The sequence below is a fragment of the Pigmentiphaga sp. H8 genome (genome assembly GCF_003854895.1).
Taxonomy (GTDB): Bacteria; Pseudomonadota; Gammaproteobacteria; order Burkholderiales; family Burkholderiaceae_B; genus Pigmentiphaga.
Genome location: NZ_CP033966.1, coordinates 4560272 through 4616623, shown reverse-complemented (window position 1 = coordinate 4616623; position 56352 = coordinate 4560272). Strand labels below are relative to the sequence as shown.

The window sequence follows — 56352 nt, the reverse complement described above, 5'->3', positions numbered from 1 at the left end:
CGCCTGACCTGGCAGGACATAGGCGGCGTCGGCGCCGCAGGCGTGGCCATCGACGCGGTCATGCTGCTGTCGACCTTCGGCCTGGCATGGCTGGTGGGCACGCGGGTGTTCAAGCTCGACCGGACCTCGGCCTGGCTGATCGGCGCCGGCGGCTCCATCTGCGGCGCGGCCGCGGTCATGGCCACTGCGCCGGTCCTGCGCGCCAAGGCCGACCAGGTCGCGGTGGCGGTCGCGACCGTGGTGGTGTTCGGCACGGTGTCGATGTTCCTCTACCCCTTCCTGTACGAGCTGAACCAGCAGTGGGGCCTGATCCCCGGCGGCACCCACGGTTTCGGCGTCTACGTCGGTTCCACGGTGCACGAGGTGGCCCAGGTCATCGCCGCGGCCCGCGCGGTGGGAACCGAGGCGGCCGACACCGCCGTCATCGCCAAGATGGTGCGGGTCATGATGCTGGCCCCGTTCCTGCTGGCGCTGTCCGCCTGGCTGGCCTGGGAATGCGCGCGCGGCAAGGCCGAAGGCAAGGGCGAGGGCAGCGGCCTGTGCATCCCCTGGTTCGCCGTGGGCTTCATCGCCATGGTCGTGTTCAATTCGCTGGTGGCCATCCCCGACTGGCTGATGTCGGCCGCGATCGACTTCGACACTCTGCTGCTGGCCATCGCGATGGCCGCGCTGGGGCTGACCACCCACGTCGGCGCCATCCGCCGCGCCGGGCTGCGTCCGCTGCTGTTGGCCGGACTGCTGTTCGTCTGGCTGGTGGGGGGCGGAGCGCTGGTGAACGCGCTGATCGGCTAAGACCTGTCGCGGGATCGCCCCAGGGACGGGCATCCCGCTGCGGCGATGCCGTGGCGGGTTAAAATCGCGCTTTTCGACGCTCGCCCGCTGCCCCGGCACGCCGGGTGCCCGCAAGGTCCCACATGTCCAGTTCCCCTTCTTCCTCTTCTTCCTCCGGGGCGGTGCAGATCGGCATCGTCATGGGGTCTTCCAGCGACTGGGAGATCATGAAGCATGCCGTCGTCGTGCTCGACGAGTTCGGCGTGGCGCATGAAACCCGCGTGGTCTCGGCCCACCGCATGCCGCTCGACATGGTCGAGTACGGCGCCGAAGCCACCCGCCGGGGCCTGCGCGCCATCATCGCGGGCGCCGGCGGCGCGGCCCACCTGCCGGGCATGCTGGCGGCGCTGACTCCGGTGCCGGTGTTCGGCGTGCCGGTGCCGTCCAAGTACCTGCGCGGCGAGGATTCCCTGCTTTCCATCGTCCAGATGCCCAAGGGCGTGCCGGTGGCCACCTTCGCCATCGGCGAGGCGGGCGCGGCCAACGCGGCGCTGCACGCGGTGGCCAACCTGGCCTGTACCGATCCGGCGCTGCGCAAGAAGCTCGAAGCCTTCCGCGCCCGCCAGACCGAGGCCGCGCGCGCGATGGCGCTGCCCCCGGGAGGCCAGGCATGAGCGGGGACAAGCAGGCGCGCGTGGTGCAGCCCGGCGGCTGGCTGGGGCTGCTGGGCGGCGGACAGCTGGGGCGGATGTTCTGCCATGCCGCGCAAAGCATGGGATACCGCGTGGCGGTGCTGGATCCGATCGCCGATTGTCCCGCCGGCGCGGTGGCCGACCTGCACATCCGTGCCGGCTACGATGACGAGACCGGCCTGGCGCAGCTGGCCGAACGCTGCTCCGCCGTCACGACCGAATTCGAGAACGTCCCGGCGGCCAGCCTGGAGAAGCTGGCCTTGCGCTGCCAGGTCAGCCCGGCCGCTGGCGCGGTGGCCATCGCCCAGGACCGCATCGCCGAGAAAGGCTACATCGCCTCGATAGGCGTGCCCGTGGCGCCCTATGCCGAGATCCGCTCCGAGGCCGACATCGCCGCGGCCTCCGCCTCGCTGTATCCGGGCATCCTGAAGGCCGCGCGGCTGGGCTACGACGGCAAGGGCCAGGCCCGGGTCGAGTCGGCCGAGCAGGCCCGCGCCGCGTTCGCCTCGTTCGGCAACGTGCCCTGCGTGCTCGAGGCCCGGCTGCCGCTGGAGTTCGAGATTTCCGTCGTGGTCGCGCGCGGCTTCGACGGCGAAGTGGTGACCTATCCCGTCTCCGAGAACGTGCATCGCGACGGCATCCTGGCGATCTCGACCGTGCCGTCGCCGCGCGCCTCCGAGGACATCGTGCGCCGCGCCCGCGCCGCGGCGCTGCAGGTCGCGGCCGGGCTGGAGTATTGCGGCGTGCTGTGCGTGGAGTTCTTCGTGCTGCCGGGCGAGCGCCTGATCGTCAACGAAATCGCGCCGCGGCCGCACAACAGCGGCCACTACAGCATCGATGCCTGCGTCACCAGCCAGTTCGAACAGCAGGCGCGGGTGCTGGCAGGCCAGCCGCTGGGGTCGTCCGATCCGCTGGCCGCCTCGGTCATGCTCAACATCCTGGGCGACATCTGGTTCCAGGCGGGCGAACAGGCCGCCGAGCCGGCCTGGAGCCGGGCCTTGCAGGCGACCGGCGCCAAGCTGCACCTGTATGGCAAGGCCGAGGCGCGGCGCGGCCGCAAGATGGGCCACGTGACCTGCCTGGGTACCGACCGGGCGCAGGCCGAGCGCAGTGCCGCGCAGGTGGCGGCGGCGCTGGGCATTGCCTATCCGTAGCGGCATGAGCGCGCGCATCCTGCCGCCCACGCCCGACGCCATCGCGCAGGCGGTGGCGCTGCTGCGGGCCGGGCAACTGGTGGGCCTGCCCACCGAGACGGTCTACGGCCTGGCCGCGGATGCCTCCGACGCTGGGGCGGTCGCGCGCATCTTCGCCGCGAAAGGCCGGCCCAACGACCATCCCGTCATCGTTCATGTCGCGGCCGACACCGACCTGTCGCGCTGGGCCGCGAATGTTCCCGACGTCGCCCGCCGGCTGATGGACGCGTTCTGGCCCGGGCCGCTGACGCTGATCCTGCCGCGCGCCGCCGGCGTGCTGGATGCCGTGACGGGCGGGCAGGACACGGTGGGGCTGCGCTGTCCCTCGCATCCCGTCGCGCAGGCCCTGCTGGCCGCCTTCGACGGCGGACTGGCCGCGCCGTCGGCCAACCGCTTCGGCCGGGTCAGCCCGACCACCGCGGCCCACGTGGCCGACGAGTTCGGCGACTTGGTGCCGCTGGTGCTGGACGGCGGTCCGTGCGAGGTCGGCATCGAGTCGACCATCGTCGACGTTTCCACCCAGATTCCCATCCTGCTGCGTCCGGGCCATGTCTCGGCGCTGGCTCTGTCCGAGGTGCTGGGCAGCGCCGTGCTGACCCGGGCCCAGATGGACGCGCAGCGCCCGGTGCCGCGCGTATCGGGATCGCTGTCGGCGCACTATGCGCCGCGCACGCCGCTCAGGCTGGTCGATGCCGGCCGGCTGGCGGGCGAGATCGCCGCCGAGGCGGCGCGCGGCCGCTCGGTGGGGGTATGGTCGCGGCAGGATCCGGGCGGTGCCGCCTGCTGGCTGGAGGCGCCCGCCGATCCGGAGCGCTACGCGCAGTCGCTGTACGCGACCTTGCGCGAATTGGACGGCAAGGGAGTGGATGTCCTGCTGTTCGAACAGCCGCCCGGCGCGCCTGCCTGGACGGCGGTGCGCGACCGCCTGGGGCGGGCGGCCGTGGGGTCGGGCGAGGCCTGAGCTACTGCTTGCGCGCGTAGGCGAACCAGCCCGCCGACTGGCCGCTGTTGGTGGCCATGATCAGCAGCAGCGGCTGCTTGTCCTTTTCCGTCAACCGCATCGCCACGCCCTGCATGCTGGCGCCCGCGTGCTGGCTCAGGCAGTTCGTGGCGCTGCCGAACGAGAAGGTCGTGGTCGCGTAGTTCTTGCCCGACGAGGCCTTGGCCAGCTTGCCATTGATGCTGCACGTGTCCGGTCTGCCGCTGACCTGCGAGTTGGCCGAAAAATCGCCGTTGGACTGGATGGTGAATGTCACGGACGAGCTGCTGATGCTGTCGCGGCCAGTCCATGTGCCGGCGTAGTTGGCCAGGTCGAAGGCGTCGTTGTACTGGCTGCTGAAACTGGAGGAGAAGGTCACGTTCTGGCCCAGGTTCCCGTCGAAGCTGGCCGCGCTGGTGACCGTGCCGGTCAGGTTGGCCGTCTCGACCGTGGTGTCGCCGGTGCCGAAGGTCTTGCCTGTGCCGGTGAAGGCCTTGCCGTTCAGGGATCCGGTGCCGCGGGTCATGCGCCGGACCTGGCTGAAGCCCTCGCTCCAGGACATGGCCCACAGTTCGTTGCTGGGCGTGACCAGCATGCTGAGCGACAAGGTGTCGCTGGTGAGGTTGCCGGTCCAGATGCCCTGCGCGTCGCTGTTGCTCCCGCCGTCTCCGCTTCCGCCATCGCCGTCGCCGCCCGAGCCGAAATAGCCGTTGCAGGCGGTCAGGGACAGGGCGCAGAGCAGGGCGAGGACGGTGCGACGATGCATGGGAAGCCTGGCGGGTAAGGGGTTCAGGGGGCCTTGCGCGGCCGCTGCGGTGTCAGGTCGAAGCCGCCGGCATGGAACACCAGCGGCATGGCGTCGGTGTGGCCGCAGTGCTCGACTTCACCGACGAAGATGCAGTGGTCGCCTTCGCGATACCTGCTGCGGTTATAGCATTCGAACCAGGCCGTGCAGCCGTCGATCAGCGGGGCGCCGTGGCGGCTGGGCCGCCAGGTGACGTGCGCGAAGCGCTCGGCCGGATGGCCGCGCGTGGCGAAGCGCCGGGCGACGTCGATCTGGTCGGCCGCCAGCACGTTCACCGCGTAGTGGCTGGCCGCTTCGAGCACCGGCAGGGATCCGGAAGTGAGCGACAGGCTCCACAACACCAGAGGCGGGGACAGCGACACCGAATTGAACGAACTGACCGTCAGGCCGACGGGATGTCCGTCGGCGCCCATGGCGGTGACGACCGTCACGCCGGTGGCGAAGCGGCCCAGGGCGGAGCGGAAGGCGGTGGAGTCGAAATCCGGAAGAGCTGCGGGCATCCAGGGGGAGGGCTGACGCACCCAGGGTGCGGGTGGCGTGGCTGATGTTGCTGTAAACCCTCATTCTATCCGGGAGGCGCGGAGCGTGTCGCGATTTCCCTTGCCAGGAGCTCGAGCGTCAGGGGGGCGCTGCCCTCGGCCTTGTTGTTGGCCACGATCCAGGCCGGCTGGCCCGATGCGTGGGCGGCCAGCGCGGCCTCGGCCAGGACCCGCCGTGTCTCGGGGTCCTGGACCTGGATCTTGTCGAAAGGCGAGAAGCGTGCCTTGGCTGCTTCGTAGCGCTGGCCCGCCAGCAGGCTCCAGCGCACCACCAGTGGCCCGGGGCCGGTCGCGGCCACGGCTTGCATCTGGCGCGCCGCCGACGGCATCCGCGCATGGATGGCCACGCAGTAGCGCACGCCGCGTTCCGCCAGCATCTTCATCATGCGCGGCGTGACCGCTTGCGGGTCGCGGAACTCCACCGCGTAGAAGGGGCGTTCATGGCCCTGCGAGGCAGGCAGCGGCGGCAGCGCGGCCAGGAAGGCCGACAGGCGGGCAACCCAGCCGGCGGGGTCGCCCAGGATCTCGGGCGGCAGCGGAGAGAACTGGAATACCAGCGGGCCCGCCTTGGTGCCCAGGCCTTCCAGGCAGGGCGTGACGAAATGGTCGGTGGCCAGCACCGGATCCAGGAAACTGGGGTTGGGCCCGGACGGCGCGCCACGATCGTCGCGAAGCACGGCATCGGTTACCAGGTTGGGCGCCTTGACGACGAAACGAAAGCCCACGGGCACCTGGTGCGCGTAATGGGCGTACTGCTCGGCGGTCAAGGGCGCGTAGAAGGTGCGGTCCAGGCTGACGCTGTTGAGCAGGGGGTGCGAGGAATACGCGGGCAGGCCCTCGCGCGACAGCAGCGATTCGCTGGCCTTGGCGCCGTAGACGATGCCGTTCCAGCCGGCGAAGGCCCACGACGAGGTGCCCAGGTGCAACTGCCCGGGCATCGCGGCGCCCAACTGCCGCAGCGCGTCGGGGTGCTCGGCGGCCGGGATCGTCTTGGCCCGGCTCTTGGCCTTGGCCGGCTTCGGGGCGGGCGCGTCGCCGAAGAACGAGCGCTGTGCGCCGTCCTCGCCGTCCGCCGGCTCGTCCGGATCGGAAGACGGGTCCTGCGGGATCATGCGGCGGTCATGGCGCCAGGCGCACGATGTGCCAGCCCCCTTCGGACCGGGGGCGATAGAGCAGGCGGTCGTGCAGGCGGGACGGCCGGCCCTGCCAGAATTCGACGGCGTCGGGCACGACGCGGTATCCGCCCCAGTGCGCGGGGCGGGGGGGATGCTCGCCCAGCTCGGCCAGCAACTGGGCTTCGCGCGCCCGCAGCACGTCGCGGTCGGGAATCTCGGTGCTCTGGTCCGAGGCCCAGGCCCCGATGCGCGAGGCCAGCGGCCGGCTGTGGAAATAGGTGTCCGATTCCTGGTCCGAGGCCAGTTCCACGCGGCCTTCGATGCGGATCTGCCGTTCGTGCAAGGGCCAGAAGAACAGCAGGCTGGCATAGGGCAGATGAGCCAGGTCTCGCCCCTTGCGAGACCGGTAGTTGGTGTAGAACACGAAGCCGCGTTCGTCGTAGCCCTTGAGCAGCACCGTACGCGCGGCCGGGCGGCCGCGTTCGTCCACGGTGGCCAGCGCCATGGCGTTGGGGTCGGGCAGCTTGTCGGCGACGGCGCGGCCGAACCAGGCTCCGAACAATTCGAACGGCGAGGCGGGGGCGTCGGCTTCCAGCAAGGCGCCCTGCTGGTAGATCTGGCGGATGTCGGCGATGGACATGATCGGCGGAAAGAAAGGACTCCAGCCCTCACTATACCGGGTTGCCGCCGTCGTCCCCGCCCGTGGCGGCCAGGCATTGCGCGAGGCGTTCGAGCGCGCGGTCGCGTATTCCGTGGGTGCGCAGCGCCCGCGCGGTGTCCAGCACGTAGTCCACGCAGGCGCCGTAGCGGCCGTGGCCCTGGCGGATCGCCGCCAGCAGTTCGGTTTCCCGCAGGCCGCCGGCATAGCCCGTGCCGCGCCGGTCGATCACGAAGGCCAGCGCGTCGACGGGGCCCTGGGTGGTCTGGCAGCGCAGCCAGCGGGGCAGGTAGGAGCCCATCATCATTTCGCGTTCCCAAAGGGTGGCGAAGACGGGCCGGACGTCGGCGGCGGCGATGCGCAGCGCGAAGCCGCGGCAACTGCCGCCCCGGTTCAGGCCGAACACCAGTCCCGGCGCGGACAACGTGCCGCGATTGATGCGCGACCACAGGCACAGCGAACGGTGGTAGCCGCGCACGACCGCCTGGCGCCGTTCCTGCAAGGGAAAGCCGGCATTCCAGATGAGCGAGCCATAGGCGTACACCCAGACGTCGTCGCGCGGGCGCCAGGCGCTCAAGGCCGCGTCGATGGACGCCTGGCGCTGGGCTTCGGTAAGCAGCAGCGGGTGGTATTCGGGCGGGAACGTATCGGTGGACACGTCAGTTGGCCTCGCTGCGCCGCGCGGCCACGGGCCGCTTGGGCGCGCGGTTGAAGATGCCGCCCGCCAGCAGGCAGGCCGCCACGGTCCAGAAGGGCAGTCCCAGGCCGGCCAGCGCGCTCAGGCTGCCGAAGGCCAGCGGCAGCACGAACTGGCCGCCGTTGATGGTCGCCATGCGCAGCCCCAGCGCCTCGGCGGCGCGGCCGGGCGGCGCGTGCGCGTGCAGCAGCGCCAGCAGGCTCGGCTGGCCGCTGCCCAGCGCCAGGCCCAGCAGGAAGGCCAGCATGATCAGGATGGGGACGTCGCGGAAGAACGGATACAGCACGTAGACCGCGCTGGCGGTGAACATGGCGGTGCGCAGCAGGGTCCAGGGCGCCAGGCGCCGCTGTATCCACGGCAGCAGCATGCGGATGACGAAGGTGGCCACGGCGAAGGCCGACAGGATGACGCCTATGGTCGTGGCCGACAGGCCGATCGAGGCGCCGAAGATGGGCACCATGAAAGAGTTCAGGTCCCAGGCGCCCGACAGCAGGGCCGTGGCGACCAGCACGCGGCGCAGGATGGGGCTGGCCAGCAGGTCGCTGACCTGTTCGCGCGAAGCGGGCCGGGTGTTGCTGGCGGCGCGCGGCAGCCGGTGCTGCTGCCGCAGCAGCAATCCCAGGGCGCCCAGCTGGCACAGCAGCAGCACGCCGAAGGCCCAGCGCACGCCCAGGTGGTCGATGGACAGGCCGGCCACCAGCGGGCCGCCGAAGCCCGAGATCGACAGTGACAGGGACAGCCGCGAGAAATTCAGGATGCGCCGGTCGGGCGTGGCATGGATGCCCATGACGTTCTGCACCGCGATCTGGCACACCATGCAGCCTATGCCGGTCAGGCAGCTGGACAGGAACAGCACCTGCGTATCGGGCACGATGAAGGGCAGCAGGTTGCCCGCGATCAGCAGGCTCACGCCTATGCGCAGCGGGCGCCGCGCGCCGATGTGATCGACCCAGCGGCCGGTGTGGACCGACAGCAGCATGGGGACCAGCGCGAACAGCGCCATCAGCACGCCCACCGTGAAGCTGGAGGCACCCTGCGCCAGCGCGCCCAGCGAGACGGTCACCCGGCCGCCGGTCAGCGCCATGTGGCTCAGGATCGCCAGCGTGCAGAAGACGGCGACACCGCGGTCGTCGAGCGGCGCGTCGTGCGGCTGCTCGGGGGCGGGGGCGTCCTGGCGCGGCGTGGGTGCAGGCAAGGTGGGGAGCGAACGGGAAAAATGTCGCCGTGGTCTCGCGGCGGTTTCTTATGGCGGGGTCCATTCTACCCCCGGGGGCCGGGGAAGAGGGCGGCCCGGCGGGCTGCTAACATCGGAGCCGTCTTCGTTCCGGCCGCTGGCAGGCTGTTTCCATGTCTTCTCGTCTTTCCCTCCCGGAGTTCCCGTCATGAGCTGCGACCTCGACACCGAGCGCCGCTTCGGCGGGCTGGACCGCCTGTACGGGGCGGGCGCCCTGGACGCGTTGCGCGCGGCGCGCGCCACCGTGGTGGGGCTGGGCGGAGTGGGATCGTGGGCGGCCGAGGCGCTGGCCCGCAGCGGCATCGGCACGCTGACGCTGATCGACCTGGACCACATCGCCGAATCCAACATCAACCGCCAGGTCCACGCCCTGGGCCGCACGCTGGGGCAGTCCAAGGTCGAGGCCATGGCCGACCGCATCCGCGACATCTCCCCGCGGTGCGTGCTGAACCTGGTCGACGATTTCCTCGAGCCCGGCAATGCCGCGCGGCTGCTGGCCGACGAGGCCAGCGTGGTGCTGGACTGCACCGACCAGGTGTCGGCCAAGATCGCGATGATCCTGCATGTCAGGCGCAGCGGTGCGCCGCTGGTGGTGTGCGGCGGGGCGGGCGGCAAGACGGACCCGCTGGCGCTGCGCGCGGGCGATCTGTCGGAAGCCGTCAACGACGCGCTGCTGGCCAAGATCCGCAACCAGCTCCGGCGCCAGCACGGCTATCCCAAGGCATCGACCGCCGCGGGCAAGCCGGCGCGCCGGGTGCCCAAGATGAAGGTACGCGCCCTGTGGGTGGACCAGCCCGCCCGGCTGCCGGCGGCCTGGACCCAGGACGTGGACGCGCCGGCCGGGGCGCCGCAGGGCCTGTCCTGCGCGGGCTACGGGTCGGCGGTCACGGTGACCGCCGCCATGGGGCTGGCGGCGGCGCATGAGGTGCTGCGGGTGGTGTTTCCGGCGGAACGCTAGGGCCCATTCCCGGCCTGTGCGAGGCTCCTTTTAGCGGGAACAGGCCCTAGTCCAGGACCACGTCGAACCAGCCGCGCAGGGCGTTGGACAGCCGCAGCCCCCGCGCACGGCCAAGGTCGGCGCGCGTCACCACGGCTTCTTCCACCTTTTCCTCGTCCAGCAGCGCGGCGCGCTGCACGCCGGGCAACAGGCCGCAGGACACCGGCGGCGTGACCCAGCGCCCGTCCAGCAGCAGATAGGCGTTGGTGCGGCTGCCCTCGCACAGTTCGTCGCGCTCGTTCAGGTACAGCAGGTCGAAGTGGTCGGGGTGGCCGGCCAGCCAGGCCGCCGCGCTTTCGTACCAGGGGCGCCACGTGGTTTTGTGGCGCAGCAGCGCCGTGCCCGAATCCAGGCGCTCGGCGGCCAGCGCCACGCGGGGGCGGGACGGCAGCGGCGGCAGCGGCGAGGTCTCGACCTCGACGGCGCCGTTGTCCGCGACCAGCACGCGCATGCGGTGGCCGGCGCCTTCGGGCAGCGTGGCGGCGGCCCGGGCGATGGCCCGCTGCACCGCGTCCACCGACCAGTGGTAGGCCAGTTCCGAACACGAGGCACCCAGCCGCTCCAGGTGCCAGGGCAGCAGCGGCATGCGCCCGTCGTGCTCGACCCGGATGGTCTCGATCAACTGCGGCCGCATGCTCAGGACGCCTTGGCGGCCGCTTCCTGCGGCGCCATGAACTCGGCCAGGACCCGGCCGGTGTGCGAGCGCGCGCGCTGCGCCATGACGTGCTCGGGCGTGCCCTGCACGACCACCTGGCCGCCTTCGTTGCCACCCTCGGGGCCCATGTCCAGCAGCCAGTCGGCCTCGGCGATGACGTCCAGGTTGTGCTCGATCACCACCACCGTGTTGCCGGCGTCCACCAGCCGGTGCAGCACGCGTATCAGCTTTTCCACGTCCGCCATGGACAGGCCCACGGTCGGTTCGTCCAGCACGTACAGCGTGTGCGGCGCCTTGTAGGCCCGGCCGGTGCGCATCGTGCCTTCGTCCAGCCTGGCCTTGGCCAGCTCGGTCACCAGCTTGATGCGCTGCGCCTCGCCGCCCGACAGCGTGGGCGAGGGCTGGCCCAGCGTCAGGTAGCCCAGCCCCACGCTTTGCAGCAGTTGCAGCGGGTTCAGGATGGACGGATGGGCGGCGAAGTACTCGACGGCGTCGTCGATCTCCATCGCCAGCACTTCGCCCACGCTCTTGCCGCGCAGGTGCACGGCCAGGGTCTCGCGGTTGAAGCGGGCGCCGTTGCAGGCGTCGCAGGGCACCTTCACGTCCGGCAGGAAGTTCATCTCGATGGTGCGCATGCCCTGGCCCTCGCAGACCGGGCAGCGGCCTTCGCCGGTGTTGAAGCTGAAGCGCCCGGCGGCCCAGCCGCGCATGCGCGCCTCCATCGTGTCGGCGAACTGCTTGCGGATGGTGTCCCAGAAGCCGACGTAAGTGGCGGGGCAGGAACGCGGCGTCTTGCCGATGGGGGTCTGGTCGACCTCCAGCACGCGGTCGATGCCCTTCCAGCCGTCGATGCCGGCGCAGCCGGTCCAGCCGCTCTGTTCGGCGGCGTCCTTGCCCACGCGGCGTTGCAGGTTGTCCAGCAGCACGTCGCGCGCCAGCGTCGACTTGCCCGAACCCGACACGCCGGTCACGACGGTCAGCCGGCCGACGGGGAAGCTGGCATCGACGTCGCGCAGGTTGTGCAGGCGCGCCTTGCGCACCGCGATGCGCGGCGTATCGTCGTTGATCGCGCGCCGGGGCTGGAGCGGATGCTGCAGGGGATGGGCCAGGTACTTGCCGGTCAGCGACGCGGGGTTGGCGATGATGTCCTGCACCCGGCCCTGGGCGACGACGGTGCCGCCCCGCACGCCGGCACCCGGGCCGATGTCGATCACGTGGGCGGCGCGCCGGATGGTGTCCTCGTCGTGCTCGACCACGACCAGCGTGTTGCCCTTGCCTTCCAGCCGCGACAGCGCGTTCAGCAGGATGCGGTTGTCGCGCGGGTGCAGGCCGATGGTCGGCTCGTCCAGCACGTAGCAGACGCCCTGCAGGTTCGAGCCCAGTTGCGCGGCCAGGCGGATGCGCTGGGCCTCGCCGCCGGACAGCGTGGGCGCGGCGCGGTCCAGCGCCAGGTAGCCCAGTCCGACTTCCTCCAGGAACTCCAGCCGGCTGCGCAGCTCGGCCAGGATGTCCCGCGCGATGTCAGCCTCGCGGCCCGCGGTTTCCAGGTCGCGGAAGAAGGCGCCGGCATCGCGCACCGCCAGCGACGACAACTGCGCGATGGAGCGGTCGCGCCAGCGCACCGCCAGCGCGTTGCGGTTCAGGCGCTGCCCGTGGCAGTCGCCGCAGGGCTGCGCCTCGCCTTCGTACCAGGCGTTCCAGGCCGTTTCCTCGCCGGTCTGCTCGGCGTCGAAGCCTTGCAGCTTGAGGCCCGTGCCGAAGCAGGACGGGCACCAGCCGTGCTTGGAGTTGTACGAGAACATGCGCGGATCGGGCTCGGGAAAGCTCAGGCCGCACGAGGGGCAGGCACGCTTGACCGAGAACACGCGCTGCTCCAGGTCGGGCGCCGGCGCCTCGGCGCCGCTGGCCATCGCCACGCGCAGCTTCTGCAGTGGCCAGGCCACGCTCATCACGCCGTGGCCGTGTTCCAGCGCCTCGTGCACGGCGGCCCGCAGCGCCGCCTCGTTGGCCGGGTCGACGACGAAGTCGGCCACCGGCAGGTCGATGTCATGTTCCTTGAAGCGGTCCAGCCGGGGCCACTTGGCGGTCGGGATAAAGGCGCCGTCCACGCGCAGATGGGTGTAGCCCTTGTTCGACGCCCACTTGGCCAGGTCGGTGTAATAGCCCTTGCGCGCGCTGACCAGCGGCGCCAGCACGCCGATGTGCTGGCCCTTGAGCTCGCGCATGATGCGGCTGACGATCAGGTCGAAGGTCTGGGGCTCGACCGGGATGTCGCAGTTCGGGCAATACTGGGTGCCCAGCTTCATGTACAAGAGGCGCATGAAGTGGTGGGTCTCGGTCATCGTGGCCACGGTCGACTTGCGGCCGCCGCGGCTGGTGCGCTGCTCGATCGCCACGGTGGGCGGGATGCCGAAGATGGCGTCCACGTCCGGTTTGCCCGCGGGCTGGACGATGGACCGCGCATACGCGTTCAGCGATTCCAGGTAGCGGCGCTGTCCTTCGTTGAACAGGATGTCGAAGGCCAGCGTCGACTTGCCCGAGCCCGACACCCCCGTGATGACCGTGAAGGTGTTGCGCGGAATCTCGACGTCCACGTTCTTCAGGTTGTGCTCGCGCGCGTTCTTGATCTCGATCGCCCGCGCGGCGTGGCGGCGGCGGGACAGCAGGTTCTGCAGCGGCACGCCTTCGGGTTCGTCGTTGCGCGCGACCACGTAGGGTTCGAAGCGCTCGGCCACGGCGGGCGCCGGGACGGCGGCCTGGGCATCGGCCAGGCTGCCGATCTCGGCCTCGTATTCCCGCAGCGCGCGGCCGGTGTGCGAGGCCGGATGGTCCATGATGGCCTGTGGCGTGCCGGTGGCCAGGACTTCCCCGCCGGCGTCGCCGCCTTCCGGGCCCAGGTCGATCAGCCAGTCCGAGGCGCGGATCACGTCCAGGTTGTGCTCGATCACGACCAGCGTGTGGCCGGCCGCCAGCAGCTTGCGGAAGGCGCCCATCAGGCGCGAGATGTCGTCGAAGTGCAGGCCGGTGGTGGGCTCGTCGAACAGGAACAGGCTGCCCTTCTTCGACAGCTTGGCGCCGATGGTGGAAATGCCCGAACGCGCCGCCTCGGCCAGGTGGCCGGCCAGCTTCAGGCGCTGCGCCTCGCCGCCCGACAGGGTCGGCACGGGCTGGCCCAGGCGCACGTATTCCAGGCCCACGTCGGCCAGCGGCGCCAGGCCGTACTGGATGTCGCGCTCGCCCTCGAAGAAATCCAGGGCTTCGGTCACGGTCATCTCCAGCACGTCGGAGATCGAGGCCGCCCGGCCCTTGCGCTCGATGGTGACTTCGCGGATCTCGGGCCGGAAGCGGGTGCCGTCGCAGTCGGGGCAGCGCAGGTACACGTCGGACAGGAACTGCATCTCGACGTGTTCGAAGCCGGTGCCGCCGCAGGTCGGGCAGCGGCCGTCGCCGGCGTTGAAACTGAACATGCCGGCCGTGTAGTCGCGTTCCTTGGACAGCCGCGCCTGGGCGAACAGCTTGCGCACGCCGTCGAACGCGCCCACGTAGCTGGCCGGATTGGAGCGCGCCGTCTTGCCGATCGGGGACTGGTCGACCATGACCACCTCGGCGATCCAGTCGTCGCCCAGGATGCGGTCGTGCGCGCCGGCGGCCTCGGTGGGCTTGCCCTTGAGCTTGAGCAGGGCGGGGTACAGCACGTCCTGGATCAGCGTCGACTTGCCCGATCCCGACACGCCCGTCACGCACACCAGGCGCCCCAGCGGGAACTCCACCGTCACGTTCTTCAGGTTGTGCTCGCGCGCGCCCTCGACGATCAGCCGGGGCGTGTTGGCGTTGACCGGCATGGGGCGCGGCGCCGCCACGTGGCGGCGGCCCGACAGGTAGTCGCCGGTCAGCGTTTCCGCCTTGCGCAACTGCGCCGGCGAGCCGTTGAAGACGATGTTGCCGCCGCGCTCGCCCGGCCCCGGGCCGATGTCGATGACGCGGTCGGCCGCCAGCATGACCTGGGGATCGTGCTCCACCACCACCAGCGAGTTGCCGGCGTCGCGCAGCCGGTGCATGACCTCGACGATGCGGTTCATGTCGCGCGGATGCAGGCCGATGGACGGCTCGTCCAGCACGAACAGGGTGTTGACCAGGGATGTCCCGAGAGCGGTGGTCAGGTTGATCCGCTGCACCTCGCCGCCCGATAGCGTGCGGCTCTGGCGGTCCAGCGTCAGGTAGCCCAGGCCGACGTCGCACAGGAACTTCAACCGCGCGCGCACTTCCTGCAACAGCAGCTCGGTGGCGGCATCCATCACGCCCTCGAAGTGCAGGGCATCGCAGAACGTGCGCACGCGCTCGATGGGCAGCAGCATCAGGTCATGGATGGACAGGCCGGGCAGGGCCGTCAGGGTGGCGTTGCCCCACGACACGTTCACCGGCCGGAAGCGGGCGTAGCGGCCGTCGGACTCGGGCAGTACCTGGTCGGCCTCGGCCTTGGTGCCTACCCGCCACAGCAGCGAATCGGGCTTGAGGCGGGCGCCGTTGCAGGCCGTGCACGGCGTGTACGCGCGATACTTCGACAGCAGCACGCGAATGTGCATCTTGTAGGCCTTGGTCTCCAGCCAGTCGAAGAAGCGCTTCACGCCGTACCACTGGTGTTTCCAGGCGTCGTTGCCGCCCTTCCAGTCGGGCGTGCCCTGCAGCACCCACTCGCGCTGGGCGTCGGTCAGCTTGCGCCAGGGTACGTCCAGCGGGATCCCCGCGCGGGCCGCGTACTTCACCAGTTCGTCCTGGCATTCCTTGTAGCTGGCCGTCTGCCAGGGGCGAATGGCGCCGCCGCGCAGGGTCTTGCTTTCGTCGGGGATGATCAGGCCGTAGTCCACGCCTATCACCCGGCCGAAGCCGCGGCAGGCCTCGCAGGCGCCCAGCGGTGAATTGAACGAGAACGAACTGGGGGTGGGGGTGGAATAGGCGATGTCGCAGTCGGCGCAGTGGATTTCGTCGCTGAACTTCCACAGCGCGGTTTCCTTGCCTTCCTCGTCCACCACGCGCACGTCCACCCGGCCGGCCCCGAGCCGCAGCCCGGCGTCCAGCGCCTCCATCACGCGGGCCCGCTCGGCGTTGCCGAAGCGGAAGCGGTCCTGCACCACGTCCAGCAACTGCACGGCGTTCTTGCCGGTGCCCACCTTGCGCTTGGCGTGCACCCGCGTGTAGCCCTGGCGTTCCAGGAAGCCGCGGATCTCGTCCTCGCTGTAGTTGGCCGGCACCTGGACCGGAAAGGTCACGACCAGGCGCGGGTCGCCGGCCTGCGCCGAGCGGCGCGCCAGCGAGGCGTGGATGGAGTCGGGCGTGTCCTTCTGCACCGGCCGCGCGCACTGGCGGCAGAACAGCCTGCCGGCCCGCGCGTACAGCAGTTTCAGGTGGTCGTTCAGTTCGGTCATGGTGCCGACCGTGCTGCGCGAGGTGCGTACCGGATTGGTCTGGTCGATCGCGATGGCGGGCGGGATGCCCTCGATGCGGTCGACCTGGGGCTTGTCCATGCGGTCCAGGAACTGGCGCGCGTACGGCGAAAAAGTCTCGACGTAGCGGCGCTGGCCTTCGGCGTACAGCGTGTCGAAGACCAGCGAACTCTTGCCCGAGCCGGATACGCCGGTCACCACCACGAGTTCGTTGGTGGGGATGGTCAGGCTCAGGTTCTTCAGGTTGTTCTGGCGCGCGCCCACCACCCGGATCTCGGGTTCGGCGGCGGTTTCCTGGGGGGAGTCGGGGGAGATGGGGGCGGAGGACATCGTTCGGTTCACGTGCCGGAAGGAGGCCGGCGATTCTTCAATCGTAGCCGTTTAGGAGATGCTGCGAAAATCGCAACGTTTGACAAGATTGCGTAACAGGAAGGTACGGCTATAAAAGGGCGGCCGGGTTACGATATTGCCTATGAGCAAGCGCAAATCCTCTCCGGTCGATCTGTTGGGTGCCGAGGCTGGCGTGTACATCCCGCCGCCCACGCTCGGCGACGTTCCGCCGCCGCCTCGCAGCCTGCGCGTGGCGGTGCTGGTGGCCATCGCGCTTGCCCTGACGGCCGGCACCGTCGCCGTCCATACCATTCCCGAAGTCGGCCATACCTGGCGGGTCGTCTCGCACCAGACCGAAAAGGCGCTGGCGCGGGTGCTGGGCAAGGCCGAGCAGAAAACAACGGAAGTCGTCGGCGGCGTTGCCGGAGGCGCCCCCCAGCGTTGAGCGGCTTGACGGCAACGCCGAAAAATCCGCTAGAATAGCGGGTTAGCCGGATTCAATGACTGGAGATCGACATGGCGGAAAAGAAACGCACGCGCCGCAATACCCTTGAGCGCCGTTGCCTGGGCAAGGCCTTCAAGCGTCTTTTTGTTGGGGCGCCGAAGGGCATTTTCAAGATGCTCGAGAAAGTTAAGCGGGCGTGATGGTTTAGTTTAGCCCCCCCTACGCGCTTACGCGCGCCCGGCATGGTGAGCCCCCAGCCGCTACGCGGCAGCCCCCCGAGGGGGCGGGGACCCGCCTTGGGACGGCCCGGCGCCGGGTCCTCCGGGCGGCACTGGTGGACCGGCGGAGCCGGATCCACTGTGCCCATGGTCTGAAAGCCTCCACTTCGTGGGGGCTTTTTTTTGCCGCGCTCCCTGGGGGGCGGGTATGGCTCAAGAGGCCGGCGTGACGCAGCGGAAGTTCTTGGCGTCTTCCAGCGAACCGCTGCCGGTGTAGCGGGCCTGCTGAGGGTAGGGGCACAGCGGGCGGGTGCGGTCGGGCCAGGGGGCGTCGGAGCCGGGGCGGGCGGAGGCCAGGATCGAGGCGGGGGCGACGCCCTTTTCGACCCAGTCCACGATGGCCGTAACCATGTCGAACTTGTCGGTGGCGGGGCCGCCGCTGCAGTGGTTCATGCCGGGTATCGTGAACAGCCGGGCGAAGTCCGATGCGTCGGCGTGGGCGCGGCGCAGGCCCTGGTACCAGGCGATGGTGTCGTTCACCGAGAACACCGGGTCGCTGTTGCCGTGGTAGACGATCATCTTGCCGCCCCGGGCCTTCAGGGTGCCCAGGTCGGTCGGATCGGGCGGCGTCATGAAGCTCATCGGCGACTCGGCATAGACCGGCGTGGTCGCGAAGATTTTCGGCGCGTCGGTGTCGAAGTCGAAGCCGAGCAGGTAGTCGATGACCTGCGTGCCGGTGCCGCGCACCTGGGTGGGAGGCGTGGTGAAGACGTAGGGCAGCGAGCCGCCGCCCAGGGTCGCGATCAGGGAATTGGGGACCTCGGTGGTCGAGGTCCCCAGCTTCCAGAAGCGCCAGCCCATGGTCGCCACGCCGGCGTCGTAGGGCCAGTCGGCGTACAGGGCCTCGCCCTTGCCGTTCTTCGGGCCGCCGAAGACTTTCTTCAGCGCATCCACCTGCGGGGTGCTCAGGCAGGTATCGGCCTTGGCGCCGGGGCAGGCCAGGTCCTCGGGCTTGAAGGCGGCCTTGCAGGCCACGGGGTCGTCGATCATGCCGTCGGCCGCGCCGTCCAGGGCGTCGCAGGCGGCCACCGTCCGGTCGGCCACCAGCTGCATGTCCTGGAACGAGAATGCCTGGCTGATGATGGGCCGGTCTCCGCCCGTGCGCGGCGCCACGGCGGCGAAAGCCTGGTTGTCCCAGGCGTGCTGCACGGCGGCCTGGGGCAGGTTGAAGCCCGGATTGCCGGCGACGATGCCGTCGAACTGGTCGGCGAAGCGCGAGGCGGCCACCATGGCCTGCCTGCCGCCATTCGAGCAGCCGACGAAATAGGAGTGGTTGGCGCCGCGTCCGTAGAAGCGCTCGAGGATGGCCTTGGCGGTCGGGGTGACCGTGCCGACCGCGTTGTAGCCATAGTCCACGCGGGCCTGGGGGTCGAGGCCGAACAGCGAGCCGCCGACGATGGGTTCGCTTTCGCTGGTATGGCCGCCGTCGGTGCTGGCGACGGCGAATCCCATGGACAGCGCGTTGGTGGAGGCGCCTGCCCCCGTCAGGGTGCCCAGGGCGGGGTTGACGGCGCCATCCGTGCCGCCGCCGCCCTGGAAGAAGAAGCGGCCGTTCCAGGTGTCCGGCATGCGCAGCTCGAAGCCGATGGCGTAGGCCTTGCCGTCGACGTCGCTGTTGCGCAGGTTCAGCCGGCCTTGCAGCCGGCAGTGCGCGGGCACGGACTGCGCGGGGTTATCCGCGGAGACGGCGGCAATGGTTTCGGGGGTGGCCAGTTCAAGCCGGGGGATTCCCAGCGCGGCCGCCGTGATGTCGGCGCAGGCAAGGCGGGGCGGATCGGAAGGTTCCGCGGCGGACGGCCCCGCGTCGTCGGAACCGCCGCAGCCGTGCAGCGCTCCCAGGGCGGCGAGTACCCCGCCGGCCAGATGGCGTTTTTTCATGCTTGTCTCCTCCTCGTGGGCGGCCGCGCGGGATGTCGATTGGCTTCTTCGGGGCGCGGCGGATGACGGATTCAACCGTCATTTATTTAATATAGTTAAATAAAAAAGAATCTTGATCAGGTGTAAACCCTAGAAAAATTGCTTGGAAAAAGAAATTTATTGTTTATTAAGATAATTAATTGTGTGAAGTCGTCCAGGCAAAGAAAAAGGCATGCCGGAGCATGCCTTTTTCGTGGCGCGGCCGGACCGGCCGCGGCGGGTGGCGGTCAGCGGTGCGCGGCCACCAGGACGTCGCCGCCTTCCAGGTCGGCTTCGATCTGCCGGGCGCCCGGGGCGCTCAGGGCCTGGTCCAGCCGGTCCTTGTCCAGCTCGCCTTCCCAGCGGGCCACGACGACGCTGGCCACCGCGTTGCCCACCAGGTTGGTCAGCGCGCGGCATTCGGACATGAAGCGGTCGATGCCCAGGATCAGCGCCATGCCGGCCACGGGGACCGAAGGCACGACAGACAGCGTCGCGGCCAGGGTGATGAAGCCGGCGCCGGTGATGCCCGCCGCGCCCTTGGAACTGAGCATCGCGACGAGCAGCAGCAGGATCTGGTCCACCAGCGACAGGTGGATGTCCGTCGCCTGGGCGATGAACAGGGCCGCCAGGGTCATGTAGATGTTGGTGCCGTCCAGGTTGAAGGAATAGCCGGTGGGGATGACCAGGCCGACCACGGGCTTGGAGCAGCCGGCGCGCTCCATCTTTTCCATGAGCGTGGGCAGGGCCGCCTCGGACGAACTGGTGCCCAGCACCAGCAGCAGCTCCTCGCGGATGTAGCGGATCAGCTTCAGGATGGAGAAGCCGTTGTAGCGGGCCACCGCGCCCAGCACGACGAGCACGAACAGCAGCGAGGTCAGGTAGAAGGTGCCGACCAGCAGCGCCAGGTTGGCGATGGAGCCGATGCCGTACTTGCCGATGGTGAACGCCATGGCGCCGAAGGCGCCGATGGGCGCGGCCTTCATCAGGATGGCGACCAGCCTGAAGAAGGCCGACGAGATGGATTGCAGGAAATCCAGGACCGGCGCGCCCTTGTCGCCCACGGCGCCCAGCGAGATGCCGAACAGCACGGAGAAGAACAGCACCTGGAGGATGTCGCCGCTGGCGAAGGCGCTGACCACCGTGTCCGGGATGATGTTCATCAGGAAGCCGACCAGGGTCTGGTCATGAGCCTTGGCCGAGTACGAGGCCACGGCCTTCGCGTCCAGCGTGGCGGGGTCGATGTGCAGGCCGGTGCCCGGATGCACGACGTTGGCCACGATCATGCCGATGATGAGGGCCAGCGTGGAAAAGGTCAGGAAATAGATCATGGCCTTGCCCACGACGCGACCCACTTTCTGCAGGTCGCGCATGCCGGCGATGCCGGTGGTGACCGTCAGGAAGATGACGGGCGCGATGATCATCTTCACCAGCTTGATGAAGGCATCGCCCAGGGGCTTCATCGATTCCCCGATCTGGGGATAGAAGTGGCCGAGCAGGATGCCGACCGTGATGGCGAACAGTACCTGCACGTACAGGATCTGATAGAACTTTTTCTTGCGCACGGGCGCCTGCGCCGTGCTGGGTATGTCGATCATCGGGATGTCCCCTTCCAATGGCCGCCTGCCCGCCGCGTCTTGGCGCGGGCGGGGGCTCGTTTTCAACGGTTGCCGAGCTCGTGGGAGCTTCGTTGACGCCACTAATGCAATCGGCATGCCCGTTTTGCGGTAGCGGCGGTGAATTCGTAACCTATTGATCGGACTGGATAATTTTCTCGTTGAAAGAAGCTTGCCAGGGACGGGAGTGCGGTTTTTCGCTCATGCGTGTTTTTGGTGTGCGAAAATCCGCACATCGCCTTCCCGTCCGCCGCCATGCCTGCTCCTTCCTTGCCGACCCCGGACGACCGCGCCGCGCCGTCGTCCTTCCGGGTTCCCGGCCATGGCCGGGCATGGGCCTGTTTCGTCCTGATCGGCGTCGCGCTGCTGGCGTCCGCGCTGTGGGCGGCGGGAGGCGTGGGGCGTGAGCAGGCCTATTCGGAGGTTGCGGCGGCGGCGCGCAACGCGGCGGCGCTGAAGGTCGCGCTGTTGACCGCCGAGCTCGACAAGCAGCGCTCGCTGCCCTTCGTGTTGGCGCAGGACTCCGAGGTCAGTGCGGCGCTGGCCACCGGGGACCCGGCGCGCTATGGCGCGCTGAATCTCAAGTTCGAGGCGCTGAGCCGGGATACCGGCGCCGCCGTCATCTACCTGCTCGATCCTCGCGGCGTGGGCGTGGCCGCCAGCAACTGGAACCAGCCCACCAGCTTCGTGGGCTCGGATTACGCGTTCAGGCCCTATTTCCAGGGGGCGGCGCATGCCGGCCAAGCCGAGTATTTCGCGCTCGGCAACGTCAGCAACCGCCCGGGGCTGTACCTGAGCCGGCAACTGGAGCGGGACGGACGGACGCTAGGGGTGGTGGTCGTGAAAGTGGAGTTCGACGGCGTCGAGGCCGGCTGGCGGCGCTTCCCGGATCCGGCGTTCGTGACCGACGAGCACGGCGTGGTGCTGTTGTCCTCGCAGGAGGATTGGCGCTTCCAGGTCTACGGCACGCTGTCGGCGGCACAGCGGGACGCGCTGCGGACCAGCCTGCAGTTCGGCGATGCGCCGCTGTCCGCCCTGCCGGCGCGGGCCGCCCCGGACCGCCCGGGGCAGGTGGTGGCGAGCCTGCCCGGGCGGGCTGAACAGGAATACGTGCATGTGCAGGAGCCGGTGCCGGGTACGCCGTGGCAGTTCCACCTGCTGGGCGCGACCCGCGAGGCCATGGCGCGCGCGGCGGCATCGGCCCGAGTGGCCGCCGCGCTGCTGGTGCTGTGCGCCCTGTTCGTGGCGGGGATCTGGCTGCATCGCCGGCACCGCGCCCACGATCTCGTGCTTGCCCAGGCTGCCGCGCGCCAGGAACTGGAGTCGCGCGTGGCGGCGCGCACGGGCGAGCTACGGGCCGCCAATGACCAGTTGCGGGCCGAGATGGAAGACCGGCGCCGCGCCGAAGCCGAACTGCACAAGTTGCAGGAAGAACTGGTGCAGGCCAACAAACTGGCCTTCCTGGGCCAGATCACCGCCGGCGTGGCGCACGAGATCAACCAGCCGGTCGCGGCCATCCGCAGCTACGCCGACAACTCGGCCGCCTACCTGGACCGGGGCAACGTCGAGCGGGCGCGCGGCAACATGGCGTCGATCGCCGCGCTCACGCAGCGCATCGGCGTCATCACCGACGAGTTGCGGACCTTCTCGCGCAAATCCTCCGGCGCTTCTTCCGGCCCGGTGCCGGTGGCCGCCGCCGTCGACGGCGCGCTGACGCTGGTGGGTGCCCAGATGCGCCGGCATGGCATCGCGCTCGAACGCACCGGCGTGGATGACGGCCTGGCGGTGCGCGCCGAGCGCGTGCGCCTGGAGCAGGTGCTGGTCAACCTTCTGCAGAACGCCATCGAGGCGCTGGAGCGGACGTCCGGTCCCCGGATATGGATACGCGCCACGCGCGACGCGAACCAGGTCGCCATCGAAGTCGGAGACAACGGCCCCGGCCTGCCCGACAGCGTCATGGCGGCCCTCTATACCCCCTTCGTCACCACCAAGCCGCGCGGCCTCGGCCTCGGGCTGGTCATCAGCCGCGACATCGTCGCCGACTTCGGTGGCACGTTGTCCGTGCACACCGCGGGGCGCGGCGCGTGTTTCACCATCCGTCTTCCCGAGGCTGCTTCGTGAACGCTTCCTTTTCCACCGATCCCACGCCGCCGGGGGCCGACGCCGTCGACCGCGTGCTGTTCGTCGACGACGATCCCGCCATGCGGGAAGCCAACCAGCAGACCCTGGAGCTGGCCGGTTTCCGCGTCGAGACCGCTGTCTCGGCCGCCGAGGCCCTGGAGCGGGTACCGGCCGATTTCGCCGGCATCGTCGTCACGGACGTGCGCATGCCGGTGGTCGATGGCCTGGAACTGTTCCGGCGGCTGCGCGAACGGGACCCGGACCTGCCCGTCATCCTGATCACCGGCCACGGCGACGTCGACATGGCGGTGGCCGCCATGCACGAAGGCGCCTACGACTTCCTGGCCAAGCCCTATCCGGCCGAGCGGCTGGCCACGGCGGCCCGCAACGCATTGGACAAGCGGCGCCTGGTGCTGGACAACCGCCGGCTGAAGCGGCTGGCCCGCGACGCGGGCGAGAGCCTGCCGTTGATCGGCGAGACGCCGGCCATGCAGCGCCTGCGCAAGACACTGGGCCATCTGGCCAGCGCCGACGTCGACGTCCTGGTGCTGGGCGAAACCGGGGCGGGCAAGGAGGTGGTGGCCCAGGCCCTGCATGCCTGGGGCGCGCGCCATGCGCAGCCTTTCGTCGGGCTTAATTGCGGCGCCTTGCCGGACACGGTCATCGAAAGCGAACTGTTCGGCCACGAGGCCGGCGCGTTCACCGGCGCCCAGCGCCGCCGCGTCGGGCGCATCGAGCATTCCAGCGGCGGCACGCTGTTCCTGGACGAGATCGAAAGCATGCCGCTGGCAGCGCAGATCAAGCTGCTGCGGGTGCTGGAGACGCGCGAGGTTTCGCCGCTGGGTACCAACGAGGTCCGTCCGGTCGACCTGCGCGTGGTGGCGGCCACCAAGACCGACCTGAGCGATCCGGCGCAGCGCGGCCAGTTCCGTGCCGACCTGTTCCATCGCCTGAACGTGGTGACCGTCCGCATCCCGCCCCTGCGCGAACGCCGCGACGACATCCCGCTGCTGTTTTCCTATTTCGTTTCCCGCGCGGCGGCCCGCTTCAAGATCGACCCGCCCGCGATCACGCCGGCGGTGCGCCAGCACCTGCGGACCCACGCCTGGCCCGGCAATGTCAGGGAACTGATGCACTACGCCGAACGCGTGGTGCTGGGAGTGGAAGAGACGGCGCCCGAAGCGCCGGAGACCGAGGCGACCCTGCCGCAGCGCATGGAGCGCTACGAGGCCGACCTGATCCGGGAAGCGCTGGCGCGCCACCAGGGCGACATCAAGGCCACCCTGCAAACCCTGGGTATTCCGCGCAAGACTTTCTACGACAAGCTGCAACGCCACGGCATAGACCGGGGTGTGTATCTGATCCCCCCTACGCGCTGAGGGGAAGCCCACCCCCTACGCCCTTCGGGCGCCCCCTCAAGGGGGCGGCGCTGGCGGACCGGCAAAGCCGGATCCGCGGCACCCTGGATCAAAGCAAACATGCGGTGCTTCGCACCGAGAACGACGACACAGACCACGACACGGTGGATCCGGCTCCGCCGGTCCACCGCCGTCGGCCCCCTGGGGGGCGCCCGAAGGGCGTAGGGGGGGGTCATCCTATACCGGGGACTACCGTGGAGAAGCCGGCGTCTACGTGCGTGACTTCGCCGGTTACGCCGGCGGCCAGGTCCGACAGCAGGAAGGCGGCGACGTTGCCGACGTCGTCGATGGTGACGTTGCGGCGCAGCGGCGCGAAGGTCTCGACGAAGTTCAGGATCTTCGAGAAGTCCTTGATGCCGGCGGCCGCCAGCGTCTTGATGGGGCCGGCCGAGATGGCGTTGGCGCGGATGCCCTTGGGGCCCAGCGACGTCGCCAGGTAGCGGGTGGCGGCTTCCAGCGCGGCCTTGGCCACGCCCATGGTGTTGTAGTTGTCGACCACGCGCTCGGCGCCCAGGTAGCTGAGCGTCAGCACCGCACCGGTGCCATTGCCTTCCGGCCCTTGCAGCAGAGGCAGGGCGGCCTTGGCCATGGCGGGGAAGCTGTAGGCCGAGATGTCGTGCGCGATGCGGAAGCCTTCGCGCGACAGGCCGTCCAGGAAGTCGCCGGCGATGGCTTCGCGCGGCGCGAAGCCGATCGCGTGTACCAGGCCATCCAGCTTGGTCCAGGTCTTGCCCAGGTCGGCGAACACGGCCTCGATCTGCGCGTCGTCGCCGACGTCGCACGGAAACACGAGCTGGCTGTCGAATTCGGCGGCGAATTCGGTGATGCGATCCTTGAAGCGGTCGCCTACGTAGGTGAAGGCAAGCTCCGCGCCTTCGCGGTGGCAGGCCTTGGCGATGCCATAGGCGATGGAGCGATTGGACAGCACCCCGGTGACCAGGATGCGTTTACCGGCGAGAAAGCCCATGTCTAGGGTCCCTGTAAAAGAATGTACCCCCTACGCGCTGCGCGCGCCCCCCAGGAGGCGGCACTGGTGGACCGGCGGAGCCGGATCCACGGTGCCCGGGCAACTGCCTGGGGGCTTATGGGGGCGTGGGAGGTGCGAGTTTACTGGATCTTCAGCGTGCGGCCGGCGGGGATGTTCGAGCCCTTGATGCGATTCAGGGCGCGCAGGCGGTCGACCGAGATGTCGTACTGGCGGGCGATGGAGCTTAGGGTGTCGCCCTTGCGGACCTTGTACGTCCGTGCCTGGACGGTCTTTTTCGCGCGGCCATTGCTCTGGACGGTGGCGCGCACGGGGGTGATGCCGGCGCTGGCGACCAGGGTGGGTTCGGCCTGGCGGCTGGTGGGCACCATGAGGATGTCGCCGGATCCGATGCGCGATCGGGTGCCCAGGCCGTTGGCCTTGCGCAGCGTCGCGACCGAGGTGCCGTATTTGCGGGCGACGGTGGTCAGGGTCTCGCCGCGGGCCAGCTCATGCGTGTGCCACGACGACAGCGAACCGCTGTAGGCGCGCAGGTTGGCCTCGAAGATGCTGATGCGGTCGGCCGGCAGCAGCAGCGTGGGCTCGTGGCTGCCCAGGATCACGCCGCGGTTGAACGACGGGTTGAGCGCCTTGAATTCGTCGAGCGGCATCTCGGCCAGCTGGGCGGCCAGCTTCACATCGATGTTGCGGCTCTTGGTGATGGTGACGAAGTAGGGCTGGTTGTCGATCGACGGCAGCGCGATGTTGTAGGCGGCCGGATTGGAGATGATGTTCTTGATCGCCTGCAGCTTGGGGATGTAGTTGCGCGTCTCGTCCGGCATGTCCAGCGACAGGTAGTCGGTCGGCTGGCTGCGCGCCGTGTTCTTGTCGATGGCGCGCTTGACCGAGCCTTCGCCCCAGTTGTAGGAGGCCAGCGCCAGGTGCCAGTCGCCGTGGAAGTCGAACAGGTATTGCAGGTAGTCCAGCGCCGCGCGGGTGGAGGCGATGGGGTCGCGCCGCTCGTCGCGCCACCAGTCCTGCTTCAGGTTGAAGCCGCGGCCGGTGGTGGGGATGAACTGCCACAGGCCCGACGCCTGCGAGCGCGACAGCGCCCAGGGGTCGTACGAGCTTTCCACGAAGGGGAGCAGCGCGAGTTCGGTCGGCATGCCGCGCTGGTCGATCTCTTCGACGATGTAATAGAGATACTTGCCGGCGCGCTCGGCCGTCCGCTGGATGTAGTCCGGGCGCGAGGCGTAGAAGTTCTCCCATTCCTTGACCAGCGGCGTGTCGATGTTGGGCACCGCATAGCCGCGCCGGATACGGGTCCAGATATCGGCCGGCTGCACGGTCAGGTCGACCATGCGCGGTTCCAGGCCGTCATCGGGCGTGTGCAGGCTCAGGGGCGAGTCGATGCGCCGGCCGACGGGGCGGGGTGCCTGGGAGACTCGCGGGGAGGAAGAGAAGCCGGCGGGGTTGTTGGCGCCGGTGGAGGGGGCGGTCGCCACCCCTTGCATGTCCTGGCCGGTTGCCGCGGGGCGTTCCATCGAAGCGCAGCCCGCCAGGACCATCACGCACCCGGCGATCAGGATTTTGTACAGGGAGGCTGGACGACCATCGCGGACGCCCGCCCGCAGATTCCAGACGCCGCGGGGGCGCAATAGCATGTTTCGTGTCCTTGACCACATGCCTCGCTGGGCCTCGTCCCGGAGGACGGGGCCCAGCGAGGCAGTTTCAATTTGGAGCCGCGGGGATTCCGGGAAGGGGCACAGGGCCCCGGCTCGGGGGACCGGCGCGACTCACGGTGCATTTAGCGCGGCATAGTACGAATCGAGAATGGTTTCCGTCAACCCGCTTTACAAATTCGAAGCTTTTGGCGGGCATTGAACGGAAATCGGGGCAAGATGCGGCGTGCTCTACCGGAAGTCGTTCTTCCATTCGCGCAGCGCGGCGAAAACCTCGACGGCGTCGGCCATCGGCCTGCCGGCATGGGTCGCCGCGGCCGCCGCCACCTCGGGAACGGCGGTGCGCAGGAAAGGATTGACCTGGCGTTCCAGATCCAGCGTGGTGGGCACCGTGGGCTGCGATTGTTCGCGCAGGTGGCGCGCCTGCTGGTGCCATACGTGCAGCGCCGCGTTGTCGGGTTCGACGGCGGTGGCCCAGGCCAGGTTGGACAAGGTGTATTCGTGCGCGCAGTAGATGCGCGTCCTGGCGGGCAGGGCCGCCAGTTTGTCCAGCGAGGCCTTCATCTGCTGCGGCGTGCCCTCGAACAGGCGGCCGCATCCCGAGGCGAACAGCGTGTCGCCGCAGAACACCAGCGGTTCGACGCCGGCCGCGCGGCCGGCATACGCGATGTGGCCGGCGGTATGCCCCGGCACGTCCAGCACCTCCAGGTCCAGATCCAGTTCAGGCAGGGTGACCCGGTCGCCCTGGGCGAGGCGGCGGTCGCAGTGGGGCAGTTTCTCGCCCGCGGGACCGAATACCGTGGCGCCGGTGCGTTCGACCAGCTCCAGGACACCGCCGACATGGTCCTTGTGGTGGTGAGTCAGTAGAATGGCACGAAGCTGGAGGCGCTGCTGCTGCAGCGAGGCCAGGACCGGACCGGCATCGCCGGGGTCCACCACGGCCGCCAGCGTGCCCTGCCGGATCAACCACAGGTAGTTGTCATTGAAGGCGGGGATGCCGGTTATGCCGGCCGCCGGGCCGGCATCTTGCGGGCCGGCCGATCGTTTGCTTCCTTTCGAGTCTTTCATTCCGATGCTGCCGTCTGACGTCCAGGATTCTCCGATTGTAGAGCTTGCCGCGTGGCTGGCGACCGATCCCGGCCGCCACGCGCTCGCCTGGGAGCAGGCGCGGCTGGACGAGGCGGTGTCCGACGTATTCGGCTTCCATGCCATGCAGGCCGGCCTGGCCGAACTGGACGCGCTGCGCGCCAACCGCATGCCCTTCAAGGGCTACGTCGCCGGCGCGATACCGTCCGAGCCGCAGCGGGCGCGCTGGAATGCGTTCGTGGTGGCCGACCTGGAGGCCTTGCCGTTCGATTCGCAAAGCCTGGACCTGCTGGTCCTGCCCCACACGCTGGAGTGCTCGGACGACCCCCACCAGGTCCTGCGCGAGGCCGAACGGGTGCTGATTCCCGAAGGCCGCCTGGTGATCACCGGTTTCAATCCGTGGAGCCTGTGGGGCGCCGGCCGCCTGCTGGGCCGGCGCCGGTCCTTCCTGCCGCCCGGCATCCAGCCGCTGTCTCCCGCGCGCATCAAGGACTGGCTCAAGCTGCTGTCGTTCGAGGTCGAGAGCGGCCGCTTCGGCATCTATGCGCCGGCCTGCCGCACCGAGAAATGGCTGCGCCGCTACGCCTTCATGGAAAGCGCCGGCGAGCGCTGGTGGCCGGTATGCGGCGGGCTGTACGTGGTGTCCGCGGTCAAGCGCACGGTGGGCATGCGGCTGATCGGTCCCGCCTGGAAAAAGCAGAAGGCGCCGCGCCGCGCCGCGGTGGCCACGGCCCGGGAGGTCCACCCGCTGCGGACCGGGCGCGAGCCCTCGCGGTAGGCCGCCCGCCGGGCGTCAGGCGTCGAACAGATTCTGCCGGATCTGCTGCAGGTGGCCCAGCAGGAGTTCGCGCGCCTGGGCGGCGTCGCGGTCCTTCAAGGCCTCGACGATGGCGCGGTGCTGCCGCTGGTACTGCACCCGCCGCTCCGGCGTGAGCGAACGGCGCTTCAAGCGGCCCCATTCCCCCTGTTCGCGGACACGGTTGGTCAGTTCCAGGATCTGCAGGAAGAACGAGTTGTGGGTGGCTTCGGCGAAGGACTTGTGGAGTTCGCCATCCCAGTGCTCGAAGGCCTCGATGCTGGCGGCGATTTCCGATTCCTCCACGCATTGCTGCATGCGGGCGAAGTCGGCGGCATTGGCGTTGCGGGCGATCAGGGCCGGCATCAGGGGTTCGATCAGCAGCCGCGCTTCCATGAGTTCGGCCGGGCTGGTGCTGACCTCGGGCGCGGGCGAGGGGCCGCCGGCCAGGGCCTGGGCGCCTTCGGCGACGAAGGTGCCGCTGCCCACGGACTGGATGATCAGTCCGCGGGTGCGCAGGTCGGCCAGCACGCGGCGCACCGACCCGCGCGAGATCGCGAAGCGCTGGCTCAGCTCGCGCTCGGGCGGCAGCTTGACGCCCACGTGCAGCCTGCCGCTGGATATCTCCCCCAACAGGTGGTGCATGAGCTCTTTGGCCCCGGGGGCGCGCGAAATGGGGCTGTGCGCTGCGGATTCGTCCATGGTGGCTGTCCCTCGTTCTGCCGCTACCTTAATTCAATGGTACCAATTGGTCAAATAAAGTGGGGCCGCACGCTTGATGAAGATCCAATTTGGTTTTATATTGGTATATGAATTTACCAATTGGATCTGTTAACGCATCATGAAATTCGTCCACCTGATCGCCGACGGCAAACCCGCCATCGCCCTTGCCGATGCCGACATGCGGCATTACTGGCCGCTGGCCGACCTCGTTCCCGGATTCTCCGGCGACATGGTCCAACTGGTCCAGGATTTCGACCGGATCCGTTCCAGCCTGGCCACGCGCGGGGCCGGACGGCCCTTGTCGGGCGCGCGGCTGCTGGCGCCCATCGACCGCCCCCGGCGCAACATCTTCTGCGTCGGCAAGAACTATTTCGAGCATGCGGCGGAATTCAGCAAATCGGGCTTTGATTCCAGCGCGAAGGAAGGCGAGCACGCGCCCGAAGCCCCCGTGGTGTTCACCAAGGGGTACAACACCGTGATCGGGCCGGACGCGGCCATTCCCTCGCACGAAGGGGTCACCTCCCAGCTCGACTACGAGGCCGAACTGGCCGTGGTCATCGGCAAGCCGGGCCGGAACATCCCGCGCGAGCGTGCGCTGGAGCACGTATTCGGCTACACCATCGTCAACGACTTCACGGCGCGTGACCTGCAGAAGCTGCATCGCCAGTGGTTCCTCGGCAAGTCGCTGGACGGCTTCTGCCCCATGGGACCGGCGCTGGTCACCGCCGACGAGCTGGATGCCGCCAACCTGGACATCCGCTGCTGGGTCAACGGCGAACTGCGCCAGGATGCCAATACCCGGCAACTGATCTTCGACATTCCGACGCTGATCGCGACCATCTCGTCCGGCATCACGCTGGAGCCGGGAGACGTGATCGCCACCGGCACGCCGGCGGGCGTGGGCATAGGTTTCAACCCGCCCCGTTTCGTCAAGCGCGGCGACGTGATCCGCATCGAAGTGCAGGGCATAGGCGTGCTGGAGAACGCCGTCGATTGAAGGCGCGCGGCGCAGGCCGCGCGCCGCCCGACATCCCCGGACACACGGGGGCGGGCGCCAACCCGTAGGGAAACGAGGAGACGACATGAAACGCACATTGCTGGTCTGGGCGGCCTGCTGCGCCGTCCTTGGCGGCGCGCCCGCCGCCGCGCAGGACTCCTGGCCGACCCGGCCCATCACCATGGTCGTGCCTTTCCCGCCGGGGGGCGTGGCCGACACCGTCGCCCGTCCGGTGGCCGAATCCATGAGCCGCTTCCTGGGCCAGGCCGTGGTGGTCGAGAACCGGGGCGGCGCCGGCGGCGGCGTCGGCATGGGGCATGTCGCCAAGTCGGCGGCCGACGGCTACACCATCATGATGGCGCTGTCGTCCATCTCCATTCTGCCCGAGGCCGACAAGCTGCTGGGCAGGGAGCCGATGTACCAGTTGTCCCAGTTCACCCCCATCGCCCGCTTCACGGCCGATCCGACCGTGCTGGTGGTGCGGTCCGACAGCCCGTGGAAGACGGCGCAGGAATTCATCGCCGCCCAGAAGAAGGGCGACCGTGGCGTGGCCTATGGGTCCTCGGGCAACTACGGCACCATGCACGTGCCCATGGAGATGCTGCGCAACGAAGCGAACCTGCGCCTGCTGCACGTGCCCTACACCGGCGCCGGGCCGGCCATCGTGGCGCTGCTTGCCGACCAGGTCCAGGCGCTGTCGACGGGGCCGGCCTCGGTGCTCCAGCACATCAAGGGCGGCAAGGTCCGGGCCCTGGCGCACTGGGGCACGGGGCGGCTGGAGTCCCTGCCCGACGTTCCCAGCCTGACGGAACTGGGACACCCGGTCCGGTTCGCGCAGTGGTCCGGCGTGTTCGCGCCGGCCGGCACGCCGGCGCCGGTGGTCGACCGCCTGCGCGCCGCCGCCAAGGCCGCAGCCACGGATCCCAAGGTATTGAAGACCATCCAGGGCGCGGGCAGCCCGGTCATGTACCTGGACGCGCCGGAGTTCGCCGCCTACTGGCAGGCCGATGCCAAGGTGCTGGCCGAGGCCGTGCGCCGGATAGGCAAGGTCGAGTAGCGGAAAACGAGGGTTTACGCGGGGCTCCGAAAGCGCGAGATCCCGCGCAATCGTCATGGTCCGATGCTAAAGTGGGCGATACACCTTGTTGCGCTTTCCGCTCGCTATAGTATGCAGAAGAGTTCGTTAGTCCCCGTCGTGGTGGTTGCCCTCGCCGTCGGGGCGGGAGTCGGCTATTTTTCCCCCCGCCTGTTCGGCACCGGCGCCCCGGCGGGCGGTGCTCCGCGGGCCACGGCGCCCGATCCGGCGGCCAGGGCCGCCGGACCGCAGGCCATTCTGGTCGAGGTCCAGAAGGTCGCGCGCCGGCCGTTCGAGCGCGGCATCACCGCGGTCGGCAGCCTGCGATCCAACGAATCCGTGACCTTGCGCCCCGAAGTGGCGGGCCGCATCAGCGAGATCCGGTTCACCGAGGGCCAGCGGGTGAACAAGGGCCAGGTGCTGATACGCCTGGACGATTCCGTGCCGCGCGCCGAGTTCGAGCAGGCCCGCGCCAATTTCACGCTGGCCAAGAGCAACTACGACCGCTCCATCGAGCTGCAGCAGAAGGGCTTCATCAGCAAGCAGGCCAAGGACGAGGCCGACAACGCGATGAAGGTGCAGCAGGCCGCCATGGTGCTGGCCCAGGTCCGCCTGGACAAGAACGACATCCGGGCCCCGTTCGGCGGCGTGATCGGGCTGCGCAACGTGTCGACGGGCGACTATGTCGCGGTGGGCCAGGACCTGGTGGCGCTCGAGGCCATCGATCCGCTCAAGGTGGATTTCCGCATCCCGGAAATCTACCTGTCGCAGACCCGAACCGGCCAGACCCTGCAGGTATCGCTCGATGCCATGCCCGACAAGTCTTTCGGCGGCACCGTCTATGCCATCAGTCCGCTCATCGATACCGGCGGCCGTTCCATCGTCATGCGCGCCCAGGTCAAGAACCCCGGCGGCCAATTGCGCCCCGGCATGTTCGCGCGCGTGAAGCTGCTGCTGGACACGCCTTCCCAGGCGCTGGCCGTGCCCGAGGCGGCGCTGGTCCCGGTGGGCGACGACCAGTTCGTCTACCGCGTGCAGAACGGCCGCGCCGAGCGGGTGCAGGTCGAGGTCGGGCAGCGGCGCGAAGCCATGGTCGAGATCACGTCCGGCCTGGCCGAGGGCGATGTGATCGTGGTGGCCGGCGCGCAGAAGCTGCGCGACGGCGTGCCGGTGAAGCTCGCCAGCGCCACGGCGTCGGCGCTCTGAGGCCCGGCACATGGTCCTGTCCGAAGTCTGCATCAAGCGGCCCGTCTTCGCGACGGTGCTGTCGCTGCTGGTCCTGCTGGTGGGCCTGATCTCGTATTCCCGCCTGACCGTGCGTGAATATCCCCAGATCGACGAACCGGTCGTGTCCGTCAGCACCGTCTACAAGGGCGCGTCGGCCGAGGTGATCGAATCCCAGATCACCAAGCCGCTCGAGGATTCCCTGTCGGGCATCGAAGGCGTGGAAGTCATGACCTCCACCAGCCGGTCCGAGCGCAGCAACATCAACGTCCGCTTCCGCCTGTCGATCTCGCCCGATTCGGCAGCGGCCGACGTGCGGGACAAGGTCGCGCGCGTGCGCGGCCGCCTGCCCGACGAGATCGACGAACCCATCATCGCCAAGGTCGAAGCCGACTCCCAGCCGGTCATGTACCTGGCCGTCGAGTCCGGATCGCTGTCGGCGATGGAAACCTCGGACTACATCAACCGCTTCATCAAGCCCCGGCTGTCCGTGCTGCCGGGCGCGGCCGAGGTGCGGGTGTTCGGCGAACGCCTGCCGGCCATGCGCATCAACGTCGATCGCGGGAAATTGGCCGCCTACCGCCTTACCGTCCAGGACGTGGAGGACGCGCTGCGCAAGCAGAACGTCGAGATCCCCTCGGGCCGGATCGAGTCCAGGGCGCGCGAGTTCTCCATCGTCGCCGCCACCAACCTGCGAACCAAGGAGCAGTTCGAGAACGTCATCATCGCCAACGTCGGCGGCTACAGCGTGCGCGTCGGCGACGTCGCCTCGGTGGGCCTGGGGCCGGTGGACGAGCGCGTGACCTCGCGCTTCAACGGCAGGCCGGCGCTGAACATCGGCGTGGTCAAGCAGTCCACGGCCAATCCGCTGGACCTGTCCAAGGCGGTGCGCGCCGAAATCGAGGAAATGAACGCCACGCTGCCCAGCGGCATGAAGCTGAACATGGCGTACGACACCTCGGTCTTCATCGAGAAGTCCATCGAGTCGGTGTTCCACACCATCGGCGAGGCCATCGTGCTGGTGGTGCTGGTGATCTTCCTGTTCCTGCGCAACCTGCGCGCCAGCCTGATCCCCATCGTCACCATTCCCGTGTCCCTGATCGGCGCCTGCACGCTCATGTATGCGTTCGGCTTCTCGATCAACACGCTCACGCTGCTGGCCATGGTGCTGGCCATCGGCCTGGTGGTGGACGACGCCATCGTCGTGCTCGAGAACATCTTCCGCCACATCGAGGAAGGCAAGTCGCGCATGCAGGCCGCGCTGCTGGGCTCGCGCGAGATCGGCTTCGCCGTCATCGCCATGACGCTGACGCTGGTCACTGTGTACGCGCCGCTGGCCTTCGCCACCGGCCGCACCGGCCGCCTGTTCATCGAGTTCGCGCTGGCCCTGGCGGGCGCCGTGCTGGTGTCGGGCTTCGTCGCGCTGACGCTCACGCCCATGATGTGCTCGCTCATGCTGCGCCACCAGGAGTCGCACGGCTGGCTGTACAACTTCATCGAAAGCGGCTTGAACGCGCTGACGCGCGGCTACCGCCGCGCGCTGTCGTTCGCGCTGGCCCATCGCGGATGGGTGGTGGTGCTGGGCCTGGCCGTGGGCGCGTGCAGCGCGCCCCTGTTCAAGACCATCAAGAGCGAGCTTTCGCCGGTGGAGGACCGCGGGGTCATCTACGGCCGTATCGTCGCGCCGCAGGGCGCCACGGTGGGCTACACCACCAGCTACCTCGAGCGCATGGAGGAGATCTACAAGGACATCCCCGAGATGGCCGCCTACCAGGCGGTGGCCGGCTTCCCGGTGGTGACCGAAGGCAACGCCGTGCTGCGGCTCAAGCCCTGGGAAGAGCGCACCCGCAGCCAGCAGGAGGTCGCGCGGTCGCTCCAGCCGAAGTTCGCCGCGCTGCCCGGCGTGCAGGCCTTCCCCTCCAATCCGCCGTCGCTGGGCCAGTCGCCCCGCTCCTCGCCCATCGAATTCGTCATCATGAGCCAGGTGTCCTATCCCGAGCTGGCTACGATGGCCGACACCTTCCTGGCCGAGCTGGCCAAGTACCCCGGCGTGCAGAACGTGCAGACCGACCTGCGCCTGAACACGCCCGAGCTGCGGGTGCAGGTCAACCGCGACAAGCTGGCCGACATCGGCGTCGATGTGGACCGCGTCGGCCGCACGCTCGAATCCATGCTGGGCGGCCGTCAGGTGACGCGCTTCAAGGACAACGGCGAGCAGTACGACGTATTGGTGCAGGTGATACCGCGCGACCGCTCCAATCCCGCCGACATCGCCGACATCTACGTGCGCTCCCGCAACGGCGAAATGGTGCAGCTCGCCAACCTGCTGTCCGTCCGCGAGGGCGTATCGCCGCAGACGCTGAACCACTTCAACCGCATGCGCGCCGTCACGATCTCGGCGTCGCTCGCGCCGGGCTACGCACTGGGCGAGGCGCTGGACGTAATGAACGGCATCGCCGCGCGCGTGTTGCCCGCCACCGCGCAGACCGACCTGAACGGCCAGTCGCGCGAGTTCCGCGATTCGTCGGGCAGCATCTACCTGGTGTTCGCGATGGCGGTGGCCTTCATCTACCTGGTGCTGGCGGCACAGTTCGAGAGCTGGCGCAATCCGTTCATCATCATGCTGTCGGTGCCACTGTCGATGACGGGCGCGCTGCTCGCGCTGTGGTTCTCGGGCGGGACGCTGTCCATCTACAGCCAGATCGGCCTGATCACGCTGGTGGGCCTGATCACCAAGCACGGGATCCTGATCGTGGAGTTCGCCAACCAGTTGCGCGACCAGGGCAAGGAACTGATCGAGGCGGTGTCCGAGGCCAGCGTGCTGCGGCTGCGGCCCATCCTGATGACGACCGGCGCGATGGTGCTGGGCGCCGTCCCGCTGGCGGTGGCCACGGGCGCGGGCGCAGAATCGCGCGTGCAGATCGGCTGGGTGATCGTGGGCGGCATGAGCCTGGGAACGGTACTGACCTTGTTCGTCGTGCCCTGCGTGTATGCGCTGGTGGCCGGCAAGCGCAAGCGTCCGCTGCCGGTGGGCGAACATCCGCTGGAGACGGATTCCCACTCCGCCCCCGTGGCGGCGGCCCCGGAATCGGTGGGCTAGGGAAGCAAGAGTCCTCGGCAACCGCTTGCGGCCGGCGGGGCCCCACCCCCCTCAGGGGCTGTTCGGAGCCGCCGCGCCAGGCAGGCAAAACGGGGAAGCAAGGGCGTGCATGTTTGAGCGCGGCAGTAGGGACAGTCCGGGGGACTGTCCCCGCGCGAGTTCACTCCCGCCCCGTTTTGCCTGCCTGGCGCGGGAAGTTTCGGCGCAGCCGAAACCGGCTACGTCAGCTCCTGAGGGGGGTGGGGCCCCGCCGGCCGCAAGCGGTTGCCGACGACTCGGCCAGCCAAATATCCTAAACTTAGGGGCCTCCGCAATTTCTCTCTGGTGCCCCCGCATGCGTTATGTCGTCCTGGATACTGAAACCACCGGCCTCGATCCGCTCCAAGGACACCGCGTCATCGAAATCGGCTGCGTGGAGATCGTCAACCGCCGGGTGACGCAGCGCCATTTCCACACCTACCTGAATCCCGACCGAGACAGCGATCCGGGCGCCCTGGAAGTGCACGGGCTGACCACCGAGTTCCTGTCCGACAAGCCCCGGTTCGAGGACAAGGTCGACGAGTTCCTGGACTTCATCCAGGACGGCCACGTCATCATCCACAACGCCGAGTTCGACATCCGCTTCCTGAATGCCGAACTGGCCCGGCTGCAGCGCGGCGGCTTCCGCGACAAGTGCGCGGGCGTCGTCGATTCGCTGATGCACGCGCGCGAACTGCACCCGGGCAAGCGCAACTCGCTGGATTCCCTGTGCGATCGCTACGGCATTTCCAATGCCCACCGGGTGCTGCACGGCGCCTTGCTGGACTCGGAGCTGCTGGCCGAGGTCTGGCTGGCCATGACGCGCGGCCAGGACAGCCTGGTGATCGACCTGGGCGATACCGGGGGGCAGGCCACGACCAGTTTCGGCGCCTTCGATACCTCGGTCTTGCAGGTGGTGCCGGTGGACGAGAGCGACCTGGCTGCCCACCAGGACTATCTGGCGGGCCTGGACAAGGAATCCAAGGGCCAGACCCTGTGGCGCAAGTGGGCGCCGCTTCCCACCGAATAAAAAAGATATGCTATAGTCATGGGCTGTCGCGATTGCGGCAGTCAAAACCGAAGGTTCTCTTCGGGCGGTTAGCTCAGTGGTAGAGCACTGCCTTCACACGGCAGGGGTCACTGGTTCGAAACCAGTACCGCCCACCAATTCCCCCCTCGTTCCCCATACCGTCTTTCCCCTCCCGGGAATGCGCTCGCGTTCGTGCGTCCGGCATCGGCTCGCGGTCAATTATTGCGTGAATAATCACGTAATTTTGATTGATTATTCACGAGTTTCTAGGTGTTTTCACCAGAATAATGGCTGAATTTATTGACTTGTTCAGCTATTGATAAATAATAAGACCGTGAAAATTCACCAAATTTCAAGTGAGCCGGCAGTTCCAGGCTTCTGAGTCGCACCTTTGTTTCGACGTGGAGCAATCATGAGAGCGATGCGAGCACTACCCCTGGCCGTCTGTCTGATCGTTGCAACCGTACCCAAGCTTGCCCATGCGGCAGAGGTCGTGCTGAAGGCGGTAAGCGCCTTTCAAGAGGGCACCTACTTTTCCAGGAACTTCGAGCGTTTCGTGAAGAAGGTCAACGAGGAAGGCAAGGGCATCGTCCGGATCGAGTACATAGGCGGACCCAAGGCGATTCCGACCATGGAGCAGGGGGCCGCGCTGCGCAACGGGGTGATCGATCTGGCCAACACCACGGCCACGTTCACGGCAAGCATCGTTCCGGAGGGACTGGCGCTGAATTACGCGACCCTGCCTTTCTCGGAAATCCGCAAGAACGGCAGCCTCGACTATCTCAACTCGATCATGCGGCAGAAGGGGCTGTACTACTTCGCGCGTACCGGCGATCGCATTCCCTATCACATCTATCTGAACAAGAAGATAGACAAGCCCGATCTCTCCGGTCTGAAGATCCGGATCACGCCCATCTTCCGGGACTTCTTCGTCAAGCTGGGAGCGGGGGTCGTCCAGATGGCGCCGGGCGAGGTCTACACCGGCCTGGAGCGCGGGGTGGTGGATGGCTACGGCTGGCCCGCGATCGGCATCTTCGACCTGGGCTGGCAGGAAAGGACGAAGTATCGATTGGAGCCCGGTTTCTACACGCTCGAGCTGGGCATCCAGTTCAGCGCCCGGCGGTGGGACAGCCTGACCCAGGAGCAGCGCGACTTCCTGCAAAAGCAGGTGGCCTGGCTGGAGAAGATGTCCCTGGACGCATCGCTGCGCGACGCGGCCGCCGATATCAAGAAGCAGTCCGAGGCCGGCATACAGCCCATCAGGCTGTCCGACGCGGATTCGGCGGCTTTCCTGGCCAAGTCGCAGGAAGCGGGCTGGGCGACGGTGTTGAGCGCCAGTCCCAAGCACGGGCCCAAGCTGCGCCAGATGATGGCGCCCTGAAAGCGGCAAGGGGCGACCGTGAAAATCTATGTGTGGATCTTGAATGCGTTCGGCCTGGTCGCCGGATTGCTGCTGGGCGGCATGGTCATCCTGGTCAGCTACGACGTCGTCGCCCGCAACCTGGGGATGCCGTCGTTCGCGGGGGCCATGGACGTTACCGAGCACCTGCTGCCGGTGGCCACGTGCATTGCCGCGCCATGGCTCATGTACAACCGCCAGCATATCCGCCTGGATGTGCTCAATGCGCTGTCCGAGCGGATCCGCTTCGCCATCTTCCGGGTCGCGGCGGTGATCGGCTGCGTCGTCAGCACCGTGATCGCCTACTACTCGATCGCCGTGATGCTGGATGCGTACGAGGCGGAAGCGGTCGTCATGAAGAGCATCGTCTTTCCCGAGTGGTTCATCTACATTCCCTTTCCCGCGTGCTTCGCGCTGCTGGCCATCGAGTGCGGCAGGCAGGCCGTGGTGGGGGAACGGACGAGTGACGAGGGCAGCGATTCGATACTCAAGCCGGAGAGCGTGCTATGAACTGGTGGGAGAGTCTCACGCTGTTGTTCGGGCTGCTATCCGTACTGCTGCTGGTCGGGGTGCCGGCCGGGTTCGCCTTCCTTGCGATCAACCTGGTCGGTGCGCTGGTCTATCTCGGCGGTGTGCCGGGCATGATGATGGTGGTGCGCAACGGCGTCGCGTCGGTCACCAGCTTTTCGCTCACGCCCATTCCCTTTTTCCTGCTGATGGGCGAGGTGCTGTTCCATACCGGCCTGGCCATGAAGGCCATCGATGCGTTCGACCGGGCGGTGCGCCGTGTTCCGGCCAGGCTGTCCATCGTGGCCGTCGTGGCCGGCACGGTGTTCTCCGCCATCTCGGGGGCAACCGTGGCCACCACCGCGCTGCTCGGCAGCCTCCTGCTGCCGGAGATGCTCAGGCGCGGCTACCATCCCCGCATGGCCATGGGGCCCATCATGGCCATCGGCGCGGTGGACATGCTGATACCGCCATCGGCGCTGACCGTGCTGTTGGGTAGCCTGGCCAATATCTCGATCTCGGGACTGTTGCTGGCGGGTGTCCTGCCGGGCCTGCTGCTGTCGGCGATCTTCGTGCTGTACATCGTCGTGCGTGCAAAGATGAATCCCGAGCTCGCGCCTAGCTTCGTCCGGGAAGAGGTAGCGGGTTGGGAGCGGTGGCGTCCCCTGATCGTGCACGTGACGCCGCTGGTTTCCATCTTCGCGGTGGTCGTCGCCTCGATGACCGCCGGATGGGCAACGCCAACGGAGTCCGCCGCGCTGGGGGCGTTGTGCACCGTGCTCGTGTGCGCGCTGTACGGCAGCCTGTCGTGGCGCATGCTGGTCAAGGCGCTGACCGGCACGGCCGCCATCAGCGGCATGATTCTCTTCATCATCATCGGCGCCACGACGTTCTCGCAGATCCTGGCGTTCTCCGGCGCGACCAACGGCCTGGTCGGCCTGGTCCAGGGATCGGGCCTGTCGAGCTGGCTCGTGCTGGCCGTCATGATGGGCATACTCCTGGTGCTGGGATGCTTCGTCGACCAGATCAGCATGATGCTGATGACCCTGCCGTTCTTCATGCCCCTGGTGGCGCACTTCGGATGGGATCCGCTGTGGTTCGGCGTCATGTACCTGATATGCATGCAGCTCGGCCTGCTGACCCCGCCGTTCGGCATGCTGCTCTTCACCATGCGCAGCGTGGCCCCGGCCCACATCCGCACCACGGATATCTTTGCGGCGGCCGTGCCCTACGTGCTGTTCGGCCTGCTGATGCTGTTCATGGTCATGCTCGTGCCGGACATCGCCACCGGGCTGCCGCGTTGGTTGATGGCGAGGTAGGGCCCGGGATTCAACAAGCGAGTGGCGCACCGCCACGTCGGAGGAAAAGATCTTGATACCCGCTCCAGACAAGCAGGAACGAAGAGGAACGCCGGAAGCGGAGCTGTTCCATGTCGCCGACTGGCCCATGCACTACATGCTGGCCATCGACCGCCAGCACGTCCACAACATGGCGAAGATACTCAAGCCGTTCGATTGCTCGCCGTTGATGTGGCGGGTGGTCAGCGTGCTTTCCGACCAGGACGGGCGCAGCGTGGCCGAGTTGGCCGAGACCACCGTCATCGAGCGCTCCAACCTGAGCCGCCTGCTCGATGCCATGGAGGAAGACGGCCTTGTCACGCGGTCCCACGGGGTCGAGGACAAGCGCCAGACCATGGTCTACGTGACGACGAAGGGGCGCAGCCTGTTCGAACGGTCGCTGCCGGCGGTGCTGGGCTACTACCAGATATTCCTGGCCGATATTTCCCCACCGGAAATGACGGTCCTGATGAAGGTGATCCGGACGATCAAGCGCAACGTCATGGAGTTCGACGCCCGGCCCGACGAGGATGAAGCGCCATGACCCGCCCCGAGAGCATCGCGGCGCCGGCGGCGGTCCGCAACGTATTGTTCATCATGTGCGACCAGCTGCGCGCCGATTATCTGGGCTGCTATGGCCATCCGTCGATCCGGACCCCCAACATCGATGCCCTGGCGTCGCAAGGCGTGCGATTCACGCGGGCCTATTGCTCGGCGCCGACGTGCGGCCCGTCGCGCATGTCCTTCTATACCGGGCGCTCGATGACCTCGCACGGCGCCATCTGGAATTTCATGCCGCTGTCGATCGGGCAGCCGACGATCGGGGATTGGCTGCGGCCCCGCGGGGTGGAAGTGGCGTTGGCCGGCAAGACGCATTTCGCGCCGGACCTGGACGGCCTGCGACGCGTGGGCGCGCAGGTGCCGCCGGCGGCACCGGTGCTCGAGGGCGGCTTCCTGGTGGTCGACCGCTACGAGGGACATGCCAATCCGGGGCCCGAGCATCCCTATACGAAGTACCTCAGGGCCGCGGGATACGACGTGGCCGATCCCTGGTCGGATTTCGTGATCGCCGGTGAAGACGAAGCGGGCCGTCCGGCCAGCGGCTGGGAGATGCGCAATGCGCACTACGCCGCCCGGGTCGACGAGCGGCATTCCGAGACGGCCTACACCACGAATGTGGCGATCGACTTCATCCGCCGCCAGCAGGGGCGTCCGTGGCTGCTGCATGTCAGCTACATCAAGCCCCACTGGCCGTACATCGCTCCCAGTCCCTATCACGCCATGTATGGCCCGGAGGACTGCCTGCCGGCATGCCGCGACGACGCGGAGCGCGACGATCCGCATCCCGTCTATGGCGCCTATCTGCGGCACGGCGAGTCGTCGGCGTTCTCGCAGGAAAAGGTGGCATCGCACGTCAAGCCCACCTACATGGGCCTGGTCACGCAGATCGACGACCATCTCGGCCGGCTGCTCGAAGCGCTGCGCGCCACCGGCCAGTACGAGGACACGCTGATCGTCTTCACGTCCGACCATGGGGACTACCTGGGCGATCACTGGCTGGGCGACAAGGATCTTTTCCATGATCCCTCGGCCCGCATCCCCCTCATCATGGTCGATCCCCGGGCCAGGCCCGACACCCGGGGCTTGAACGTGGACCGGCCGGTCGAGTCCATCGATTTCCTGGCGACGGTGGTCGATGCGTTCGAGGTGCCCGGCACCGACCACGTGATCGAAGGCATGTCGCTGCTGCCCTTTTCGCGCGGGGGCTCCGGCGCGCCGTGGCGGTTCGCCGCGGTCAGCGAGCTGGACTATGCCTTCCGCGAGGCCCGGGTCCTGCTGGGCCGTGACGCCCGCCGCTGCCGGGGCTACATGGTCAGGAGCGATCGCTGGAAGTACATCTACTGGGAAGGGTTCGCGCCTCAGCTCTTCGACATGCAGGAAGACCCGATGGAGTTCCGGGACGTCGCGGCGAACCCCGGCCATACCGGCGTTCTCGCCCTGCACAAGGAGTACCTGTTCGACTGGCTGCGGCACCGCAAGACCAGCCTGACCGTTCCGTCCACGCGCATCGTCGTCTCGCGGGACACCATCGAGCCGGCGCACGGTATCCGGATCGGTGTCTGGTAGGCCGGCCCCAGGCCGGCGTTTCATCGGTAATCAAAGGAGACGGTATGGAAAAAGATCAGATCCACGGCTGCCGGCGCTGCGACGCAGCATCGAAACCGGGACGCCAGTCCCGCCATGACAGACTCGGCATTGTCCTTTCCCCGCACCCGGGAAAGAATGGGCTACCCGGACGCGCGCCGCGCGCCGGTTCCAAGAAGGAGGTCGTATGAAAGGCTCCATTGTCGGCGGCTACCTCGCCCCGCATCCCCCACACCTGGTCTACGGCGAGAATCCCCCCCAGAACGAACCACGTTCCCAAGGCGGCTGGGAGCCGCTGCGGTGGGCGTACGAAAAGGCCCGGGCCTCGCTCGAAGCGCTCAAGCCGGATGTCCTGCTGGTCCATTCGCCCCACTGGATGACCCAGGTCGGCCATCACTTCCTGGGCGTGCCGCACCTGAGCGGAAAATCGGTCGACCCCATTTTCCCCAACCTGTTCCGCTACAGCTTCGAGCTGGACGTCGACGTCGAACTGGCCGAGGCCTGCTGCGAAGAGGCGCGAGAGGCCGGGCTGGTGGCGAAGATGATGCGCAACCCCAATTTCCGGGTCGACTACGGCACCATCACCACGCTGCACATGATGCGGCCGCAGTGGGACATCCCCATCGTGGGCCTGTCCGCCAACAATTCGCCGTACTACCTGAATACCAAGGAAGGCTTGCAGGAGATGGACCTCCTGGGCAAGGCCACGCGCCGCGCCATCGAACGCACCGGCCGGCGTGCCGTGCTGCTGGCCTCCAACACGCTGTCGCACTGGCATTTCCACGAGGAACCGGAGCTGCCGGAGGACATGACGCGGGAACACCCCGAGCGCTTCGACGGCTACAAGTGGGACGTGCGCGTCATCGACATGCTGCGCCGGGGCGAGGTGGACGAGTACTTCAAGCTGCAGCCCCAGTTCATCGACGAGGCCTTCGCCGAAGTGAAGTCCGGCGCCTTCACCTGGATGTTCGCGGCCATGGGATACCCCAACATTCCCGGCGAACTGCATGGCTACGGCACGGTGATCGGCACCGGCAATGCCGTGATGGAATGGAACCTGGTCGAGGCCGGACTGGCCGATGCGCCGGCGAAGGCCGCGGCCTGATACCGGCAACCCTGAAGAGAGAAAAGACATGCCCATAGCAAGCGCATTTCTGGTGCCGGGAACGCCGCTGCCGCTGCTGCGGCGGGACAATCCTCCCTGGGAGGCCATCGCCCGCGGCTATGAAGCCGCGGGGCAGGCGCTGGCCGCAAGCAAGCCCGACGTGGCGCTGATCTATTCCACGCAATGGATCGCCGTGCTGGACCAGTTGTGGCAGACGCGCGGCCGCATCCAGGGCTCGCACGTGGACGAGAACTGGCACGAGTATGGCGAACTGCCGTTCGACCTTCGCGTCGATACCGACCTGGCGAAGGCGTGTATCGCGTCCACGGCGCAGATCGGCGTGCGATCGCGCGAAGTGGACTACGACGCCTTCCCCATCGACACGGGCAGCATCGTTGCCACGCATTTCCTGTTGCGGGGACTGGACATCCCGGTGGTGCTGACGTCCAACAACCTCTATCACGACGGGCAGACCACCGAAAACCTGGGCCGCCTGGCCGCCCAGGCGGCGGATGCGCAAGGCAAGCGCATCGCGGTGATCGGCGTCGGCGGCCTATCGGGTTCGAGTTTCCGCCAGGACATCGACATCGCCACCGACCACATCGTCAACGACGAAGAAGACCGCGCCAACCGCGAGATGCTGGCGCTGCTGGAGCGCGGCGACGTGGCCGAGGTACGGGAGAAGGCGCCCGACTACGCGCAGTCCGCCCGGGCCGACATGGGCTTCAAGCATCTCTACTGGGTGCTGGGAGCGCTGGGAGGGCAGTACAAGAAGGCCCGCACCCATGCCTACGGCCCGGCCTTCGGCAGCGGCGCGGCGGTCGTCGAGTTCCAGCACTAGGGCTATGCCCGGCCTCTCGCGGCATGCCGCGAGGGGCTTTCATGCAGCGAGTCCCCTCATGGCATCTTCTTCATCCGCGGTCGTGTCCGGCCGCGCGGCTCCGCTCGGCCGCTACCCGCATTTCCGGCGGGCCGGTCCCTTCCTGTTCGTGTCCGGGACCAGCTCGCGCCGGCCGGACAACACCCATGCCGGCGTCGAGATCCTGCCGGACGGCGTCCGCCTGGACATCCGCGAGCAGACCCGCGCGGTCATCCAGAACATCGCCGCCATTCTGCAGGAGGCGGGAGCGAGCCTGTCCGATCTGGTCGAGGTGTCCACGTTCCTGGTCGACATGGATGACTTCGCCGGCTACAACGAGGTCTACAACGAGTTCTTCGGCTACGACGGCCCCGCGCGCACGACGGTGGCCGTGCGCCAACTGCCCCATCCCAACCTGCTGATCGAAATCAAGGCCGTGGCCTACGCGCCGCTGGACTAGGAGCAACGGGGCGCGGTGCCGTCGCGCAGCCAGGCCGAGACCTTCCGCACCCACGGGTGGGCCGGGTCCGCCAGTCCCAGCGCCGTGTCGAAATGGCCGTGCTCCGGATAAACCTCGCTCGTCACGCCCGAGGGCTGGCGCGCCAGAGTCTGGGCGGCCAGCAGGTTGCTGGCGATGATGCGCGGAAAATCGCGTTCGCCATGGCTCAGGAAAAAGGGCGTGCGGTTGCCTTCCATCTGGTGCAGGGGGCTGGCCGCCGGCGCATCTTCCGCCTGGGCCAGGAAGACCTCGTAGATGCGCGCTTCTCCGCTGCCCGGTTCGGGCGCGTCGAAGACGAGGTTCAACTGCGAGCTGACGGGAAAGCAGGCCTTGATCGTATCGGGCGGCAGGCCGGCCCGCCGGAGCAGGTCGTGCCTGAGCGTCGCCAGCGCGTACAGGTGCCCGCCGGCCGAATGCCCGCCCACGTGGATGCGATCCGGGCTGCCGCCGTAGTCCGAAATATGGTCGTGGACCCAGCGCAGGGCGGCCACGCAATCGTCCAGCGGAGCGGGAAACCGGACGCCGGGCGCGAGCCGGTACGAGACCGAGACGAAGATGGCCGGCGTAGCGACGATGGCGGGCGCCATCAACCCCATCCATTCCTTGTAGCCATGGCTCCAGGCGCCGCCGTGCGCGAACACCAGCACGGGCAGGCCGTCCAGTGGCTGGTCGGGCTGGTAGACGTCCACCTTCTGCCAGTAGTCGCTGCCGTAGGGCAGGTCCAGCACGCAGCGGGTGCGTCCCGCCGCTTCCCGCGATAGCGCCAGCGCCTGCCGGGCGTAGGTCTCGGCTTCCTCGGGATAGATGGGGGATTGGGCGGGCAGGTCGTCAAAAGCCATGGGATCGTCCAGGATGGGTCACTTGGGAACGAAGCGCGTGGTGAACGCGGCGGGCGGAACGCTGTCCAGGAAGCCGGCGCCCATGACCTCGTTGGACAGGCGCGCGAAGTTCCCCAGGTAGCGGATGTACTCGTCGTTCCAGGTCAGCACGTAGTCGGCGTTCACCCGTTCCTGCAGGATGCGCACGTTGTTGGCGTCGAAGCCGAACTGCTTGCCGTAGGCGACGAATACCTCGGGATGCGTCTTCACGTAGTTCACCGACTCGATCCAGGCGCGGACGAAATTGGCCAGCGCCTCGGGACGGGCCTTCATGAAATCGTCATTGGTCGCATAGCCGGTCCAGAGGAAGTCCTCGCCTACCTTCTCCTTGTAGACGTCGGCCAGGTTGCCGATGGAGCGGAACTTGCCCGAGGCGATTGCCTTGGCCGCCAGCGGATCGAACAGCAGGGCGGCCGAGATCTCCCCCTTTTCCAGCAACGAGGGCAGGAGGCCGGGGCCGGCATACTGCAATTGGCCACCGGTGCCCGGGTCATAGCCGAAATACTTGCTGGTCAGTACCCGCAGCAGCACCGTCGCGGTGCCGGCCGCGCCCGCGTACGAGCCGATGCGCTTGCCCTTGAGGTCGGCCAGCGAACGGATGGGGGAATCCTTGGCGACGAGCACGTCCAGCGAAGCGCCGCGGCCCACCGGATACAGCATCGTCACCGGCACGCCCTTGCTGCGGAATTGGGCGAAGGCCGTCCAGCCGCCGAAGCCGACGTCGACCTGCTTGCCGCGTATCGCGGTGAACAGGCCGTCCAGGGTGGGGTAGACCGAGTACTCCACCTTGAGTCCGTACTTCTTGTCGATGCCCTGGGACACCATGACCCCGGAGGCGATGCCGTTGACCGACTGCGCCAGGTCGCCCAGCCGGATCGTGACCGGTTCGGCGGCCTGCGCGGCCGGATACCAGGTTGCCGCGGCGAGCAGGGCCAGACGGCAAAGTCGAATTGCGAGCGATTTCCACATGCCAGTTCCTTGACGAAGATGATGGGCCGGCCGAGCCGGCGGATACGCCCGGAGCTAGGGCGTGGCAGGCGCCGCGGCTTCCGCGACTTCGAGAAACAGCTTCACCACCCTGCGGTTGATCTCGAAGATCTCGGGGTCGTCGTAGTCCCGCGGCCGGGCTACGTCTATGGGTATTTCCTGCTGCACTTCGCCCTGGGACATCATCAGGATGCGGTCCGACAGGAACGAGGCCTCGTACGAGTTGTGGGTCACGAAGATGATGGTCTTGCCGGTGTCGCGCCAGATGTCCAGCAGGTCCACGCGCAGCCGCCGCGCGGTCAGCTCGTCCAGCCCGCTGAAGGGTTCGTCCATCAGCAGCACGTCGGGTTCGACACACAGCGCGCGCACCAGCGCCAGGCGCTGGCACATGCCGCCCGACATCTGGTGGGGGTAGTGGCCGCGGAACGCATCCAGCCGCGTGAGGTGGAAGTGGCGGTCCTTCAGCTCGGCCCGGCGCGCGGCGGGAATGCGGCAGCTGCGCATGGCGAAGTCCACGTTCTGTTCCGCGGTCAGCCACGGCAGCAGGCGGGGTTCCTGGAACAGATAGCCGATGCGCAGCGGCGGCTTGCCCGCCTTGAACTTGCGGCCGCCCACGTCGATTTCGCCGCTGTAGCGGGGATCGAGGCCGGACAGGATGTTCAGGAAGGTGGACTTGCCGCACCCCGACGGGCCCAGGATGCAGATGAACTCGTTCCTGTGCACAACGAGGTCCAGGCCCTTGAGGACGCGCAGCGGCGCCGCGCCGTCGCGGCCCGGGAATTCCTTGACCAGGTTGCGGACGGAGAAGACGACATCGTTCATAGTTCCACCCTCGGGCGCCAGGAGAAGAGTCGATGCTCGATCGGCTTGAGAATCGCCAGTTCGATGATCAGCATCACGATGGTGAACAGCAGCGTCCACGCCAGCACCTGGGGCATGTCCGCGAGCTGGTACCAGTAGAAGAGCTGGAAGCCGACGCCGTTGGGGCGGCCGATGAGTTCGACCAGCACGGCGATCTTCCAGATGATCCCCAGGCCGAAACGCACCGAGGCCATCACATAGGGCAGTACCTGGGGCAGGACCACGCGCCGGAAGACGGTCCAGCGATCGGCTTCGAACACGCGGGCCATCGCCACCAGCCGGGTGTCGATGTTCTTGACCCCTTCCCACAGGTTGATGGCGATCGAGGGAGCGGCGGTGATGCCGATGGCCACGATGGTGGCCGCCTCGTTCAGCCCCAGCCAGATGAAGCACACCAGCGCGTAGCAGAGGCTGGGGACGGTCAGGCCCACCATCACCCACAGGTCCAGGGCTCGCTCGACCTGCCGGTACAGGCCCATCAGCACGCCGATGGGCACGCCTATCAGCAGCGCCAGCGCGAGGCCGGCGGTCACCCGGGCCAGCGTCATCCACAGGTGGACCAGGACGTTGCCGGCGGCGATGTTCTCCACCAGCGTCTGGAGCGTTAGCAAGGGGCCGGGCAGCACCGAGGCCGTGAAGGCCAGGGACAGCAGCCACCACAGCGCGATCGCCGCGGCGACGGAAACAAGCCTAATCATCATGGGGTTCCTTGGGAGGTCAGGGTGCGATGCCGCGGCTGGCGGACCCCGGCCTTGGCCAGGGCGTGCCCGGCCAGTTCCTCGGCGCGGTCCAGCAGGGCGGTTTCGTCGATCCGGGTCAGGCGGCGGCCCCGCATCAGCCATTCCCCGTCCACCATGGCATCGCGCACGTCCGTGCCCCGCGCGCTGAAGACCAGGGCCGCTTCGAGATCGAAGGCCGGCACCAGGTGGGGCTGGCGCAGGTCGAGCGTGATGAGGTCCGCCTGCTTGCCGCTTTCCAGCGAACCCGTCCGGCGATCCAGGCCGAGCGCGCGCGCCCCTTCGATGGTCGCCATGCGCAGCGCCCGCCGCGCGTCCAGCGCATGGGGATCTCCCGCCGCGGTCTTGGCGGTCGCACAGGCGTACTTCATGCTCTCGAACAGGTCCTGGCCGCAGTTCGCGGCGGGTCCGTTGGTGGCGAGCCCGCAGTTGATGCCGGCTTCGAGGAATGGCGTCAGGGCGGGAAATCCCGTGCCCCAGAAGAGCCGGGTCTGCGGATCGAGAACGACCGAGGTGCCGGTCTCGGCCAGCAGCGCGATCTCGTTGGGGGAAAGGTCCGACACGCCCACCGCCTGCACGTCGGGGCCGAGACAGCCGGTTTCGTGCAGCAGTTCGACGTTGCGCACCGGCCGGCCGTAGTGGCGCTCGATGATGCGGTTGAACTCGCGCGACTCGGCCACGTGCATGTGCAGGCTAATCCCCAGTTCCGTGGCGAGCGCCCGACTGGCGCGCAGCATGGATTCGTCCAGCGTCCACGGCAGCAGCGGGCCGAAGGACAGCCCCAGGCGCCCCTGGGCACGGCCGTGCCAGCGCGCATGCAGGCTGCGCACCCGCTGCGCCTGCTGCGCCGGTGTCTCGACGAATGCCGGATCGAAATGGATCGCCTCGAAGGCACGGGCCACCACGCCGCGAACACCCGTGCCTTCCATGGCGGCGAAGGCGCTGTCTTCCGGCGACACCGAGTCCGACCGGGGGGCGAACAGGTTTTCCACCAGCGTCGTGTTGCCATTCTTCAGGTTCTCGACGCAACCCAGCGTCTGCGCCGCCAGCATGGCCTCGGCATCCAGCGCGCGCATCAGCGGCATCTGCAGGTCCAGCCAGGACAGCAGGTCGGTATTCGTCGCCAGCGTGCGGCCGAAGATCATGCACAGATGCGTGTGGCAGTTGACGAGGCCCGGCATGACCACGTGGCCGGCGGCATCGTGGCGTCGCGCCTCGAGGTCGCGGGGCAGGCCTTCCCGGGGGCCGACATACGCCAGGCGGGAGTCCTCGACCAGCACGCAGCCGCGCTCGTGGATGTCGCCGGCCTGGTTCATGGTCAGGACCACGCCGTTCTCTATCAGTATCCGTGTCATGGCAACTCCGATGGGTCAGGCGGCGGAGGCGCGGCGGGACTGCGTGGCCGAGGCCGCGTCGCTGATGTGGCGCGCGGCGGCCACCACGTGCAGCACGGCCTGTTTCAGCACCTTGTCCTGGAGGCGGAAGGCCGGCGCGGCAAGGGTGATGGCGCCGATCAGCGAACCGGATGGAAAGAAGGCGGGGGCCGATACGCTGCGCACGCCGGCCTCGATCTCGCCATCGCTGATGGCATAGCCCTGCTCGCGTATGGCCGCCAGGGACCGCTCCAGCGCCTGCGGGTCGAAAGGCTTGCCCCCGGGCCGCGCCGCGCGCAGGCGCGGCAGCACGCGCGCGCGTTCCTGTTCTTCCAGGTAGGCCAGGTGGACCTTGGCCGATGAACCCAGGTGCAGCGGCACGTTGCGGACCGGATCGACCGAGACCCGGACGGCTTGCCGGCTTTCCAATGCCACCGTGCAGATGACGCGATCGCCGATGCGCGTGGTGAAGAGCACCGTTTCACCGCTCGTCAGGGCCAGCTCGTGTACGAAGGGCTCGGCGATGGAGGCCGAGGTGCTGGGATCCTCGCAACTGCGCACGAGATTGACGAAGGCGGATCCCAGGCGATAGTTGCCCGCTCCGTCCACGTCCTCGATCAGGCCGCGTTCGCGCAGGATCTGCAGGTAGCGGTAAGTGGAGCTGCGCGAGGTCCCGAACTCCCGGGCGATGGCTTGCGCGGAATGGACGGCGCCAGGGGTGACGAACGACAGCCAGATGTCGATGATGCGTTCGAACGACGGGTAATGCTCCACACCTTCTGCCTGGATCGCCATGATCGCTCCCTGCTGAGTCCGGCTATATCGGACAAGGTGTGTCTCATTATAGGAATGCGTTTTCGTCCCTCAACGGCCAGTCCAGCCATGAGGGAATCCGGTGCTCCTATGAGGGAAACTCCCAGGCTCTAGGCCCGTCGCTGCGATCCGATCGTGGCTACCCAAGCCACGCACCAGCCGATCGCGATGCCCAGGCTGTCCGCGAACAGGTCCGCCCATTCCGCTGACCGGTCGGGTGTCATGGATTGCAGGATCTCGATCAGCGCGCCATAGGCCAGGAGGCCCAGCAGGCGCGGCCACGCGGGGCCGGGATAGGCGAAGCGCGCCAGCGCGGCCAGCACGCCGAAGCCCAGCAGGTGATTGGTCTTGTCCCACCCCGTGGTGGGCAGGGGAGTGGCGGAAGGCAGGAGGGATAGCGCGAGTATCCCCAGCAGGGCCGCCCAGAACAGCGGCTTCCATCCGCCGAAGGCGGTCAGGCGTAGATTCATCGGTGTCCGAAGTAGGCGAAGGGCGGGGAAGCTTCCCCGCCCGCCATTATCGCCGTGCTTCGAGAACGCCCGGTGTCAGTTCGTTTCTTTTTCCAGCAGGTGCCGGTAGATCAGTCCGCCGATCGCGCCGCCGACCAGCGGCACGAGCCAGAATACCCACAGCTGTTCCAGCGCCCAGCTGCCCTGGTACACGGCCACGCCGGTGCTGCGGGCGGGGTTGACCGAGGTGTTGGTGACCGGGATGCTGATCAGGTGGATGAGGGTGAGCGTCAGGCCGATGGCCAGCGGCGCCATGCCGGCGGGCGCGCGCTTGTCGGTCGCGCCGTGGATCACGATCAGGAAGAAGGCCGTCAGCACCAGTTCGCAGACGACCGCCGCGGCCAGCGTATAGCCGCCGGGGGAGTGTTCGCCGTAGCCGTTGGAGGCGAAGCCGGCGCTGGCATCGAAGCCCGCCTTGCCGCTGGCGATCAGGTACAGGACCCCGCCGGCGGCGAGGCCGCCCACGACCTGGGCGATGATGTAGGGCACGGCGTCCTTGGCCGGGAGACGGCCGCCGGCGACCAGGCCTACCGTGACCGCCGGGTTGAAGTGCCCGCCGGAGATGTGTCCGACCGCGTAGGCCATGGTTACCACCGTCAGGCCGAAGGCCAGCGCGACGCCGGCGAATCCTATGCCCAGCTCCGGAAACGCCGCGGCCAGGACCGCGCTGCCGCAGCCACCCAATACCAGCCAGAACGTACCCAGGAATTCCGCGCAAAGCTTTTTGCTCATATATCCCCCATGTCGTGCAATGGTCGAGTAGCACGCGGAGCATGCTCCCACTGCGTTTCGTGCGCAATCGCGCCGTGATTCTATGAGGCATTTGCGCAACGCATGGCGCGGTGTTTGGGTTTGTTTAGCGTGCGGCCGTCAGGAGGCGGGCGCGGTCTCCATGGCCTGGAGGGCGTCGAGCACGTTGCGCTCGGTGCCGCCGATGTGACGGCGCAGCAGTTCGACCGCGCGGTCGGTGTCGCGCGCCAGCACCGCGTCGACGATGCGCTGGTGTTCGTCGTTCTTGCTGCGGTCGGTCTGTCGGTGGCGGGCCGAGAAGCGGCGGAAACGCTCCGCCTGGTCGAACAGGTTCTCGACCAGCCCCAGCAGCAGCGGCGAACTGCAAGCCGAATAGATGCCCAGGTGCAGGGATCGATGGCGGTCGGACCAGTCGTCGTCCAGCACCACGGGGCCGGACGCCAGGCGCTTTTCGACCAGGGCCAGGTTGTGGTGGGCCGCCACGACCCGGCCTTCCCAGAGGTCGTCGCCGTGTTCGATGGCGTCGCGCAGGGTCTCGGTTTCGATCATCAGCCGCAGGCGGGTCAGGTCGCGCATCGCGTCGGCATGGATGGGCGCGACGCGAAAGCCGCGGTTCTCCAGCGTCCGGACCAATCCCTGCTGCACCAGCCGGCTCAGGGCTTCCCGCAGCGGACTGCTGCTGAGCCCGAAGCGACGTTGCAGTTCTTCCACGCGCAGGCGCTGTCCCGGCTCGAAGTCGCCGCGCACGATGGCCCGGCGCAGGGCGAGATAAGCCTGCTCGGTCAGCGGCAGCGCCTCGGCGGCGGGGGTCTCCTGGATCATGCGGCGACTATGCCAGAAACGGATGTTGCGCACAAACCGAGTTTTATGCATAATAAATAAAAATATGCATAAAAAAGGAGCATGCATGCGATTCGTTTCTTTCCTCAGGAATGGGCGGGCCGGCTACGGCGTGGTCAAGGACGGCGGCATCGTGGAGCTGGGGGGGCGGCTGGACGCTCCCGACCTGCGCACGCTGCTGGCGCGCGGCATGCAGGATCAGGCCCGGGCGCTGTCGGCGCGGCTGGCGGCGGATTGCTCGCTGGCCGAGGTCCAGTTGATGCCCGTCATTCCCGAGCCCAGCAAGATCATCTGCGTGGGCATCAACTACGTGGCCCATGCCGCCGAGGCCGGCCGCACGGTCGGCAAGCATCCGGTCATCTTCCACCGGTTCGCCGACACTCTGATCGGCGCCGGGCAGCCGCTCCGGCGGCCCCGCGTGTCGGACCAGTTCGACTACGAGGGCGAACTGGCCGTGGTGATCGGCAAGGGCGGACGTCATATCGCGCCCGGCGACGCCATGTCCCATGTCGCGGGCTACACCATCTTCAACGACGCGTCGGTGCGCGACTGGCAGTTCCACACCCATCAATACGGCATGGGCAAGAACTTCGCCGCCAGCGGGCCGCTCGGTCCCTGGATGGTGACGGCCGACGAGATCGCCGACTACCGCGAGCTGGAGCTGCGCACCTACGTGAACGGCGAACAAGTCCAGGAAGGCCGGCTCGACGAGCTCGCCTTCGACATTCCCCATCTGATCGCCTATGTCTCGCAGGCGCTGCCCTGGAATCCGGGCGACATCCTGGCGACCGGCACGCCCAGCGGCATAGGCTTCAAGCGCACGCCGCCGCTGTTGCTCAAGCAGGGGGACAGCGTGCGCATCGAAGTGACCCGGATCGGAGAACTGGTGAACCCGGTCATGGACGAGTAGCGCCCCCGGGGCGCCGTCCGCGCAGCCGGCGCCCGATCCATTCCTACAAGAACCAGGAGGAGACATCATGCGCATGTGGAGATGGGTGGCGGCGGGCGCTTGCCTGGCCGCCGCGGGGACCGCGCACGCCGGCGATTTCCCGCAGCCGGGGCAGGCCGTGCGCATCGTGCATGGCTACGCGGCGGGCGGCAACGCCGACATCATTTCCCGGGTGGTCGGCCAGGAGCTGTCCAGGAACCTGGGCGTACCCGTCGTGATCGAGCCGCGCACGGGCGCGGGCGGCAACATCGCCTCGCAGTCGGTGGCGAAGTCGGCGCCCGACGGCCATACGCTGGTCATGCTCATGGGCGGCCACAGCGTGGCAGGCGCGCTGAGCGACAAGCTGGGCTTCGATCCGGTCAACGATTTCTCGATGATCTCGACCGTGATGGATTTTCCGTTCTTCATCATGGTCAAGCGCGATGCGCCTTACCGGAACATGGACGACCTGCTGCAAGCGATGAAGCGGCGCAGCGGCGGCGTCACGTACGGATCGGCCGGCGTGGGCACGACCCAGCACCTGACGGGCGAACTGCTGGCCGCGCAGGCGGGCGTGCCGCTGCTGCACGTACCCTATCGCGGCGGCGCCGCGGCGCTGACCGGCCTGCTGGGCGGAGAAGTGGATTTCGTCATCGACACGGCCACCGTGGCCGTGCCGCAGCTCAAGGCCGGGACCGTACGCGTGCTGGCCGTCACTAGCCGCGAGCGCTGGAGTGGCCTGAAGGACGTGCCGACGCTGGACGAGTCGGGCTTCGCGGGTTTCGACGTCAGTTCGTGGGCGGGCCTGGCCGCGCCGGCCAGGACGCCGGCCGCCGTGGTGGACCGCCTGAACGCCGAGTTGCGCAAGGCGCTGGCGGCGCCCGAGGTGCAGTCCCGGCTGGAACAGATGGGCGGCGCGGTCGCGCCAAGTTCGCCGGATGCGATGAAGCGCCGCATCGCCGGCGAGATCGACCGCTACCTGGCCGTGGCCAGGGACAAGAACATACCCCGGCTCTAAACTGCGGCCACTCCTAGACTCCAAGGCATGGAACCGTGAAACTCGTACAGATCCACCAGCCCGGCGGGCCCGACGCGCTCGTCATCGCCAACGTGCCGGCGCCCGTGCCCGGGCCGGGCCAGGTCCGCGTCGCGGCGCGCGCCATCGGCGTGGGCCGCCCCGACGTGCTGATGCGCAACGGCACCTATAAATGGATGCCGCCGCTGCCGGCGACGCCGGGGGGCGAGATGGCCGGCGTGATCGACGCGGTGGGCGAAGGCGTCGCGCCGGAACTGGCCGGCCGGCGCGTGCTGGTCAGCGCGCGGGAACTGGTCCAGCGCGGCGGCTGCTATGCCGAAGCGATCTGCGTGCCGGCCGATGCGCCGTTCGAACTGCCGGCGGCGATCTCCTTCGAGGCCGCGCTCAGCCTGCCCAATTTCCTGATGGCCGATGCGCTGCTGAATCGCTGCAACCCCGGTGTACGGGCGCGCCGCGTCCTGCTGACCGGCGCCGCCGGCGGCGTGGCCTCGGCCGTGATCCAGCTGGCCCGGCTGCAGGGCAGCGAGGTCATCGGCGTGGTCAGTTCCGACGAGAAGGCGGCCTTCGCCACCGCCATGGGGGCCGCGCACGTGATCGATCGCCTGCGGGAGTCCATCCCGGAGCGCGTCATGGCGCTGACCGGCGGCGAAGGCGTGGACCTGGCCCTGGATCACATCGGCGCGGGCATCCTGGTGGACTGCCTGCACGCGCTGGCTCCCTTCGGCATGGCTGTGTCCTACAACATCGTGGGCGGACCGCCGCAGCCGGAGATTTTCGGGGAGCTGCGCAAGCTGGTGGGCCGCAGCCTGGCCTTGCGCTGTTTCTCCATCCATAGCTTCGACCACGATCGCGCCACGCGGCGCGCCTCCACGGAAGGCCTGATCGGCCTGTTGGCCGAAGGGCGCATCACGCCGCCCGCGGCCACCCGCATGCCGCTGGACGCCGTCCGGGATGCCCATCGCATCCTCGACGCCGGCGAAACCATAGGCAAGATCATCCTGATCCCCTGACACCCTAGGAATCCTCATGCCGCTCGTTGCCGTTCGCAAGACCCAGTTGTCCATCGAAACCATCCTGCACGAACGCGGCCCCGCGGCGGCGACGCCGCTGCGGGTGGGCACGGCGCTGGCCGTGGTCGCCAACCCCTACGCAGGCCGCTACGAGCCCGACCTGCTGCCCTTCATGCAGGCGCTGCGCGAGCTGGGGCGCAACCTGTCGCGCCAGTTGGCCGACGCGTTGGGCGGGGCCGCGAACGTGCAAGCCTATGGCAAGGGCGCGATCGTGGGCGAGGATGGTGAACTGGAACACGGCGCCGTCTGGCACGAGGCGGGAGGCTGGGCCATGCGCGAAGTGCTGGGCGAGCGCAAGGCCATCGTGCCCGCCGCCAAGACCATCGGCCACGCGGGAACGCGGCTGATGATCCCGCTGGGCCATACCCAGGCAGCCTTCGTGCGCAGCCATTTCGGCGTGGCCGAGATGACCCTGTGGGATGCACCGCGGCGCGACGAGATCCTGTTCGGCCTGGCGATGGCCACGGGAGGGCGCGTCCATGCGCGGCTGGGCGGGCTGGCTGCCCGGGACGTACAGGGCCACGACGGCCTGCGCTGACGATGGACGGATAAGGGAGAAACCCATGGCGGTATCGGCATTGCCCAGCTTGTCCCATTTCGGCATCTACGTGCACGACGTGGAGCGCATGGTGGCTTTCTACACGCGGGTGTTCGGCCTGAAGGAGACCGACCGGGGCGAGGGATCCACGTTCCGCAACACCCTGGTCTTCCTGAGCGCGCGGCCCGAGCAGCACCATCAGCTCGTGCTGGCATCGGGCCGGCCCGCGGACGCTACCTTCAGCACCGTGATGCAGATGTCGTTCAAGGTGCCGGCCATCGACGACCTGCGGCGCATCCACCGCGATGCCCTGGCCCAGGGCGCGACCGGCATGCGCGGCCTGAACCACGGCAACGCGCTGTCCATCTATTTTTCGGACATCGAGGGCAATACCGTCGAGGTCTATATGGATACTCCCTACCACGTGGCCCAGCCGCATGGCGATCCGCTCGACCTGGACCTGCCCGATTCCGTGCTGCTGGAGCAGACCGAACGCCTGTGCCGGCAGGACCCGACCTTCATGCCGCGCGAGGAATGGGAGCGTCGCTTCGTCGCGTCGCTGGGCTAGGCCGCGGGCCCGGGTGTCAATGCTGGCAGCCGGGGTAT

Annotated in this window: 51 protein-coding genes and 1 tRNA gene (1 of these 52 running past the window's edge); 29 read left to right on the top strand and 23 right to left on the bottom strand. The window is 68.2% G+C overall.

Annotation, left to right across the window (positions count from 1 at the left end):
• The 4 genes from EGT29_RS21755 to EGT29_RS21740 all read left to right on the top strand — a co-directional run.
• A protein-coding gene (locus tag EGT29_RS21755; protein ID WP_124690942.1) for a YeiH family protein crosses the window boundary here: on the top strand, positions 1–792 show its 3' portion. The gene continues 300 nt to the left of window position 1, outside the view; the window shows 792 of its 1092 coding nt (coding positions 301–1092); its start codon lies beyond the left edge, outside the window; its stop codon occupies positions 790–792.
• Between the two features lie 122 nt (positions 793–914).
• Complete coding sequence (gene purE, locus EGT29_RS21750) at positions 915–1445, top strand: 5-(carboxyamino)imidazole ribonucleotide mutase (protein ID WP_192901768.1); 531 nt, start codon at positions 915–917, stop codon at positions 1443–1445.
• Complete coding sequence (locus tag EGT29_RS21745) at positions 1442–2617, top strand: 5-(carboxyamino)imidazole ribonucleotide synthase (RefSeq protein WP_124690941.1); 1176 nt, start codon at positions 1442–1444, stop codon at positions 2615–2617. The genes purE and EGT29_RS21745 overlap by 4 nt, the downstream gene beginning before the upstream one ends.
• Before the next feature lie 4 nt (positions 2618–2621).
• Positions 2622–3617 (top strand): L-threonylcarbamoyladenylate synthase, encoded by a 996-nt coding sequence (locus tag EGT29_RS21740; RefSeq protein WP_124690940.1) that lies wholly within the window; start codon positions 2622–2624, stop codon positions 3615–3617.
• A gap of 1 nt (position 3618) precedes the next feature.
• Here EGT29_RS21740 and EGT29_RS21735 read toward each other — a convergent pair whose 3' ends face one another.
• The 6 genes from EGT29_RS21735 to EGT29_RS21710 form a co-directional block, all read right to left on the bottom strand.
• Positions 3619–4401 (bottom strand): hypothetical protein, encoded by a 783-nt coding sequence (locus EGT29_RS21735; protein WP_124690939.1) that lies wholly within the window; start codon positions 4399–4401, stop codon positions 3619–3621.
• Between the two features lie 23 nt (positions 4402–4424).
• Complete coding sequence (locus EGT29_RS21730) at positions 4425–4940, bottom strand: flavin reductase family protein (protein WP_124690938.1); 516 nt, start codon at positions 4938–4940, stop codon at positions 4425–4427.
• Positions 4941–5005: 65 nt separating this feature from the next.
• Positions 5006–6091 carry a DUF72 domain-containing protein gene (locus EGT29_RS21725; protein ID WP_124690937.1) on the bottom strand — a complete coding sequence of 362 codons (1086 nt, stop codon included), beginning with the start codon at positions 6089–6091 and terminating at the stop codon, positions 5006–5008.
• 7 nt (positions 6092–6098) lie between these two features.
• A complete protein-coding gene (gene pdxH / locus EGT29_RS21720) occupies positions 6099–6737 on the bottom strand; it encodes a pyridoxamine 5'-phosphate oxidase (RefSeq protein WP_192901842.1) in 639 nt (212 codons plus the stop codon).
• A 28-nt stretch (positions 6738–6765) separates the two neighbouring features.
• Positions 6766–7410: a gamma-glutamylcyclotransferase gene (locus EGT29_RS21715; RefSeq protein WP_124690935.1), complete on the bottom strand. Its 645-nt coding sequence runs from the start codon at positions 7408–7410 to the stop codon at positions 6766–6768.
• A 1-nt stretch (position 7411) separates the two neighbouring features.
• Positions 7412–8644, bottom strand: coding sequence for an MFS transporter (locus EGT29_RS21710; RefSeq protein WP_238160163.1), 1233 nt, complete (start codon positions 8642–8644; stop codon positions 7412–7414).
• Positions 8645–8831: 187 nt separating this feature from the next.
• On the opposite strand from EGT29_RS21710, the gene EGT29_RS21705 reads away from it, so the two are divergent.
• Positions 8832–9641 (top strand): ThiF family adenylyltransferase, encoded by an 810-nt coding sequence (locus EGT29_RS21705; protein ID WP_124690934.1) that lies wholly within the window; start codon positions 8832–8834, stop codon positions 9639–9641.
• A gap of 46 nt (positions 9642–9687) precedes the next feature.
• Here the strand turns inward: EGT29_RS21705 and EGT29_RS21700 are convergent, their stop codons facing one another.
• Both EGT29_RS21700 and uvrA read right to left on the bottom strand, forming a co-directional pair.
• Positions 9688–10314 carry an aminotransferase class IV gene (locus EGT29_RS21700; protein ID WP_124690933.1) on the bottom strand — a complete coding sequence of 209 codons (627 nt, stop codon included), beginning with the start codon at positions 10312–10314 and terminating at the stop codon, positions 9688–9690.
• A gap of 2 nt (positions 10315–10316) precedes the next feature.
• The gene (gene uvrA / locus EGT29_RS21695) at positions 10317–16106 is read right to left on the bottom strand and encodes an excinuclease ABC subunit UvrA (protein WP_124690932.1); all 5790 of its coding nucleotides are present in this window, start codon (positions 16104–16106) and stop codon (positions 10317–10319) included.
• Between the two features lie 142 nt (positions 16107–16248).
• On the opposite strand from uvrA, the gene EGT29_RS21690 reads away from it, so the two are divergent.
• Together EGT29_RS21690 and EGT29_RS28870 are read left to right on the top strand one after the other, a co-directional pair.
• A complete protein-coding gene (locus EGT29_RS21690; protein WP_124690931.1) occupies positions 16249–16551 on the top strand; it encodes a hypothetical protein in 303 nt (100 codons plus the stop codon).
• 71 nt (positions 16552–16622) lie between these two features.
• The gene (locus EGT29_RS28870) at positions 16623–16751 is read left to right on the top strand and encodes a hypothetical protein (protein WP_255465712.1); all 129 of its coding nucleotides are present in this window, start codon (positions 16623–16625) and stop codon (positions 16749–16751) included.
• A 231-nt stretch (positions 16752–16982) separates the two neighbouring features.
• On the opposite strand, the gene EGT29_RS21685 is transcribed toward EGT29_RS28870, so the two are convergent.
• The gene (locus EGT29_RS21685) at positions 16983–18707 is read right to left on the bottom strand and encodes a tannase/feruloyl esterase family alpha/beta hydrolase (protein WP_124690930.1); all 1725 of its coding nucleotides are present in this window, start codon (positions 18705–18707) and stop codon (positions 16983–16985) included.
• 266 nt (positions 18708–18973) lie between these two features.
• A complete protein-coding gene (locus EGT29_RS21680) occupies positions 18974–20323 on the bottom strand; it encodes a dicarboxylate/amino acid:cation symporter (protein WP_124690929.1) in 1350 nt (449 codons plus the stop codon).
• A 273-nt stretch (positions 20324–20596) separates the two neighbouring features.
• On the opposite strand from EGT29_RS21680, the gene EGT29_RS21675 reads away from it, so the two are divergent.
• Entirely contained in the window at positions 20597–22462 is a 1866-nt protein-coding gene (locus EGT29_RS21675) for an ATP-binding protein (RefSeq protein WP_124690928.1), read from the top strand.
• A gap of 80 nt (positions 22463–22542) precedes the next feature.
• The gene (locus EGT29_RS21670) at positions 22543–23841 is read left to right on the top strand and encodes a sigma-54 dependent transcriptional regulator (protein ID WP_124692468.1); all 1299 of its coding nucleotides are present in this window, start codon (positions 22543–22545) and stop codon (positions 23839–23841) included.
• Positions 23842–24052: 211 nt separating this feature from the next.
• Here EGT29_RS21670 and fabI read toward each other — a convergent pair whose 3' ends face one another.
• The 3 genes from fabI to gloB form a co-directional block, all read right to left on the bottom strand.
• Positions 24053–24847 carry an enoyl-ACP reductase FabI gene (gene fabI / locus EGT29_RS21665; RefSeq protein WP_124690927.1) on the bottom strand — a complete coding sequence of 265 codons (795 nt, stop codon included), beginning with the start codon at positions 24845–24847 and terminating at the stop codon, positions 24053–24055.
• Positions 24848–24987: 140 nt separating this feature from the next.
• Positions 24988–26508, bottom strand: a complete 1521-nt coding sequence (locus EGT29_RS21660) for a LysM peptidoglycan-binding domain-containing protein (RefSeq protein WP_238160162.1) — start codon at positions 26506–26508, stop codon at positions 24988–24990.
• Positions 26509–26757: 249 nt separating this feature from the next.
• On the bottom strand, positions 26758–27594 hold the full coding sequence (gene gloB, locus EGT29_RS21655; RefSeq protein ID WP_124690926.1) for a hydroxyacylglutathione hydrolase: 837 nt from the start codon (positions 27592–27594) through the stop codon (positions 26758–26760).
• Positions 27595–27598: 4 nt separating this feature from the next.
• Between gloB and EGT29_RS21650 the strand changes: the two genes are divergently transcribed.
• Positions 27599–28390, top strand: a complete 792-nt coding sequence (locus EGT29_RS21650) for a class I SAM-dependent methyltransferase (RefSeq protein WP_124690925.1) — start codon at positions 27599–27601, stop codon at positions 28388–28390.
• Positions 28391–28405: 15 nt separating this feature from the next.
• On the opposite strand, the gene EGT29_RS21645 is transcribed toward EGT29_RS21650, so the two are convergent.
• Positions 28406–29110 carry a FadR/GntR family transcriptional regulator gene (locus EGT29_RS21645; protein WP_124690924.1) on the bottom strand — a complete coding sequence of 235 codons (705 nt, stop codon included), beginning with the start codon at positions 29108–29110 and terminating at the stop codon, positions 28406–28408.
• Positions 29111–29249: 139 nt separating this feature from the next.
• On the opposite strand from EGT29_RS21645, the gene EGT29_RS21640 reads away from it, so the two are divergent.
• From EGT29_RS21640 to EGT29_RS21575, 14 genes are all read left to right on the top strand, one after another.
• Positions 29250–30128 carry a fumarylacetoacetate hydrolase family protein gene (locus tag EGT29_RS21640; protein WP_124690923.1) on the top strand — a complete coding sequence of 293 codons (879 nt, stop codon included), beginning with the start codon at positions 29250–29252 and terminating at the stop codon, positions 30126–30128.
• A gap of 85 nt (positions 30129–30213) precedes the next feature.
• A complete protein-coding gene (locus EGT29_RS21635) occupies positions 30214–31185 on the top strand; it encodes a tripartite tricarboxylate transporter substrate binding protein (protein ID WP_124690922.1) in 972 nt (323 codons plus the stop codon).
• 111 nt (positions 31186–31296) lie between these two features.
• Positions 31297–32409: an efflux RND transporter periplasmic adaptor subunit gene (locus EGT29_RS21630; RefSeq protein WP_124690921.1), complete on the top strand. Its 1113-nt coding sequence runs from the start codon at positions 31297–31299 to the stop codon at positions 32407–32409.
• Between the two features lie 10 nt (positions 32410–32419).
• Positions 32420–35527 (top strand): efflux RND transporter permease subunit, encoded by a 3108-nt coding sequence (locus tag EGT29_RS21625; RefSeq protein WP_124690920.1) that lies wholly within the window; start codon positions 32420–32422, stop codon positions 35525–35527.
• Positions 35528–35861: 334 nt separating this feature from the next.
• A complete protein-coding gene (dnaQ, locus tag EGT29_RS21620; protein ID WP_124690919.1) occupies positions 35862–36575 on the top strand; it encodes a DNA polymerase III subunit epsilon in 714 nt (237 codons plus the stop codon).
• Between the two features lie 62 nt (positions 36576–36637).
• Positions 36638–36712 (top strand) — tRNA-Val (locus tag EGT29_RS21615).
• 284 nt (positions 36713–36996) lie between these two features.
• Positions 36997–37956, top strand: coding sequence for a TRAP transporter substrate-binding protein DctP (gene dctP / locus EGT29_RS21610; RefSeq protein ID WP_161567909.1), 960 nt, complete (start codon positions 36997–36999; stop codon positions 37954–37956).
• An 18-nt stretch (positions 37957–37974) separates the two neighbouring features.
• Positions 37975–38484: a TRAP transporter small permease gene (locus EGT29_RS21605; RefSeq protein ID WP_124690917.1), complete on the top strand. Its 510-nt coding sequence runs from the start codon at positions 37975–37977 to the stop codon at positions 38482–38484.
• A complete protein-coding gene (locus tag EGT29_RS21600; RefSeq protein ID WP_124690916.1) occupies positions 38481–39800 on the top strand; it encodes a TRAP transporter large permease in 1320 nt (439 codons plus the stop codon). The genes EGT29_RS21605 and EGT29_RS21600 overlap by 4 nt, the downstream gene beginning before the upstream one ends.
• A 52-nt stretch (positions 39801–39852) precedes the next feature.
• Positions 39853–40362: a MarR family winged helix-turn-helix transcriptional regulator gene (locus tag EGT29_RS21595; protein ID WP_124690915.1), complete on the top strand. Its 510-nt coding sequence runs from the start codon at positions 39853–39855 to the stop codon at positions 40360–40362.
• A complete protein-coding gene (locus EGT29_RS21590) occupies positions 40359–41945 on the top strand; it encodes a sulfatase-like hydrolase/transferase (protein ID WP_124690914.1) in 1587 nt (528 codons plus the stop codon). Before EGT29_RS21595 ends, EGT29_RS21590 begins: the two co-directional genes overlap by 4 nt.
• Positions 41946–42150: 205 nt before the next feature.
• Positions 42151–43068: a tRNA U-34 5-methylaminomethyl-2-thiouridine biosynthesis protein gene (locus EGT29_RS21585; RefSeq protein WP_124690913.1), complete on the top strand. Its 918-nt coding sequence runs from the start codon at positions 42151–42153 to the stop codon at positions 43066–43068.
• A 28-nt stretch (positions 43069–43096) separates the two neighbouring features.
• Positions 43097–43909, top strand: coding sequence for a tRNA U-34 5-methylaminomethyl-2-thiouridine biosynthesis protein (locus EGT29_RS21580; protein ID WP_124690912.1), 813 nt, complete (start codon positions 43097–43099; stop codon positions 43907–43909).
• A gap of 58 nt (positions 43910–43967) precedes the next feature.
• The gene (locus EGT29_RS21575; protein ID WP_124690911.1) at positions 43968–44387 is read left to right on the top strand and encodes a RidA family protein; all 420 of its coding nucleotides are present in this window, start codon (positions 43968–43970) and stop codon (positions 44385–44387) included.
• Here EGT29_RS21575 and EGT29_RS21570 read toward each other — a convergent pair.
• The 9 genes from EGT29_RS21570 to EGT29_RS21530 all read right to left on the bottom strand — a co-directional run bounded on the left by EGT29_RS21570 (position 44384) and on the right by EGT29_RS21530 (position 52156).
• On the bottom strand, positions 44384–45265 hold the full coding sequence (locus EGT29_RS21570; protein WP_124690910.1) for an alpha/beta hydrolase: 882 nt from the start codon (positions 45263–45265) through the stop codon (positions 44384–44386). The genes EGT29_RS21575 and EGT29_RS21570 overlap by 4 nt on opposite strands.
• An 18-nt stretch (positions 45266–45283) precedes the next feature.
• A complete protein-coding gene (locus tag EGT29_RS21565) occupies positions 45284–46273 on the bottom strand; it encodes an ABC transporter substrate-binding protein (RefSeq protein ID WP_124690909.1) in 990 nt (329 codons plus the stop codon).
• Between the two features lie 54 nt (positions 46274–46327).
• Entirely contained in the window at positions 46328–47113 is a 786-nt protein-coding gene (locus tag EGT29_RS21560) for an ABC transporter ATP-binding protein (RefSeq protein ID WP_124690908.1), read from the bottom strand.
• Positions 47110–47853: an ABC transporter permease gene (locus EGT29_RS21555; RefSeq protein ID WP_161567908.1), complete on the bottom strand. Its 744-nt coding sequence runs from the start codon at positions 47851–47853 to the stop codon at positions 47110–47112. The genes EGT29_RS21560 and EGT29_RS21555 overlap by 4 nt, the downstream gene beginning before the upstream one ends.
• Positions 47850–49244 (bottom strand): amidohydrolase family protein, encoded by a 1395-nt coding sequence (locus EGT29_RS21550; protein WP_124690906.1) that lies wholly within the window; start codon positions 49242–49244, stop codon positions 47850–47852. Before EGT29_RS21550 ends, EGT29_RS21555 begins: the two co-directional genes overlap by 4 nt.
• Before the next feature lie 15 nt (positions 49245–49259).
• A complete protein-coding gene (locus tag EGT29_RS21545) occupies positions 49260–50057 on the bottom strand; it encodes an IclR family transcriptional regulator (protein WP_124690905.1) in 798 nt (265 codons plus the stop codon).
• A 128-nt stretch (positions 50058–50185) separates the two neighbouring features.
• Positions 50186–50545 carry a VanZ family protein gene (locus EGT29_RS21540; protein ID WP_124690904.1) on the bottom strand — a complete coding sequence of 120 codons (360 nt, stop codon included), beginning with the start codon at positions 50543–50545 and terminating at the stop codon, positions 50186–50188.
• Between the two features lie 75 nt (positions 50546–50620).
• Positions 50621–51316 carry an aquaporin Z gene (aqpZ, locus tag EGT29_RS21535; RefSeq protein WP_124690903.1) on the bottom strand — a complete coding sequence of 232 codons (696 nt, stop codon included), beginning with the start codon at positions 51314–51316 and terminating at the stop codon, positions 50621–50623.
• Between the two features lie 138 nt (positions 51317–51454).
• Entirely contained in the window at positions 51455–52156 is a 702-nt protein-coding gene (locus EGT29_RS21530) for a GntR family transcriptional regulator (RefSeq protein ID WP_124690902.1), read from the bottom strand.
• Positions 52157–52241: 85 nt separating this feature from the next.
• Here EGT29_RS21530 and EGT29_RS21525 point away from each other — a divergent pair, with 85 nt between their 5' ends.
• The 5 genes from EGT29_RS21525 to EGT29_RS21505 all read left to right on the top strand — a co-directional run bounded on the left by EGT29_RS21525 (position 52242) and on the right by EGT29_RS21505 (position 56314).
• Positions 52242–53084, top strand: coding sequence for a fumarylacetoacetate hydrolase family protein (locus EGT29_RS21525; protein ID WP_124690901.1), 843 nt, complete (start codon positions 52242–52244; stop codon positions 53082–53084).
• Between the two features lie 67 nt (positions 53085–53151).
• Positions 53152–54120 (top strand): tripartite tricarboxylate transporter substrate binding protein, encoded by a 969-nt coding sequence (locus EGT29_RS21520; RefSeq protein WP_238160161.1) that lies wholly within the window; start codon positions 53152–53154, stop codon positions 54118–54120.
• Between the two features lie 35 nt (positions 54121–54155).
• Positions 54156–55148: a zinc-dependent alcohol dehydrogenase family protein gene (locus EGT29_RS21515; protein WP_124690900.1), complete on the top strand. Its 993-nt coding sequence runs from the start codon at positions 54156–54158 to the stop codon at positions 55146–55148.
• Between the two features lie 16 nt (positions 55149–55164).
• The gene (locus tag EGT29_RS21510; RefSeq protein WP_124690899.1) at positions 55165–55746 is read left to right on the top strand and encodes an amino acid synthesis family protein; all 582 of its coding nucleotides are present in this window, start codon (positions 55165–55167) and stop codon (positions 55744–55746) included.
• Between the two features lie 25 nt (positions 55747–55771).
• Positions 55772–56314 (top strand): VOC family protein, encoded by a 543-nt coding sequence (locus tag EGT29_RS21505; RefSeq protein WP_124690898.1) that lies wholly within the window; start codon positions 55772–55774, stop codon positions 56312–56314.
• The last annotated feature ends 38 nt before the right edge of the window (positions 56315–56352 follow it).

Coding starts and splice junctions, on each gene's coding strand:
- purE (WP_192901768.1), top strand. CDS start 915: ATGTCCAGTTCCCCTTCTTCCTCTTCTTCCTCCGGGGCGGTGCAGATC.
- EGT29_RS21745 (WP_124690941.1), top strand. CDS start 1,442: ATGAGCGGGGACAAGCAGGCGCGCGTGGTGCAGCCCGGCGGCTGGCTG.
- EGT29_RS21740 (WP_124690940.1), top strand. CDS start 2,622: ATGAGCGCGCGCATCCTGCCGCCCACGCCCGACGCCATCGCGCAGGCG.
- EGT29_RS21735 (WP_124690939.1), bottom strand. CDS start 4,401: ATGCATCGTCGCACCGTCCTCGCCCTGCTCTGCGCCCTGTCCCTGACC.
- EGT29_RS21730 (WP_124690938.1), bottom strand. CDS start 4,940: ATGCCCGCAGCTCTTCCGGATTTCGACTCCACCGCCTTCCGCTCCGCC.
- EGT29_RS21725 (WP_124690937.1), bottom strand. CDS start 6,091: ATGATCCCGCAGGACCCGTCTTCCGATCCGGACGAGCCGGCGGACGGC.
- EGT29_RS21705 (WP_124690934.1), top strand. CDS start 8,832: ATGAGCTGCGACCTCGACACCGAGCGCCGCTTCGGCGGGCTGGACCGC.
- EGT29_RS21700 (WP_124690933.1), bottom strand. CDS start 10,314: ATGCGGCCGCAGTTGATCGAGACCATCCGGGTCGAGCACGACGGGCGC.
- uvrA (WP_124690932.1), bottom strand. CDS start 16,106: ATGTCCTCCGCCCCCATCTCCCCCGACTCCCCCCAGGAAACCGCCGCC.
- EGT29_RS21690 (WP_124690931.1), top strand. CDS start 16,249: ATGAGCAAGCGCAAATCCTCTCCGGTCGATCTGTTGGGTGCCGAGGCT.
- EGT29_RS28870 (WP_255465712.1), top strand. CDS start 16,623: ATGGCGGAAAAGAAACGCACGCGCCGCAATACCCTTGAGCGCCGTTGC.
- EGT29_RS21685 (WP_124690930.1), bottom strand. CDS start 18,707: ATGAAAAAACGCCATCTGGCCGGCGGGGTACTCGCCGCCCTGGGAGCG.
- EGT29_RS21680 (WP_124690929.1), bottom strand. CDS start 20,323: ATGATCGACATACCCAGCACGGCGCAGGCGCCCGTGCGCAAGAAAAAG.
- EGT29_RS21675 (WP_124690928.1), top strand. CDS start 20,597: ATGCCTGCTCCTTCCTTGCCGACCCCGGACGACCGCGCCGCGCCGTCG.
- EGT29_RS21670 (WP_124692468.1), top strand. CDS start 22,543: ATGCGGGAAGCCAACCAGCAGACCCTGGAGCTGGCCGGTTTCCGCGTC.
- fabI (WP_124690927.1), bottom strand. CDS start 24,847: ATGGGCTTTCTCGCCGGTAAACGCATCCTGGTCACCGGGGTGCTGTCC.
- EGT29_RS21660 (WP_238160162.1), bottom strand. CDS start 26,508: ATGCTATTGCGCCCCCGCGGCGTCTGGAATCTGCGGGCGGGCGTCCGC.
- gloB (WP_124690926.1), bottom strand. CDS start 27,594: ATGAAAGACTCGAAAGGAAGCAAACGATCGGCCGGCCCGCAAGATGCC.
- EGT29_RS21650 (WP_124690925.1), top strand. CDS start 27,599: ATGCTGCCGTCTGACGTCCAGGATTCTCCGATTGTAGAGCTTGCCGCG.
- EGT29_RS21645 (WP_124690924.1), bottom strand. CDS start 29,110: ATGGACGAATCCGCAGCGCACAGCCCCATTTCGCGCGCCCCCGGGGCC.
- EGT29_RS21640 (WP_124690923.1), top strand. CDS start 29,250: ATGAAATTCGTCCACCTGATCGCCGACGGCAAACCCGCCATCGCCCTT.
- EGT29_RS21635 (WP_124690922.1), top strand. CDS start 30,214: ATGAAACGCACATTGCTGGTCTGGGCGGCCTGCTGCGCCGTCCTTGGC.
- EGT29_RS21630 (WP_124690921.1), top strand. CDS start 31,297: ATGCAGAAGAGTTCGTTAGTCCCCGTCGTGGTGGTTGCCCTCGCCGTC.
- EGT29_RS21625 (WP_124690920.1), top strand. CDS start 32,420: ATGGTCCTGTCCGAAGTCTGCATCAAGCGGCCCGTCTTCGCGACGGTG.
- dnaQ (WP_124690919.1), top strand. CDS start 35,862: ATGCGTTATGTCGTCCTGGATACTGAAACCACCGGCCTCGATCCGCTC.
- dctP (WP_161567909.1), top strand. CDS start 36,997: ATGCGAGCACTACCCCTGGCCGTCTGTCTGATCGTTGCAACCGTACCC.
- EGT29_RS21600 (WP_124690916.1), top strand. CDS start 38,481: ATGAACTGGTGGGAGAGTCTCACGCTGTTGTTCGGGCTGCTATCCGTA.
- EGT29_RS21590 (WP_124690914.1), top strand. CDS start 40,359: ATGACCCGCCCCGAGAGCATCGCGGCGCCGGCGGCGGTCCGCAACGTA.
- EGT29_RS21585 (WP_124690913.1), top strand. CDS start 42,151: ATGAAAGGCTCCATTGTCGGCGGCTACCTCGCCCCGCATCCCCCACAC.
- EGT29_RS21580 (WP_124690912.1), top strand. CDS start 43,097: ATGCCCATAGCAAGCGCATTTCTGGTGCCGGGAACGCCGCTGCCGCTG.
- EGT29_RS21575 (WP_124690911.1), top strand. CDS start 43,968: ATGGCATCTTCTTCATCCGCGGTCGTGTCCGGCCGCGCGGCTCCGCTC.
- EGT29_RS21570 (WP_124690910.1), bottom strand. CDS start 45,265: ATGGCTTTTGACGACCTGCCCGCCCAATCCCCCATCTATCCCGAGGAA.
- EGT29_RS21565 (WP_124690909.1), bottom strand. CDS start 46,273: ATGTGGAAATCGCTCGCAATTCGACTTTGCCGTCTGGCCCTGCTCGCC.
- EGT29_RS21560 (WP_124690908.1), bottom strand. CDS start 47,113: ATGAACGATGTCGTCTTCTCCGTCCGCAACCTGGTCAAGGAATTCCCG.
- EGT29_RS21555 (WP_161567908.1), bottom strand. CDS start 47,853: ATGATGATTAGGCTTGTTTCCGTCGCCGCGGCGATCGCGCTGTGGTGG.
- EGT29_RS21550 (WP_124690906.1), bottom strand. CDS start 49,244: ATGACACGGATACTGATAGAGAACGGCGTGGTCCTGACCATGAACCAG.
- EGT29_RS21545 (WP_124690905.1), bottom strand. CDS start 50,057: ATGGCGATCCAGGCAGAAGGTGTGGAGCATTACCCGTCGTTCGAACGC.
- EGT29_RS21540 (WP_124690904.1), bottom strand. CDS start 50,545: ATGAATCTACGCCTGACCGCCTTCGGCGGATGGAAGCCGCTGTTCTGG.
- aqpZ (WP_124690903.1), bottom strand. CDS start 51,316: ATGAGCAAAAAGCTTTGCGCGGAATTCCTGGGTACGTTCTGGCTGGTA.
- EGT29_RS21530 (WP_124690902.1), bottom strand. CDS start 52,156: ATGATCCAGGAGACCCCCGCCGCCGAGGCGCTGCCGCTGACCGAGCAG.
- EGT29_RS21525 (WP_124690901.1), top strand. CDS start 52,242: ATGCGATTCGTTTCTTTCCTCAGGAATGGGCGGGCCGGCTACGGCGTG.
- EGT29_RS21520 (WP_238160161.1), top strand. CDS start 53,152: ATGCGCATGTGGAGATGGGTGGCGGCGGGCGCTTGCCTGGCCGCCGCG.
- EGT29_RS21510 (WP_124690899.1), top strand. CDS start 55,165: ATGCCGCTCGTTGCCGTTCGCAAGACCCAGTTGTCCATCGAAACCATC.
- EGT29_RS21505 (WP_124690898.1), top strand. CDS start 55,772: ATGGCGGTATCGGCATTGCCCAGCTTGTCCCATTTCGGCATCTACGTG.